A 56,401-nucleotide genomic window follows, 5' to 3' on the forward strand; every position below is an offset into this window, starting at 1 on the left:
GTTGTCTGCTTATTGTCCTCTTATAAATTTAAGATAATCGGCATGGTAGAATTTATGTAGTACTGCATGTTTTGTAAAATCATAATTAAATTTTTTAAACTCTACAGTTTGGAAAATTAGGCGGCGAGCAGTATCCGCATTCAATTAAAGGAGTGACAAAATGGAATCAAAAACTGGTACATGGACTGAGAAAAAAGGTTTGGCTCAAATGTTAAAAGGCGGTGTCATCATGGATGTGGTGAATGCCGAGCAAGCCAGGATCGCGGAAGAAGCGGGTGCGTGTGCGGTGATGGCGTTGGAGCGTGTCCCTGCTGATATCCGCGCAGACGGCGGCGTGGCGCGTATGTCTGATCCTGACATGATCTTAAAGATCATGGAGGCGGTCAGCATTCCAGTGATGGCGAAGTGCCGCATTGGACATTTTGTGGAAGCACAAATTTTGTAATCACTCGGTGAGGATTACATTGATGAATCTGAAGTGCTCACTCCTGCGGATGAAGAACACCATATCTTGAAGCATAATTTTAAAGTTCCGTTCGTTTGTGGATGCCGCAATATCGGTGAAGCCTTGCGCCGTATTGGTGAGGGCGCAGCGATGATCCGCACCAAAGGCGAAGCAGGCACAGGCGATGTAGTGGAAGCGGTTCGTCATGCACGTTCGGTGATCGGTTCGATCCGCCAATTGCAAACGATGGGCGATGAAGAGTTGATGACTTTTGCCAAGAACAACGGTGCGCCGTATGAATTGGTGAAGGAAGTAAAAGAGACCGGCCGTATGCCCGTTGTGAATTTCGCGGCTGGTGGTGTGGCGACTCCGGCGGATGCGGCTTTGATGATGCATCTCGGCGTGGATGGTGTCTTCGTTGGCTCCGGCATCTTCAAAAGCGGTGACCCTGCCAAACGCGCGGCGGCCATTGTGAAGTCTGTGACCTTTTATCAGGATGCATCTGTTCTTGCGGAAGTAAGCCGGAATCTTGGCGAGGCCATGGTGGGACGCAATGTTTCACAGATGCCCGAAGGCGAGAAGATGGCAGGACGCGGCTGGTAAATAATAGACAATGGACGATTGACCATGGACAATAATTTGGGTTATGGTCAATCGTCCGTCATTAATGGTCTAACATCATGAAAATCGGAGTCCTCGCCTTGCAAGGCGATTTTGCAGAACATATCTCCATGTTGAAGAAGATCGGCGTGGATGTAGCTGAAGTGCGTTTGCCAAAACATCTCGATGGCCTGGATGGCTTGATTATGCCGGGCGGTGAATCTACGACCATTGGAAAACTTTCAGTGGCTTATGGTTTGATGGAGCCGTTAAGAGAATTTGGAAAAAGCCATGCCATTTGGGGAACCTGTGCAGGCGCGATCTTTCTTTCAAAAGATGCAAAGTCTGATCAACCTTTGCTGGGCTTGATGGATATCAAGGTGCAGCGCAACGCTTTTGGCCGTCAGGTGGATTCGTTTGAGACAGATCTTGAAATTGACGAGTTGATGAAAGCCACCGGTACTGAACATGCGTATCACGCGGTTTTCATCCGCGCGCCGTTGATCGAATCAGTACATGGAAATGCAAAAGTGCTTTCGGCGCTTGAAGACGGGCGCATTGTTGCCGCACAGGAAGGCCATCTGTTGGCTACATCGTTTCACCCTGAATTAACAAACGATACACGGTTTCACGAATATTTTATTTCCCTGGCTTCATAGGATTTCCCGCAGAGTAGTAAATGCCACACCTGTAAAATATAGATCATGTCCATTCGTCCGCTTGATATTTTAGATATTCCCACACTTGCACGTTATCGGAATGATGTGCTCACTCTGGATAACGCGCGTGCTCTCACGCGTGGGCATCCGCTCGGGGCGATGGGCTTGCTGGCTTATGTAAATCCTGTGCGGCATATTTATGCGGCGGTGGCGAACGGCACAAACGATGTTTTATTGGGCGGCATCATCCATACGCGCGGCGAGCCGTATGCAAAATTGTTGTATCTTGTTCCGGGGTCTCATCTTGTGCATCAGGAGTTGCCCGCGCTGATCGAACATCTATCTGTAGAAGCTGGAAATTGGAAGGCGTTTCATGTCCTTGCAGAAGTGGATGAGTTAAGCGGTGCCTTTCCCGCGCTGCGCATGGCGGGTTTCTCTGTCTACGCCTGGCAGAGAATGTGGGATGTGAGTCATTTACAGAAAACAGAAGCAGGCTCGGGGTCAGGCTGGGAGCGGATGAGATCAGTCGACCTGCCCGCAGTGCAGAGTCTGCATTATCAGATCGTGCCGCCGTTGCTGCATCCGGTTGAGCCTGCACCGAGTCGTGAAACGGGATTGGTATATTCAGAAAGTATGAAATGTTATGTGAACGTCAACGCTGGCGCGTATGGCATCGTGTTAACTCCGTTGGTTCACCCTGAAGAAAAAAATGTCGGAGAAAAACTGGCTGCACTTGTAAGTCATTTGCCAGATCGAAATGGACGCCCGGTATATTTTTGCGTGCGCTCCTATCAAACATGGCTGGACCCCGTCCTTGAAGATCTTGGCGCAAGCGTCGCGCCGCGTCAGGCGATGATGGTCAAACATCTCGCGCATTTGGTCAAAGCCGGGCAAACAGCGCGCACAGTTCCAGCCAATGTAAGTGTGCAGCCTTCGCGTGTCAGTAGAATGGATATGGATGAGTAGTTGGTTTGCTTTTGATAATGGCCGAAGCATCGGCAAAATTAGCACGGAAGGCGGGGTTATTCTGCGCGATGAAGAACACACAAAACGTGTGCGTATTACGCTAAAACGCGGCAGCGGTTATATTTCTGTTTCCTGCAATATTTATGGACGCATGGATCACACGCGTTTCTTCGGCACGGTTTCTGAAGCGCAGCGTGAATATATTTTAATGAAGTCTTCCCTGGGGAACATGATCGAAAATGTTTTATCGGCAGCCCCGAAGGACATTCAGGTTTGGGAAGCGATCTCACAATTTGTCAGGCGGTTTCCTTAATGTTAAAAGCGCTCATCTTCGATTTTGACGGGCTGGTTCTCGATACAGAAACCCCCGAAGTTTTGGTATGGCAATCCATTTATGAAGAACATGGATTTGAACTCCCCATCCATGAATGGGAAAAAACCGTGGGCGGATACGGCATCTCAAACTTTAATCCCGCCGAGCATCTCGCGCATCTTTCTTCGGGACGGCTGGATGCTGTTTCTTTGAGATCACGCTACCGAAAGGAAGCGGATGTCATCATCCATGCCAATCCCATTTTACCGGGTGTGGTGGAGATCATTGAAGAGGCAAAACGCGCAGGTCTGCAAGTTGCCATCGGTTCCAGTTCGCCGCATTCGTGGGTGGATACACATGCCAAACGGCTGGGGATCTTCGATTATTTTGATCACGTAATCTGTCAGGACGATGTAGCCCCTGGCAGGACAAAGCCAAATCCAGATATTTATCTAAAGGCGCTGGAACAGCTCAAGGTTAAGAATGATGTGGCTGTCGTTTTTGAGGATTCTCTCAACGGCGTGCTGGCGGCGCGGCGTGCAGAAATTTTTGTGGTGGCGGTTCCCAATCCGCTGACTGCAAAGATGGGCGTCTCCGGTGATCTGACTGTTTCTTCGCTGGCCGGGCTGTCTTTGGAATTTTTATCGGAAAATATGAGAAAGACAAGTGATGCCTTTAAATCGTAAAAAGTTTTTTTGGATCGCCGGTTTTTTATTGGTAATGGCGATTGTCGTATTAAGGGGCTTGAATCAAAACGCGCCTGCAACACCTGCCACACCCACTGTTGATATTTCCCCATCTCCCACATGGACGCCCGCTAAAATTCCGGTCACGATTCGCATACAGGATGGTCCGCTTAAAAATGCGATCATCGATGCAGGCGATTATCTCGTGCGCCAGCAGCTGCCGAACGGCGAGCTTTCCTATCAAGTGGATTTTATGAGCGGCGAACGTTCGTACTCGCCTTCGTATCTGCGCTTGATCGGCGGAACGGGTTCACTTTTTACCGTGTGCCGAGTTTCAGAAGATTCAAAATATTGCGATGCGGGCGATCTGGCGCTTGAGCATTATCTCGAATTTCTCATCAGTAAACCTGAAACTTTCAAAGGGACTTGTCTTTACACATCGGGCAATTGTCAACTGGGCGGTTCGGCGCTGACCGTGGATGCGATCTACAAACGCTGGCAGGCCACGGGAGATCTTTTTCTTGGTGATCGCAATCTACTTAATACCGCGATTGATCTCGGCTATTTCATCGTGTCGATGCGCAGGCCGGAAGGCGGCTTCTATCATTCGTATGATCCGCACTTTGGCGGCACAGTAGACTCTGATTTTGTGATGACCAATTTCCCGGGCGAAAGTCTGCTGGCGCTGACACAGCTTTATGAAATGACAGGCAATGAATTCTGGCTGAAACAGGCGCGTGACGTGAATGACTTTATGATCGCTCAGCCCATTTCAGAAGATCATTGGCACAGTTACGTCTTCAGTATGTTGGCACGGCTGGATGCCTTAACAGAAACAGATAAATTCTACGCGCGGCAGATCGCCGATTCGATCATTGCGGGCGAAGTCCGCTCGCTGCACCCGAGCAACAACAGCATCTCAAGCGCCACAAAAGTGGAAGCGCTTTCGGCGCTGGCGCAGGCTTTCTATCTTTCAGATACAGACCATAAATGGCTTGACCCTGAGATCCGCACCTTCATTACCTTTGTGCAGGCACGTCAACTGCCAGGCAATAATTGCGGCTGGACGATCCCTGCTGAAACGGCTGCGAATTTTGGCGGCGGTATTTTCAGCAGCTGCGAAGAGCCGACCATCCGCGTGGACGGGCTGCAAAACTGGATCAATGGCGCGACAACATATCTCGAATATCAGAGTATGATTAATGAGAAGTGATTTCTGCGGCTTGAACTCCAGGCCGTAAGTAGTAAAAAAGGAGATAACTATGAGTATCGGAAAAGTAAAATGGCAGTCCATTGTTTCACAATATGCCTACCCTGCAACATGGCGCAGTCTGTGGCAGGTGTTCAATTCAGTGATCCCCTTCTTTGTGTTGTGGTATCTCGCATATCGCAGCCTTGAAGTTGGGTACTGGTTGACTCTTCTGCTTACCATCCCCGCGGCAGGCTTCATGGTGCGGATGTTCATCATCTTCCATGATTGCTGTCACGGTTCGTTCTTTAAAACCCCGCTCGCCAATGACCGTCTGGGATTGTTGATCGGCGCCGCGGTCTGGACGCCCTACTACGAGTGGAAACATAACCATGCCATTCATCACGCCACCGCCGGCGATCTTGACCGTCGCGGTGTGGGCGATGTGTACACCATGACTGTTGAAGAATATATCGCAGCTCCCTGGTACACAAAGATCGGCTATCGCATCATGCGCAGTCCGATCATCCTGTTTACCATTGGAGCGACGATTGTCTTCGCCATTACCCATCGTTTCTGGACTGCGAAATCAGGCAAACGTGAACGCAACAGCGTCATTTGGACCAACATGGCGCTCTTCGCCTTCGTCGGCTGGACGGTTTATCACATTGGCTGGCAGGCTTATTTAATGGTTGAATTGCCAATTTTATTGATGGCCTGCGGCGCGGGTGTCTGGTTGTTTTATGTCCAACATAATTTTGAACCAACCTATTGGGAACGCCACAAAGATTGGGAGTTCTTCAAAGCCGGCATGGACGGAAGTTCCTTCTATAAACTTCCAAAGGTTTTGCAGTGGTTCACCGGCAACATCGGTTTCCATCACATTCATCACCTCAGCCCGAAGATCCCCAATTACAAACTGGAACAATGCCACAAAGAAAATCCCATCTTCCAGATCGAACCGATCACATTCAAGGACAGTCTGAAATCGCTGTACTTCCGCTTATGGGATGAGAAGGAAAAAATGCTTGTTGGCTGGCGCGCAGTAAAGAAATACAAGATGCAAATGCAGAACAACAAGATGTAAATAAAAAGGACTGGCTCAAAAAGCCAGTCCTTTTTATTTATTTTGGTATTAAATTAGATAACCTTTTCACGCAGCGCCGAACTGATATAGTCCATTGTGGCGACCACGATCGCAATGGCAAGCATTTGAGCGCTGGCCGCGCGATAGTTGAGCAGGTTAATATTTTGCTGTAACAGGAAACCGATACCGCCGCCGCCCACAAAACCGATGATGGTGGACATGCGCACATTGATGTCCCAACGATACATGGTGTAGGAAATATATGGAGGGATGATCTGCGGGATGACCGCGTAAATAATGGTTTGTAAGCGGTTCGCGCCTGTGGCTTCAATCGCCTCCAGCGGACCGGATAAGATGCTCTCAACCTGTTCAGAATAAAGTTTTGCCAGGCTGACGATGGTGTGCAAACCCAATGCCATTACCCCTGCAAATGGACCAATCCCCACTGCGATCACGAAGACGATCGCCATGACCAAAGCTTCCACCGAGCGCAGCGCATTGAGAAATGTGCGGGTAATGGAATAGATCACCATGCCGATCGGCAGGGAGTCTTTTGGCTTTGTAAAAAATGCAAGCAGAAGTCCTGCAATTGCACCGGTCATCATTGGCAGCCACAACGTATACAGAGGCTCGCCAATTTGATACAGCCACTCCACCAGTTGCCCAACCAGACCGAACACGGTTGCTCCGGCGATGGTGGTCAGGATCAGGTTTAGCACTTTAATTCCGGAGGCGGGCAATTTCTCTGAACCATATTGGCCCAGACGTCCCAACACACTGCTAAGCGCGCCGCCCGCTGCCAAAGCTCCCAGGACGGGCGTAATGATGGCAACAATATCTCCCACCTGAAAGAGGAAATATCCCATGAAACCAAAGGAGCCGAGAGGAATTTCGATAGCCTTTCCAGCACTCATTGCCAGGCTTGCCAATTGGAATAATCCATAAAAGCCGATCAGAATTACCATGAAGAGCACGCCCAGCCGCGCAAATCGCACAGACTGACTTGGAAGATTGATCTCCTCCTGAGGCAATGCCCAACGCACACCAAACCACATCAGCATTGGAGAGATCAGAATGCTTGCAATATTGACCCAGGCGTTCGAGCCAATGACTGAACTAAAATCCCCGACCCAGCGCACAACAATAAACCCGATCACGATCCCAATCGGCCACCCCAAAACAGAAAGGGCAATACTTGTCAGCGGACTTTTGACCGTTTTCATCAAATTACGTGCGGCGATAAAACTAAGCGGTATGGCGAGTATTGTCCCAAAGACTGTTGCCAGAAGCGCGAGGAATACAGTTTCAACGATCTTATTCCAGGTATCGTAGGCGGTTTGGGTGAAATGCGGCGAGCCGGTATTTCGTCGAAGGGTGGCGCGGATGTATTGAACACTATCACTTGGACGCTTTGGAATTTCCATGCTCATCAGGAAATGTCCATCTGCATCTGTTTCTGCATTTTCACGGCCCAGTGACACAACATTGCTTGAGTCACTACCGGGGATGAACCGCACGGGTCCGACGGTGTAGGGAGCAAAATTGAAACCTTCCACTTGCACCACTTCACCGGGAGCTGCGCAGCCGGGTGTGACAATGAGATATGGCTCAGATGTGTTTTGCTCCGGCGCGGCTTCTCCGCTATCATCTGGCCGGCAGGGAACATAGATGGAGAAATTAACCACCTCTTCAACCTGGTCGTACTCAAAGATCTCAGGCTGCGCCAGAGCGCGCGTCACACGTGTCAAACTCTGCTGACGATTTTCACTGCGGAGTTCTTCCAGGTCCACTTTTGTGATCTGAAAGCCATACGCAAAAATTACCATCACCAAAAAGGTGATCAGTCCAACTTGAATGGATTTCCAGGGGGATGATTTCTTTTTATTATTCATGGTCATCTCATCCTACCCGCTCTGCATCGCGGCCATAAATTTCCTTGAATTTTTTGTCGTCGATCTCGGTTGGCAAACCTTCAAACACCAGTTTCCCCTCATTCAAAGCAACAACCCGATCTGCATAGCGATGGACGAGATCAAGAAAATGCAGGCTGCACAAAACGCAAACCCCGTCATTCTTGTTGATATCTTCCAGATGTGACATGATACTGTGCGCAAGGACAGGGTCAAGGCTGGCGACCGGCTCATCGGCCAGAACCATTTTCGGGTCCTGCATGAGCGCGCGCGCGATTCCCACTCTTTGCTGCTGGCCGCCACTTAATTCATCAGCGCGTTGGTATGCCTTTTCAGCGATCCCGACTCTTTCCAGTTGTTTAATTGCCTTATCAATATCCTCTTGTGGAAAGCGGTTGATCAAACTCCAGGCCGGGTTGACATAACCTAAACGTCCCGCGAGGACATTGGTGATCACTTTCGAGCGATGCACAAGATTGAAGTGTTGGAAGACCATGCCGATCTTACGGCGGATGCGGCGCATCTCCTCTTGTGAAGCAGCGGTGATATCTTCACCATTCCACAGGATCTGCCCCGAAGTGGGTTCGATCAGACGATTAATGCAGCGCAGCAAAGTGGATTTGCCCGATCCGCTCAGACCGATGACCGCCAGAAACTGTCCATCCGGCACATCAAAGCTGACGTTATCGAGAGCCTTTACTCCACCATCATAAATTTTGGTCAGGTTTTTGATTTGAAGCATATTGGGTATCCTGAAAAAGTGATGCCAGCACTGTGTGCTGAATGGTCTACATTATAAAAGGTATCTGGCATAAAACCATAAAGGTCTGTCCTGCAAAATACATCTCAAATTGCAAAAGAGACCTTTAGGGTTTTCACGCGTATAAAAAATTTGGGGCAGGGAATTTTCCCTGCCCCAAAAAATACTAAAACGGGCAAAACTACGGTTCGATCTTGTAGCCAGTGGCTTCAACCATCGCGCGAACCATGTCATATTCTGCATCGGTTGCGGGAGCAAGGCCAGACCAGCCATAGAAGTCAGCGGAGCCGATGGAGGTGCCCCATGCTTCAGTTGCAGCAAAGGCTACGAGTGCTTCTTCGATCTGAGCACGGACATCAGCCGGGAACTCAGGACCAAAGGAAAGGGTGTCATTCGGGATGGCAGCAGAGACAGCCAGAACACGGACCTTCTGAATTACATCAGGGGCTTCGGTGCGGATGTTGGCGCGGGCATCGAGAATACGATATCCGTCGCAAAACAGTTTCTTGCCCTCGGCGTCAGGAGCACAATTTGCAATCGCTTCTTCTGGAATTTCATACTGTTCGAGGCCAGTGATCGTACCGGCTTCATAATCAGCATAGGTGAACACAGGGGCACCATCAGGATTCAAAGGTACGCTATAGAACACGGTACCGAAATCCACTTCGCCGTTGTACACAGCGGTGACGGTCTGGTTGTGACCACCGGTCTGAACCTGTTCACCGGGGGTGATGCCAGCGGCGGCAAATTCAACAGCAGGGACCATATAACCAGAGGTGGAACCCTGATCGCCATAACCCCAGGTTGCGCCTTCGAGATCTTCAAGGGTCTGGAATTCGCTGTCACGGGCAACAATGTATTCAGCCCAGTAAACCGGGTATCCAAAGCGGATGGCCTTGAAAGATACATCCACACCGCACAACTGGCTGGCAATGGCATAACCCAAACCGGGGATGAAAGCCATGGTATCAGCAGGAGAGGCGCACATTTCTTCAATGGTCGCAGCGTATGAAGTAGGAACGGTTACTTCGAAGGTCAGGCCAGTGGCTTCATTCAAAGCGGCAGCCATGACTTCACCACCGGTTACGATGATGTTCGCATCCACTGAAGGGACGAACAACACTTTGATCGGGTGTTCGGGTGAACCCACAGCGGGCATGGGCGGTTCAGTTGCAACTGGGGCTTCGGTGGGAGCTTCGGTAGCAGGGGCTTCTGTCGCAACAGGGGCCTCGGTGGCCGCAGGGCCACAAGCTGACAACATCATCGAAGCAGCTACGATGAGAGTCAACAGGACGAAAACTAAACGTTTGTTCATATCTTCTCCTCTAAGAGATATAAGATTGATGGGGTGGTGACACCCCTGACTTAAAGATGATAGCCTAAAACACTAGTGCAAACAAGTACGCTTGTCTTAAAAAAAGATTATGTAACTCACTGTTTGCAATTACATATCTAAAGCAAACAACTTTAATTCCACATCATCGGCAGAAAGCCTCACCATTTTTTCAAATTTCAACCCGATCTTTTCAAGAACACGAATCGAACCCAGATTATCCGGCGTTGCGATTCCCAGAATTCGTTTTAATCCCAATGTATCTCGCGCATACGTCAACACCGCAGAAGCCGCTTCAAACGCATAGCCCTTCAACCAGTACTGCGGCAGAAAGGCGAAACCAACATCAACATCTTTTAATGAATCTCTTTTCACCAGACCGCACATCCCGATCGGAATTTCACTCCCCTTGAGCAGGGTTAGATATAAACCGAAACCGTTTCTTTCGTAACTGGCAACTGCTCCCGTTTCGATATAGCGTTTCGCATCTTCAAGAGTTCTCACACCCCTGTCACCAATATATTGAATGAATGACGGCTGATTTAAAAGATCCAGAATAAAAGCGGCATCGTCTGTGGAAAGTTTGCGGAGCAGTAAACGGTCAGTTTCAATAATATTCATAGCCCGATTATAGCGGATTCATTTTATAGTTGTCTGCATATTCTCCTGGCGGCAGCAGAACCTTGAATTCAGTTTCAGGGCAAATGAAAACAGAGTGCGGATTCTGCATCTCATCTTTAGATAAAAGTCCCAGCCTTTCATATAAGCTGAAATAGATATTCTTTGCGCGGCCTGTTGTAAAAGATATCTCTTTATGCCAGACAGCATACTTTCCCACCTTGTGAGTTGAATTATAAAAATAACCATCCACCGGGTGAGTAAGGATCAACTTCATCTCGTCTACAGATGAAAAGCCTTCGGTGAGGGAGACAGGAACCCCGGTATCTTCAATCTCAACTTGAGCATCACACCATTTGGAGTCGATCGTGTATTTGTAGCTGTGATAACGCCGGGTCAGTGGATCCTGCTCGAAGAGACTTTGATAACGGGCATAATACCAGGGAATTCCCCACGCGCCCTTTGCAAAATAAACTACAAAGGATCCCAGGGTTGTGCCAAAGAACCAGACCGCGTGCTCCCCGCTTCTCTTATCTATAACATACACGCGGAAATTGGTTTGTCCAAAACTGAATTTTAGAAACGGAAGATTTATAAAATGAAAATCTACATCCCAAAATGGGACCGCGCTCATTAACGCCATCTGTTTGCCGCCAATTGTGAATTCCGGGATTTCAAAATGACTGGCTGGTATATAGGACTCCAATCGTGATTTCGGCAAAGCATAATTGATCAAGGCGAAATGTTTCAACTTTGAGCGCACATCCACCCACCCGTCTTGCGGGGGGGGAAGCCTTTGGTTCAATATATCTCGATAATTGAAGGTCATGTTTTTTTCTCGTGTCACCGCCTGAAAAAGCGGCGAGACTTTATCATTGATCCATTCTGATTCTTTTGCAAGCGGTGAATGTTGATCCGTATAACGCCGTACACTTTCTGCTGTCGAAAAAGCGATCACATAATCACCAGATCCATTGCTCATGGACGCGCCTGTGCGAGCCAGCCCGGCCAATGCCCGCGATGCGAGGCGAGTTAAATTGCGGTCACTTAATGGAGCATCGGTTGCCACCACGATCATGATCGAGCCATCCGCATCACCGCGGTCAATGGCATCTTTCAGATAATATTGCCCCAGAGATTTTCCGACGGGCAAGCCGTCCATTTGTAATACACCGCCAAAGTTAGACTGTACCAATACGCCAACAGTTACTCCGCCGAGTTCATGAGGCAAAATGCGCGAACTCGTGCCGATGCCACCCTTCCAGCCAAAAGCCATTGTGCCTGTCCCTGCGCCAACGGCGCCCTCTTCAACCATCCCATCATGAGCCTGCTCAATCGCCTGCCCGATCAGCGCGGATGTTAAAGCCCGTGCGCGAATATCATTTAAATAACTGTCGTTGGTTTCGCCCACCAATGGATTGACTGAAACTACATCTTCATTCCCCGGCTGAGACAAGGTCCATGCGATGATGGCATCAGCGGCTTGCGGCACAGCGAGCGTGTTGGTTAATACTATGGGCGTTTCGATCTCACCCAGTTCCATCACTTGGGTACTGCCCATTAATTTTCCGAAGCCATTGCCCACGGCGATGCCCGCGGGAACCCGTCGGCGAAACAGATTGCCCGGGTGCGGCAGAACAGCTGTCGCACCGGTACGAATCGAGTCGCCTTCGAGCAGGGTCACATGCCCAACGCGGACTCCTGTCACATCGGTGATCGCATTCAGGCGTCCCGTCGAAAGAATGCCGGGGGCAATGCCCAGGTCACGCGCGCGCATCCGCTTTGACGAGTTTAGGGGAATGAAAATTTGATCCAGCGGCTTCGCGCCCACCACGCAGTTAATCTCCTGCATTTTATCTGGCCATGAATAAAAATTCCCCCAATTGCGGGGGCAGTTTGCGGATTCCCCCCCCCATGGTGTATCTCCGAATTAGATGGGGTCCGGGTCCAGTAAAAATAATCTACCCTTCCGCCGATAGACGTTTGGGGGCAGATGACAATCCAACTTCCACGCTGAGTCTCATCCATCTAGTCTTTAACAGCAAGCTAACCGAGGACCAGGTTTATCTCCAAATAGATGTTAAAAGGTGGGGCGATGACCAATATTCCACGAACTTACCGGCCTTTAAACAAAACCCCGTAAAAATAACCCTGCTCGCCCACTTTGAGATCTCTCCGATTTTTGGACACTCATTCGAATGGGCACAAGATAACGGCCTTCTTTGGGGAACAGGAAGTCTTCCATTCAGTTTTGCCGATCTGCACGTGGACAGGGATCACGCCCCAACCATATGTGACGCTGGCTGAGATCGCTTTCAATTTACGACTCTGCTCTTCAGGGATGGCGACAAAGAGAAAGGGAGACGGGCCGCGCCAGTAGAAAATTTCGCCTTCAAATTCGATGATCATTGGCACAGTATACCAAACGCTCAAAAGCATGCCGCCTTTGCTTAGGGGTGGAAGTTCCTATGAACAAGCAGCCTGCTTTCATTTTATTTTTCAATGATCTCAATCAGGTCGTCGGGGAAATTAACTACGTAATCTGGGTGGCCGCCAAGCAAATGCTCCAAACTCTGATGCCCCCAGGTTACCGCGATGCTTGTAACTGCGGCTTCTTTTGCTGCGCGAATATCGCTTAAAGAATCTCCCACCATAAATACGGCTTCCTGCTTTGTGTCTGCTGAAAACTGGTTTCGGGCAATCGAGATTTTCTGCGCCTTGGTGCCAGGCGAATCAACTCCATATACTGCATGGATACACCTGCTCAAGCCGTGTTCAACAAGAAAAGCATTTACGTTTTGTGATGAATTGGTTGTAACAATGGCAAGTGTGTTGTTGACTGAAAATTTTCTGACGATATCACTCAACCCATTAAAAATTGCAGGCGGGGATTTCTTTTCAGCGAAGCGTTTTAAACAACTTTGGACAAATTCATCCACAAGATTTTCAGGGACTTCGCATGCCCGCCCGAACGACGCAAATGACATGATCTCAAGATTGCTTAGATCATCTTTTTTCACAACATGCTTTACACCTAATTCATCACAAACTTCCTGACCAAACTGAACCAGGTCATCAAGAGTATCTGCAAGAACGCCGTCGAAGTCGAAAATAATCAATGCCATAAAAAATTTCCCATTCAAATTTGATTTTGTGCCGGTGAACATGTCCACTGGCGCGAATTTTTTCAAGATCAGAAAAAGGTCAACGCCGCGTGTGCCTGAAATATTTGACATGAGGCGGCAGTCCCTGTTGAGCATAGCTTGGGAGAGACCCAAATACTGCAATCACAATTCCAGTTATTTAGAGTGTAAAGGATGTTTACGGCAGCATCCATGACGGAATCCCATTCAGCAGGTGAATATTCCGCTAACCTTCTATTGCACAACACGAGTTTAATCTAGTTTTGAAAATAGTTTTTTTGTATTGAAATAATTAAAACAAACCTGTCAGTATAGGTGATCATTTTTGTAACCAGACTACTATCTTGAAAATTCTTTTCGTCATAAATCTCGTCGTAAGACCCCCCGCTAACTTTTTGAACGGCATTTTGAAGAGTAAAATTACGAGTTTCTTTTTCAGCAAATTCAGATTCTAGTGAAAGACCGTCTATCTCATAACTACAATCACGACCAGGCAGGTCAGATACAAGCTTTCCTGGATACGGGTCATAATACTCTTCCAGCATCTTTTCACAAGGGGTATCTGGTCTATATGATGGGGGATTCCAGCCAATACCAATAATTTTCTGCTCGAAGTTGATCATTTGTTGGCGAAAGCTGCCATTGAATCCGTAAAATTTTGTTATTCGAAGCGAACACCGATATGCATAGCCATCAGATCTTTTATAATTATTATCTCCTCTGGAGCAATAATCATGCGTAGCTGTTTCGTAATAATTATAGTGAAGAATATTTTGTAAGTCCTCAAAAGATTGGTTGATTTCTGCTGTGACCGCTTCTCTTCTAGCATTCATTGCGGAACTGTTTGGGCTTGGTGCAGGTTTTAGATTACTAATGAGCCCGCCTAACCCGCCATTAAAAATAATGGCCAATGTAAAATAACTACAGCCGATGATAAAGACAATTGCAAAAATAACTCTTGTAACGATTTTTTCTGCCACATTATGTCTTCTTACTTCTTGAGGGGGAACGGGGTGTTCTTTCATCTTTTTATCCCTTTCGTCTAAAAGGACCTATCCAAAGCCGTCCACCCAGAAAAATGACAAAGCGTGGAAAAATGCTTGACGCGAAGCGTGCTGCAGAATCCCTGCGGACAATGCATACTTTGTCAGTCCGTTTTTTGCTTTGCAAGATTCTTTGTTTCATATACCGAGTATTTGACCATGTTTTTACCATGCCGTTTTACAGAATACATTAACTCATCCGCCGTTTTTATTAAATCATTAATATCTGATGGTGCAATAGTACAAGTCACGACACCGATACTAAAAGTTGCTATCCAGTTATTTTTAGATATTTCATTTTTGAGAACAGCGTGTATTTTAGACCAGATCACCCGGGCAGACTCCTGATTAGTGTCAGGGAAAAATAATGCCAATTCATCTCCGCCAAGCCTTGCAACTAAATCGGAACTTCTTATTTTTGATTTCAATGAACTGACTATTGTCTTTAGAACTAAATCTCCTTCTGGATGACCAAACGTATCGTTGATAGTTTTGAAATTGTCAATATCAAGATATGCTATCGTAAATGGGCTTTGGTTTCTTTCTAAACGATTTATTTCCATTTGAACTATTTCATAAAAATGGCGGGAGTTTGACGCCCCCGTTAAGTAATCTGTAAGAGATAAGTCTTTTTCCCGTTGCAGCGCACTTTTTAGAGTGAACAAAAGATAGGCAATAATAATAAAAAAGGAAAACCTGATTAAAGTATTCCAATAAGGGATCAAAAAGAATGAGTATGAACGTCCTGCACTTTTATCAGCCCAAAACCATACAATTGCACTGACGACACAAGCGAAAAAACTTATTTTGGGGGTTGAATACCAGGTAACGAAAGCGATAGGGAGTATATAAAATACTGAAAACGCATATTCATAACCTGTTGCGAAATCAAGCAGACCAATAACAATAATGAGTAGAAAGCTATTGATAATGGATGATTTACGAAGCGATTCGGAATCCAATATCAATTTCATGTTTACATAATACAACACTTTTGCTTTGGAAGGAACGGGCTAACGGTTTGAGTTATGACTCTGCTGGGTACGCTAGTGCTGGGACGACAAAGCCATCCAGCCAGAAAAATGATAAAGCGTGAAAAAATGTTTGACGCGAAGCGTGCTGCAGAATCCCTGCGGACAATGCACGCTTTGTTGGGTGGCGACATGTTATGCAAGATACTCCGGTTATAAAAGAACCTGCCTGCATAAAACCTGAAAAATCATTGCACGAACTTTTTACTTTCATAACTGACAAAAAATCAAAACTTACCAAAATGCTGAATAACCAAAAAAGAAAACAAGTATGCCGATTTTTTTGAAACCAGACAAGCATATATCTTTTGCTATTTTATATCGTTAAGTTTTTCAAGCATATCGGTAAATACTGCTTTTGTAACCTGCCGAAACAAACGTACTCTTTCAGGGCGTGAAAGAACCAGGTTCTCTTTGTCCAATTCGTTCTCGAAAATTTGTTGCATGATTGCGAGTATTTGGTCATCAACTTTTTCCTGTTGCACCCGCTGAGTAATTCGCTTCAAAAGGTCAACATAAGAACCTGAGTTTTGAGAGTTTGGTGGATTGAACATGAGAATAATCCTGTTGTGATTTGATTTTTTTCGCAAAAACTGTTTTTGGAATTCATAAATAATTATGCGGCTTATAACGGGTTTGACAAAGGCCGCCCACCCATTTGCATGGACTGTCCGCAGGTGCCGCAAAATTCCCGTCGGGACAGTCCGCGCTGTGTTAGGCAGCACTTCACGCTTGTTTGACAGGTCGTCAGGTCCTTGTCTTCCATTTCCCAGGCGTGGTCCAGGGTGTGAAAGGCGGTGTGCCGAATCAGGAACCGGAGCGGCCATTTCGCCATATTGCCGGCCCACTTGCCCTGTGCGTGGTAGTCCCGTATTCCGTGACAATACGCATCACGATACGCTTTCAACGCCTTGTCGGTCAACATTGCATCGTTGGGCACCTGCACTCCAACCCCTCCCGCCCAATCCTGCTCAGCGGAGAGTGTATGGCGGACAATATGGTCCCGATCGCGCCCTCCTCCTCGCGGACCCTTCTGCATCTCAGCCGATACCCGCTTCCGCACATCGTCGAAAAATCGCCAACACGCCTGCATCAGCGCCAGCTCACGCTCCAGCGTTTCGTCCGACATGGCTTGCTTGTCGATGTTCGAAAACGCGAACGAGATGCCCCAGAAGTCAGTTGAGCCTGTTCCTGGATACTGCTCGACTATGTCGAAGTTCTTGATAGTAGAAAACTCCGCATCCATTTCAGCTAGCTTTGCCACCTGTGAATATCGCGGAATATAGGAACGCAGCCTTTCGATTGCGTCCTCCGCGGTCTTTGCCCCGCGCTCAAGGCCGGGCCAATCAGGTGCTACCGCCACTACCTTCTTGCCTTTCGGGCCGATTTCCAGCATCACTCGCGTATGTTTTGCCACGTTTCCTCCGATCACCATAGTTCCTGTCATTACCGCGATTCACCACAGTTCAATTGAGAAAAGGAAGATCAATTACCTTGCTGCTGCCGTCCAACCAGAAAAATGATAAGGAGTAGAAAACTGCTTGACGCGAAACGTGCCGCACGCGAAACGCCCCAGTATCAGATGTATGTTCTGTTAGGCGGTTTTATGGTCTATGAAGGATGATATTCATTTCGATTTATCTGCCATCGCCATATCTTGCCTTCTTCTTGATCATCTACTTCTGCAATGAACTTCATGCCTGCTTTTTTCAACACAGTATTTGATGCGTTTACCTCAGCCAAAGTATGTGCTATGACAGCGCGCACATCTTTGTGCGCAAACGCATAGGCGACCATCGCTTGAACTACCTCGGTAGCGAACCCGCGACTCCAATGTTCGGAGGCAATTTCATATCCGATTTCTATTGTGCCCGCGTCGTCAGGTTCGCTTTTAAAGCCACCATTACCGACAAGTACGCTATCTTTTGGGAAAATGAAGAAGTATCCTTGCCAGTCAGTTGGAGGCTGTTCCGTATCATGAGATTCGTCGGCTGGGATGGAAAATGCCTCGGGGAAGTTAGGCCAGCTATTAGGTATACTGACATGTAAAATTTCTGCAAGGTCACTCTTATCACGCAAGAACGCTTCAATGTGAATTCGTTCTATGGGAAGCAGTTGAAGATTGTTCGTATTAATCATACATTGTTCCTTTATAGCTTATATATTGTTGCAAGCGGCCATGTGACATAATAATTGCAGGTCAGTCGTCCAACGATTTGTGTGGACTGCGCTGGGGTGGGGACGGTGAATTCGCCCAACTGGAAAAATGATAAGGCGTAGAAAAATGCTTGAGATGACCGGAGCATCCCCGGCGGACAGTCCGCGTTTTGTTGACTGGCGTTTATGCTGGAAGCGTATCTTCCTCTGACAAAGGATCTATTGATGGCAACGCCCATAAAACACCTACTATGAAAACTCCAGCAACTGGAACTAATAGATATAGCAACTGCCACGCGCTTTTTCCACAATCGTGAAGTCGGCGTGAACCTGCCGCCAATAGAGGTAGTAAAGTAGCAAGAAGAAACACTTCTCCAATAGTTTCATTTAAAAGCGTAATTGCCGAAAGGCATATCACGATAAACAATGCAAACCACCAGAATTCTGGGCGCGATGCTCGTCCATGGAATTCTGCGTATTTTGTTAAGCATTTGCGGATTGACTCGTAGAATGTAATCGGGCTTGTTTCATTATCAGTATTTGAATTTGAAGAAACTTTCATTCTTAACTCCTTGCCGATTTTAAAGACGGCTTCTCTCAAAGATGTAACCCAATTCGATAAATTGAGTCCGTCATCATTTTCAGCAAGAATTCTCTTATCCGCAACTGTGGAATACCCTAGTTTTTCAGATTCGAGCCAATTCATATCGTTTTTTAGTTTCAAAACTAATTCCATTCTTGAATTTACCCGAAATTTCGAGTATATATTTTTCAAATGGAATTCAATCGTGCGTTCAGAGACCTTCATATCCAGCGCAATTAATTTATTGCTTTTACCTTCCAATAAAAGTTGCAAGGTTTCCCTTTCGCGGTTGCTTAGTCGGGGAGATTGTTGCATAGTGAAGATTCCTTTTTAGATTATTTTGCCAATAGCCAGCCAGCGGTTTGCGTTATGCCCCTTCGGGGTACGCTGGGGCGGGGACGGTGAATCCGTCCAGCCAGAAAACTGCTTGACGCGAAGCGCCCCAGCCTCAGGTGCATGCTTTGTTGGGCGCGGTTATATATAAAACGATTTTTTTATTCTCTCAACTTTCGCATTAACTCTTTTTGTATTTCCAAAATCTCTACTTCTTTATCTGATAAATCCAACCATTTGATAGCGTCGGGCAACGTACTAAACATACCCAAATTTATGGGTATGCCTTCGCCCACCATTCGAAAAATATCTCCGAATGTGTTAGCAAAATTGTTATAAGTAATGACGGCGGTCGCTTCTAATTTATTTCCGTTTTCCAGGCGGTTCCTATTCATTCTGTATACTTTTTTTATATCGCTCCATTCAAAATCGAGTCCGCCTTGGGTTATATCAACAATAATCTTCATATTGGGCTGCCTCAATGGGCTGTTCGAAGCAGCTTTTTCAGCTTCAAGTATTTCCGTGCCAGTGGCATTCAAACCTACATAAAATATCAGTCCCAAGGCTGGGTCAACTTTGAAAGTGAATGCCATATTTTCTCCTAAAGAATTCATTTGAAAACACGGAGGTGTTCGTAGCCTCGTCATATTTTCGGTAATGAAACCGATTCTGGCTAGAACTTGATATTAGCGCCCAACGGTTTACGTGGACTATTTAGTGGGCGGCCCGCTTTTTGCTTTTACCGATTTCCTTTTTGCCCGATTATATGTCTTGCATAACATTTGACAGTTCTTGATATTGGTTGCGCCGCCTTTGCTCCACGCTGCTACATGATCGGCGTCCATTTCGTTTAACTTCCAAAGTTTACTCTTGTTGGCGTCAGGCCCAATCGCGCAAAGCGGACAGTTTGATTTACCACTGGCTTCGGCTTTGGCGGTATTTTTAATGTTGCTGTTTGCAGCCTGATATTTATTTGTAAAGTTCTCGCAGGATGATTATTTTATATCGGAGATCTTTGTAATTGCTTCAGTCAATACTGCTCTTGTAACTTGTTGAAGCAGGCGTGTTTTTTCAGGAGGTGATAGAACGATGTTCTCACTAGCCAGTTCTTTCTCAAAAACTTGCTGAACAACCTGAAGAATTTGTTCTTCAACCTTGTTCTCTTGCACGAGTTGTGTAATTTTTTTAATAAGTCAAAATATGGGCTTGGGTTTGGGTGAGAGTTAGGTGGATTGAACATGGAAGTGATCCTTTTCTAGTTTTTTGTTTTACAAAAAAACTGTCATGCATATTTGCAAACACTTACAAGGCTTACTGTACTATTCTAACCCAACGCTTTACGTGCAGCAACAGACGCCCCAGCGGACAGTCCGCGTTTTGTTGGCTGCGTTTATTGTGAAACACCTGACTTGATTTCTACGACATCACTTCGCCTTTGGTCGAGATACCAATTAGAAACTTTGGACAATTCTAACTCAACTCGAAAGATACCCAATTCTGCTGAGACCATTTCATCTATGACTTTTCCGTCAGGAGCAATGGCGATGGTGGGGCTAACTTGTTTTGGCGCGGCGTTATTTGCACTCAGAACAAATCTCTGATTTTCTGCTGCCCTACTGATGAGATGGCTTTTCCAAACGGGTTGATATGTATCATCGCCAACTGCGTTATTTAGATGAAGAATAATTTGCGCGCCATGCTGTGCAAGCCATCTCCATTGTTCGGGGTAGCGCAACTCTCTGCAAATTTGAATTCCAATTTTTACTGTACCTTCAGGAGCATTTAATTCAAATATGGGCAAGGTGTTGCCTGCGGAGACAACTCCACGTTCGTGATGGGCCAGGTTTATCTTGTGATAAATCTGCACGTCTCCGTTTGGCGAGAAACCTTGTGCGGTATTGAACCATTTGCCTTCAACTTTCACACAGGTGCCAATCCAGACGTTTATTTTCGCCGTTGCGCTTCTTTTAATGTGTTCCAAACCTGCTTTTAACTCATCAAGATTTATTTGTTGGAGAAATGTGATGTCACTTGAATAACCTGAGACTGAGCCTTCTGGAAAGATTACTAAATCACCAGGATTTGTTTGTCCTAATACAGAATCAATAACATTCAAGTTATTCTGGATGGATAATGATACAGGGAATTGCGCAACGATGGCAGTAAGCTTCATAATAGTTTAGTAAATTTGCGACGCGCCCAACAATTTGCGTGGACTAAGTTGAGCGGGACGGCGAAGCCGTCCAGCCAGAAAAATGATAAGGCGTAGAAAACTGCTTGACGCGAAGCGTGCGCACGCAAAGCGCCCCAGCGGACAGTCCGCGCTTTGTTGGGCGGCTGTTTGCCATAAGACCACTATGCCTTTTCAAAAAGCCACAAACGAACGAAGTCGAACGCCCACATGATAAAGAAAAAAATTGTTGAAGAATAAAATACGCACACCGAAAGTGCCATTGCCCATGAAAGGTGAAAACCATAATCGGTTATTGCGAACACAATTATCAGGGTTATAGATGCAATAAGCACTTCCGAGATTGATGAGTTCCTGTTGCTAATATCAAATTTATTCAAGCCAAGTTGATACAATAATATTATTCCCATGAAAATATTCCAGATAGGAATAATTGCTGCTATTGACCATCGAGGCGATAGCATTTCAATTCCTGCCATAATGCCTGCAAAACCGTTTGCACCCATTATAAAGTTCCAATACAAATTTGTTCAAATGGTGACTTTTTTCCTGCTAATAAATACGTGGAGAAAAGAAAGAAAAAATCCAATCGTTGCAATAAGTCCCATCGCTATAAATGCGAAACTTGCTTTTTTAGCTACCCTGCGCCAGAAAGAAATTCAAAATAAAGCTCACGAAATTCTGGATGAAAAAAACAACACAGCGCAAAAGCGAAGTTAAAATACGCTGTTGTTTCATCGTATTTTGGGTTTCATTTGCTTGGCGATGTTATTCAAATATTCGCGCATTGATAACCTTTTGTGGATGCCGCCCAACAATTTGCGTGGACTGCGCTGGGGCGGGCGGCAAAGTCATCCAGCCAGAAAAATGATAAGTTGTTAGAAAACTGCTTGACACGAAGCGCCCCAGCGGACAGTCCGCACTTTGTTGGGCCGCTTTTTATAATGCTTCTGTTCTTCGTAACATCAACAACGAATCATCCTTATCTGCATATTCCAGGAAACCACATTTCTGATATAGCCTTATTGCATGATTGTCTTTTGAAACCATAAGGCTTAGTTTTTGAATGTTGGATTTTGAGGCACAATCAATCAACCATTCAATCATTTTTACCCCAATTCCTTGACGTCGATAGTTTTCATGGACTGCGATTGCGGACTGTAGGTATCATTTCATTAATATACCCCGATGCAATTGTCATCTGTGTAAAATCTATACCATGCTGCCCCAGCTAGCCTTGAATCACAAAGAGCAATTACCGCAGTATCTCCATCCTTTTGCCCCAATCAACAAGTGCATTGCTTACACCTGGATAGATGAGACCTTCTTCAAATGAAGGCTTATTTGGGTTAGGTCGCCAAAACACCGCTTCATAAAGCATTTCTCTCAAAAATTGTATATCAGATGGTATTGATTCTCTCAAGTGGATACTCATGGTTTTCCTTTAGCGGCCCACCCGTTTGCGTGGACTGCGCTGGGGCGGGGACGGCGAAGCCGCCCAACCAGAAAAAAGCTAAGGCGTGGAAAACTGCTTAGGATTTGCGCAGAATCCCCGGCGGACAGTCCGCGTTTTGTTGGGCTGTGTTTGGATGCTGACGCTTATTGTTTTAATGATCCTTATTGATTTTATGCCGAACTGCCACTATTGTGTCGCGAGGACTTGCACGTAATTTGGCTTCTTTCATTTTTTGAGCAATAACTTCTGGAGGCAGATCATATCCGTTATCGTCAACGACCTGCACTAGAATGGTTTGGGATCTTTCACTTTGATGACGTCCAAATTTTACAATGTCCGCGTCGCTCAATAGTTGGGGATCATTTTTATTGGCTAACATCATTGCACGGCGAGAAACAATCGCCCCTATTAAGAGTAAGCCGACTCCTATGGGGATATTCTTGATGATTATCAACAGTGGTACGACAATAGAGATGATAGAAATTGCGATTGAAATTTTTGTTGAGGTGTTTTGCTCATAAAATTTCCATCCTTGCAAACTAAGGTGATTGAAAAAGAATCTTCGCAATTATTGTGCAAATGCTCTAAAACTTAAGTATGGAGAATTCCTTTATTTAAGTTTAATTGACGACCTTAAGCGGAATTCTTTTTATTATGTGGCGATGTCAAAAAAACTACTTAACGCCCAACGATTTGCGTGGACTGCGCTGGGGTGGGGACGGCGAAGCCGTCCAACTGGAAAAATGATAAGGCGTAGAAAACTGCTTGAGATTTGCGCACGCGAAGCGCCCCAGCGTCGGGTGCATGCTTTGTTAGGCGCATTTATACCTTAAGACCCTTTTTTTTTTAAATATAGAAATAAGTTTATCAGTATGTGTCCTTAACCAACGACTTACCTTGAACGGGATAGGTTCTTTACCTTCCATGAACATAATCAAAGTGTCTGTGAGTAAACCATACTCTAAGGTTAAGTCTTGTATTGAAGAAAAAACAACCCGTTCTATTCCTGCTGGCTTGCCTACAAAATCAGTGTATATAAAAACAAAATTGTCTGCTAAGAGTCCAACGTAATAGGCATAATAAGTATCAGAGGTTTGAATGGCAAGAATTGCTTCGAAAACATACTCATTAATTTCCACTTGTTGACGGACAATTTCCTTTGCCTTAAATGCCAGTTTTTCACCGTGGCTTAATTTGGAGGGCGACACAATTGGGGTGCTTTCTTTTGCCTGCCGAAGATTTCCTGATTTTAATGCCTGCACTAGTCGTATTTCATGTTTTGTATATGTACTCTGCATTATCCAAAGAAACATCCCAATAACACAACTAAAACTTGCCAAGGAACGCCAAGGAGAATAAAAGAAAATTAGAACAGTACTCAAAAAAAGAATAGCCGTAATTACAGCGTCACGACGTTTGCCGAGTAACCATAAGCCAAGCCCTGGAATGATTGAAGCGCGGGAGATTTTTACAAAGGGATTCATATCAATGTCTTTTCTTTGTTGATAACGTAACCATTAGCGCCTAACGGTTTACGTGGACTGCGCTGGGGCGGGGACGGCGAAGCCGTCCAGCCAGAAAAATGATAAGGCGTGTGAAACTGCTTGAGATTTGCGCAGACTCCCCAGCGTCAGGGGCACGCTTTGTTGGGCAGGTGTTTGTGAGTAGACTCATTTTGAGGATTTAATTATTTCCTATTTTGATTTGTTTACGCCAAATTCGAGCTGGCAGGAATTTGTAGTCAGAGTCTGAAATATACGCTGGGTCAAAAAAGATTATATCTATGTTTGGATTATGCTCAATTGTGTTTGAGTCAACAACCATTTTCCAACGTTCATAGATGGTTTCACTTTCTATGTCTAGACCTGGGAGTGCGACACAAAGTTTACGTTCGATGTCTGTTGAAAGATTGATGATTGCTATGAAACTACGAAGTTCTTGAGGGCTTTCGAGTACGCCAATGGTATTTGCTGGTGGACTTTCACTTGTCCAAAACATGCCTTTGAGTACAGTAGTTTCTTTTTCAGGCTGAAATATCTGCGTTCGTATTTGCACTAAGTTCTTATACAAAATATATCCGTACCCAAAATAACTGAAGGCAAGAAGATATGCAATTCGAGTACAGCAACTCTGCTAGGTATTTCCTTGTAACTTAAATTTCCACTTATTGAGAAATTTTGTTTACCTGATTTAAATTCTGAAACTGCGATTTTATGTAAATTCGGATTAGATGTTGCACGATTTCCTACTATCCTAATATTGGGGTTTTCTTTATCAGAAAGGTAAATATTGCCATTAAATTCACCTTCACCAATATTCACACGTACCTTAAGAGGTTCATTGCTTTGCCTGTTAAAATATCTTCCGTCCGTAATCTCTGTATCAAGTGAGCGTCTAGAAGTTCGCCTGATTTCGAGTTGCATTCTTTGCATGTAAGCGTGATAAATTTTCCACCAAGAGCAGAAGGTATGATGTGTTCAAGAGTCAGTTCACCTGACTTTATTGCATTTGGGAAATTGCCTTAAACAAAGTGGACATAGGAAAATATGCTCGAATTGAGGATGATAGAAATTAAGGTTTTTAGCATAATTTTCAAATAATTGTTCTGCTATCTCAACTCTAGTTTTAGCCATTAATTTTCCCTGATAATTAGTGAACCTGCCTAACGGTTTGCGTGGACTGCGCTGGGGTGGGGACGGAAGCCGCCCACCAGAAAAAGCTAAGGCGTGGAAAACTGCTTAGGGTTTGCGCAGGAATCCCCGGCGGACAGTCCGCGTTTTGTTTGACGCCTTTCATGCTTTAAAGTGACCATAGATTTTAGGTTGAAAGTTTTCCTTCTTTGTGTCCTTGTATGAATACAAATGGAGCAAATGCGATTTCAATCAATGCTCCAATAAAAGGTTGAATGCTGAAAGGCACATTTAATCTTACGAGGGCAACGCTAGCCGCTGCAAGCAATAAACCGCATACCCAGTATATCCGCATACCATATATGGTGGAGAATGTTAGATAACGCCCGCCAATGACCAATAACATAGCAGGGAAAAACCAAAGAGAATTCGTTTGTGAAATAGTATATGCCAAAGGCAAACAAAAGATCAACCAAATAGTGACTTCCATTGCCAAAGTTACAAGTGGATTTCCAGGAGTGCTTTTGTCAGGACGCCCCAAAAACTTTGTGATTATTCCACTGAGAGGGGCAATTAATGCACCGCCAATCAGCAATGCCCATATCGCTTGATCAGCGTTTCCGTTGAGGGCAATGATCCCGGAAAATAACCAAATTGTGCCTGAAACGAACATCCCAACGCCGCCGCCAAAAAAGCCATAACGCATATCTTTTTGTGCATCTACGATATTCAATTTTTTCTCCTAAAATATAGTTATTCTTAAGTTCTTCCTGATATCCATGACTGTCCACGCAAACAGTCATGGACTACAACGTGACGTAGAATCCCCGGCGGACAATGCACGCTTTGTTGGGCAGTGGTTGGGAACGCACGTGATTTTACTGAGACAAATCATTTTTTTTCACTGAAATAATCTGCGCTGTTTGGGTATCAATATAAAAAGTCAGGTCAACTATATCATCGTAATAATAGGATACATACCATACAGACTCACGTCCATGTTCATCGAAATTGAGAATTGCTAAGACACTGGCATTGTTTGGCGGTAGCCCCGATTCCTTTTCTGCTAATGACCAGGTGGCAAGAAAAACGTCACGCGGATGTACGTAAACTCTCCGCAATTTTTCCCGTCTATCTTCTGGCGGGACAAAGTTAGTCCAACTATTTCCTGTGCGAACATCAAATACCAAGTTTCGGTCATCAAACTCAATATCTTTAGTAGGATGATTTGTTTCCTCATCTGCACGAGAAGGTTCCATATTGAGAGATGTGTAGGCAATGTGAATATCTATAAAAGTTGGACCATTTTCTGTATAACGATTCCATCTGGATGGACTAGCCCAAATGGTTTGAATTCTAAAATCAGTACCCGACTTGGAAAATGCTGTATCTAAAATCTGCGTCCATGAAGCGGGAGGACATTAAAATGACATTTGTTTTCGTAAACAAATGTAGCAAATTTAGCAAATGTAGCAATTATGAAAACAATGATAAAGATAGATGCAAGGCGATTTCTGAGTTTGGAGTTGTGTGCCATAGTGTTCTCTGAATTCCGTTTGCTGTCATTTCCGAAGGAGCTGCCCAACTAATATTTATACAAAAATATCGCCGTATAAACACCTTATATACAATACAAATTATATACCCTGGCCTAAACAAAAAGCCCTCCCGCCAACAAACCGCGAAAGGGCTTACTTATTACTCATTACTTATTACTTATTACTCATTACTGTCCTTACCCACCATTCCCATACAACTTGCGGTGCACCACACTCAGCGCGCGGACCTGCTCCGCAGCGTGATACGAAGACCGCACCAGCGGATTCGACTCGACCCACTTGAAACCGATCTCCATACCGAAGGCTTTCAACTCGGCGAATTCTTCCATCGTGTAATAACGTTCCATCGTCAGATGTTTCTTGCTTGGCTGTAGATACTGGCCGATGGTCAAAATGTCCACGCCCCAACTGCGCTGGTCGCGCATCACTTGTTTCACTTCATCCATCGTTTCGCCGAGGCCGAGCATAATGCCCGACTTGGTCAACACATCTGGGTCAAGTTTTTTTGCATTGCTTAATGTCGCTGCCGCCCACTCATAATTATCCTGCGGCTGCACGGTCTTAAACAAACGCGGAACCGTCTCCACATTATGATTCAAAATTTCAGGACGCGCATCCATCACGATCTTCAAGGCTTCAGTCGAGCCTTTGAAATCAGGGATCAAGACTTCGATCGAACAACCCGGCAGCACTTCACGAATTCTGCGGATGACCATCGCGAAGATTGGAGCGCCGCCATCACGGCGTTCATCACGATTGACCGAAGTGATCACCGCGTGTTTCAACTCCATTGACTTCACCGCCTGCGCCACCCGTTCGGCTTCGCCCCAATCCAACAGACCGGGCTTGCCGTGTTTAATATCGCAAAAGGCACAGGTGCGCGTACAAACGTCACCGAGCATTAAAAATGTTGCCGTGCCGCTGCCCCAGCATTCGCCGAGGTTCGGGCACATCGCTTCTTCACACACCGTATGCAATTCTTTCGAACGCATCAATACCTGTAATTTTTCAAACGTCTCACCCGAAGGCGCGCGCACCTTGATCCAATCGGGGCGGCGCATTGGGCGTGACTCTGTTTGAGTGGAGACTCTGTCTCTCGTAGGGGTAGCAGCCATAAGGTCCTCTTATTTTCTTACATCCTGAGCGGAGCCGCATCTTTTGCTTTTTGCGGCGGAGCCGATCGGACACCCAATGCATAATATTTTTCTTAACGATTAATCTCAATCCGCGCACTTGGACGACTTCGACAAGGTCGCCCTTACTGATTGATTCTGACTCAGGAGATTTTTCTGCGCTCCATAATTCACTTTCCAATTGGACTTGTCCCGCATCTCCTTCGAACGTTTTAACTGATCCTGTTTTCCCGATCAGACTCTCACTTCCGGTTTGGATCGGGCGGTGCTGCGCGCGTAACGCGATCAGCAGAATGCCGAAGAATAACGCACCCAGAAAAATTCCCATCCCGATCACCAGCGGAACAGACACCTGCTGAAATTGCGGCGTGCCCGGCGAGTTGAACAAAACCAGCGCGCCCACAATAAACGATGCCACGCCCGCCGTGGTCAGCGCGCCGTGGGTCGGCGCTTTAATATCGAGAATGAACAGCACGAAAGCGATGATCAAAAAGATAAAACCAAACCAGTTGACGGTCAGCACACCCATGCCGTACACAGCCAGAGTCAAACAGGTTGCGCCGATGAAGCCCGCGAACCAACCGCCCGGGCTGGAGATCTCGATCAAAATTCCCTGCACGCCGATCGCCAGCAAAAGAAAAGAAATATTCGGGTCGGTCAGCATTAACAGCAATTGCTCAATGAAACTGATATCCAAACCTTCCGTGCGGACATCTTCCGTATTGAGTTTGATCTTGCTGCCATCATCCATTTGAACGGTGAAACCATTCAGCGATTGCAGCAGGTCTTCGGTGTCATCAGAAATAAAATCGATCAGTTTTGCATCAAGCGCTTCTTTTGCAGTCACCGCTTTTGCATCGTCGATCATCGATTCGGCAAGTCTGACCGCTTTCGTGCCACGGCTCTCCGTAAGCGTGCGTACCCGCGCCTTCAAGATTTCCTTGATCTTCTTTTCAAGTGTTGATTGAATATCTGAACCGGAGCTGTCGATCGGGCTGGCCGCACCGATCGCCGTCTTGGGCGCCATCGCAGATGCATGTCCAGCCATTGTGATCAACGCGCCCGCACTTCCGGCAATCGCGTCATTTGGCGAAACATAGACCACCACCGGCACCTCGCTGGCACGCATCACCTGAATGATCTCCAGCATGGTTTCCACACTTCCACCGGGTGTATTCAATTGAATAATGAGCACTTCCGCGTTACGCTGTTCGGCGGTCTTAATGCCGCGTTCAAAATAAGCCAGCATCGGCGGCATGATCGGTCCCTCGGCAGTCATCACAATTGCCAGAGGTTGATTGCTTTGCGCCCGCACCGACGAAAAGAAAGCCAACACAGTTAATACAAGCAAAAATACGCGGATTTTTTCATAATGAAAGATTATAAGCCGAATTGCATAAGACAAAGATAAGGAAAAGCAGGCGAGGAGGAAAGGTAAGGAAACAAATAAACAGGTAGACAAGGAAAGTGCTGTCTACCTGTTTACCTCTCTACCAATCTACCCCCCCTTCCACTCCCCCTACTTAATCGCAAGATAAAGTGTGCGAATGCTCAGAGCAATGATCAAAATTCCTACGAAGATCATCAAAGCTTTCAGAGGTAATTTTTGCGCGAGCTTTGCCGCAATGGGCGCCGCAATGGCTCCGCCGATCAACAATCCTAAAATTACCCGCCAGTATTCGCCGAAACTTAATGTGAGTACAAATAAAATGGATTGTCCTAATGTGACGAAGAACTCTGAAAAGTTTACCGAGCCAATCGTCATACGCGGATTTTTCCCACGCGCCACCAGCGTGGATGTGACGACTGGTCCCCAACCGCCGCCGCCAATTGCATCGCAGAATCCGCCAAATAAACCAAGCAGACTAATGCGCGGTCCATGATATTCATCGGGCTTCTTGCGCGGCTTAATCGTAAATGCCTTGTAGATGATCACGCCGCCCATGATAAGCAGATAGATTGCAATATATGGTTCGATGCTATTCCCATCAATCGAAGTAAGTATGTACGCACCGAGCCCACCGCCGATAACCCCAGGCACGAGTAGGCGGCGCACTAGCTTCCAATCCACATTTCCAAGCTTCCAATGCGAGTACCCGGAAATACCGGTGGTTACAACTTCTGCCATGTGCACACTGGCTGAAGCCGCCGCCGGGGGAATCCCCAGCTCAGAAGGAATGAGTTTGAGCTGACACCATAGGCCATGCCCAATGCACCGTCGATCATTTGTGCCAGAAACCCAACCAGCACGTATAAAAGAAAAGTTAAATCCATTTTTACATTCTCCTTTTTAGTCGTATGTAGGTCTGAATACTTAGTATTACATAAATCCTATTGGATTAGTATACTTTTAAGGCAAATAAAAATGTGCTCCCCCGGCATAGTCTTATTGCTTTATTTGATGCCCAGTTTTTTGCGGACCGCGCGCTGGCGTTTGGTCACATCAGACAGGCTGGTGTTATCCAGAATATCGGCAATGGCGTTTCGTACATCACCCATCGCGAGGCGCAGACCGCAAGTCTCTTCATCGGGGCAGCCGCATGGCTCATAGGCCATCTGGCTTACACACTTGACAGGAGCCACTGGGCCATCCAGTACACGGAAGATTTGTCCCAGGGTGATCTCTTTGGCTGACCTGGCCAGGTAATACCCGCCGCCGACACCCATCTTGCTGTGAAGCAGTCCCGCATTTTTGAGCGTGAGTAAAATCTGCTCAAGAAATTTGGTGGAGATCTGTTCGTGCTGCGAAATCTCCTTGATCTGCATCATCTGGGGGACATCGCTTTTTTCAGCGGGTTCCGCCAAGGCGATCATTGCCCGTAAGCCGTATTCACCACGTTTGGAAAGTCTCATGCTTTTGTCTATAACTCCTAGCGTTCCAATAGACTTTATTAACTATAATCATAATTCAGTCACTGAATTATGTCAAGTACTTTTCATCGATTGTTAGCCCAAAGCTAAAATGTCACCTTTTACAGGCTCGCGTTGGGTCTCTTCAGGCGATTGGCGATTCGGCATACAGCGTGAATCTATTTAATCTCACCGCATTTATTTCTCAGGTATATTTGTCCTGGTTTAAAAATAATCCATTAATAATGCTACAATTTGCGAAACGCTTTTCCCGGCTCCTCATTTTTATATACATGGAAAAATTTATGTCTAAAAAAAATATCCTGATGCTTGTCTTGATCTTTAGTCTGTTTCTGGCTGCTTGTAGCGGAGAAGCCACACCTGCGCCGAATGCTGCCACAGCCACCGTCGTGGAATTTACGTCCACGCCAGATCCATGCATGGGTGAGAATTTGTCGGCGGAGATCGGCAAACTTAACAAGTTGACGCGTGAGTTTGATGATTACTCTGCGCTGGCCTCCAATACGCCGCAATCCCAGCTGATACAGATCATCCCTGATTTACAACGGGTTTTGCGCGATGCAGAAGATCAAACCGTACCCGTCTGTTTGAATGATCTAAAAAATTACAGCTTGCGCACATGAGTGTGGTCGTGCAAACCTTGATGGGCTTTCTTAATACAACTGATGCGGCTGGCGCGGATCAGATCAATGCCGGGATCGCACAAGCGCGCAAATTGCATGGTCAATATGATATTGAAATGGCGCGTTTATTGGGCATTACTCTGGCTGTTCCGCCTTCCCCCACCCCGGGCGCAGCTACGCCTGAAGTTAATGTGCCGCCCACGTCAACCCCGGTGATTACTGTCACCAATCTTGGCGCTGGCGCAGTCAACTTGCGAAGCGCACCCGATCTAAATGCACCGGAGGCAGGTTTGCTTGGCGCTCAGGTCTCAACCATTGCCCTGGGGAAAACAGCCGACGATCAATGGATACAAGTGCAGGTTCCCGATAAACCCGATCAAGTTGCGTGGGTCTTCGCCCAGTTGGTGCAGGTCTCCGTGCCGATTTCCTCTGTCCCGGTCATCGTTCCTTAAAAATAAAAAGAGCGGATGCTTTTTCAACATCCGCTCTTTTTGATTCCAGAAAAATAAATTTGCAGTTTTCATCTGTTTCCTGTTAGAAAACCAGCCTGATCAGATTACTCCCCGATAACATTTAATTCCTGATAATAACGATCAAGCCAGAGATTTGACCAGCCCCACAAGGTGGCATCCAGCACGATCTTTTTTACTTCAGTGCGGCTCATCTTGGCTTCACTTTCAAACACCTGCGCATTGTGACGGCAGACCGCCAGTGTGCGGATGGCGAACATCAGCGGGAAAATACAACCGAGTCTGATGCCATGCTGCCACCAGGGCAGGGATTTTACATATTGCAAAGCCTGCCTGAGATGACGTTCTGCTTTATCGGTCATCATATCCAAAACTTTCAGGGCCTGTTCGCGATGCTCGGGGTCAAAGAGTTGTTCTTTTGTGAGCCCCATATCCATTATGAATTTTTTGGGAATATAGACCCAGCCGCGGTCAAAGTCTTCGCGGATCCCGCGGATCACATTCACAGTTTGCAGTCCCAGGCCAAACTCACGCGCCAGCGGCATGATCTCGTTTTCCTTGCGTCGAATTGTGATCGAATACCATGCAAATAACTGCGTGATCAAATACCCAACACGTCCAGCCACTTCAAACATGTAATCATCCAGGTCTTTTTCGTCATTGACGTTTGGCCCCAGTTTTGTCCAGCGCGCCATGCCTTGCGTGCTGTTGATCACATGATGAATGATGATCTCCTGAACCGCGTAAGGCAGGGAATGCAGATGCAACAGGATTTCTTTTGAATGCTGTGCCACGATCGCATCAGGGTTGTTTGTATCAGCGTTTGTTAATTGGCTGGTAAGCGCTTCAATGGTTTTCTCTTCGCGCAAAATATTGATCCATAAATTCAATAAGATCACTTTTTCACCGGCTTCCATTTCTTCATTATCTTCGAGATAGTCTGATACTCTTAATAGCAAATAGGCAATGGTCGTCGCGTCACATAGAATACGGGGCAGGCGTTCTATGCCAATGGCGAATGTGCGGCTGGTGATTCTTAACAAGTCTCTTGAATTCATAAGGTTAACCTTTACTGCAAGGATTTATATTTATAACCCACCTTTTATTGATTGGTAGTGTTTCTGGTACTTATGTATCTGTTAACCTTCCTGTAACGAATCCATTCTTGACAAATTAGAACAATTGTTCTATATTAGGGGAAGTCGTTCCTTTCTTCATCTGGTTCCAAAAAAGGAGATTTCCCATGAACCGTAATCTCAACATTCAATTACTTCCATTCCTGAAAAGTGCTTCACTCAAACGCGGCGCGATCTTTGGCGGTATTCTTATCAGCGCTTTGCTTGCTTTTGAGTTATTCAACTTTGGCACAACTTCATTTGCATTGCAGGATGTGCTCGGTGATTTAAAATTTGCCGGGATTCGCTGGTCTGCCATTCTTGCATTTGCATTCTGCGGAATCGATTTTGCCGGTATTGCCCGCATCTTTACACCTGAACAGGGACGCGATGAACCCGCTGAGGTCTGGTATCTCTTTGGCGCGTGGCTGTTGGCTGCTGCATTCAATGCCATGCTCACCTGGTGGGGTGTTTCGGTTGCAATTCTCAATCACAATGCTGAAGGCGGTTCTCTTGTCGGGCAGGCGGTGATGATTAAGGTTGTGCCGATCTTTGTAGCGGCCATGGTCTGGTTGATCCGTGTTTTGATCATTGGAACCTTCTCTGTGGCGGGTGAACGTCTCTTCACTCTTGCAGATGCAGGACAGCGGCCGGTTTCCTACCAAAATCAGTCTCAACGCCCTGCCGCTTCGAATCAACCCCTAACCTCGAACCTGCCAGCCACTAACTATCCTCGCCCTGCACCCAAGCCTCGTCCTGCTCCCGTTCCCAGCTACGGCACCACCCGCTCCGAACCTACGTATCACCCCGTGGGCATGACCGCCATGGGACGCAACGAACAAAATTCTTCATCCACGCGGAGGTAATAAAAAAACTTTCGTTTCCACAAAATCTCCCCCATCCAACCGCTAAGACGTCCGCAAGGTACTTGTGTCGTCTTCGTATCATAGCGATAAAATTTATTCAAATTCATCCAGCGTGCTTTCGCCGTGCGTTAAGATATAAAGTCCGCGCGGATTGCCTTCCTTTTTATCAAAAATAAAATCAGTGACGATGTAATTTTTTTCAAATGCGGTTTCAAATAATTCTCGTGTGAAAAAACGCCAGTCACGGGCGAGGCCGAAGTCTTTTGATTTCAGGTCTAGAAAATCGCCGGGGATCTCGGCTAGCAGCAGGCGGTCTTCAAAGGGCGGAACGTGCTCGGGTGGCTGAGGCAGGTTTCCGGTCAGGTCCGAAGCGTGAAGCGGATAAAAGGGACGCATTCCCGAGCGTGCTACGTGATTCAATTTAAGCGTCGGGCGCGAACGTTTGCCCAGTCTGCTTTCGACACGGCGCGTATTGATCCACCAATCCAGTTGAAAGCGGTCTGAGGGCAGGCCGGCATTCAGCCCGTCGCGCATGTCTCCATATTCTGAGCGGCGATAAGTGACGCAGACTGCGCCAAGTTTTGCGATGTTGAGATAGGCATTGCGGCTGAGCAGCGGATCGTACGTCCATGTGATGTGATCGAGGCTTTGATGACTAACCATTTGCCATTGCGCGCGTTTGAGCGCGAAACCGATGCCGCCATCCCGATGCGCGGGATGAATGCCCATCATGTGCGAGCAATGCTTCAAGCGCGGACCGTCGGGAGTGGTTTCGATGCCGGGGAAGCCAAAGACAAAACCGATCATTTTTTCTTCAATGAATGCGCCGAGTACAAGTCCGCCGTTATGCACGGCAGTGATGAGCATGTGCAAAGGCACAACATCGGTTTCAGAGTCGGGCCATACATTGCGCTGTAGATCTTCCACCAGGCGCATTTCTTCGGGAGTTTCAATTAAGCGAATATTAAAGTTGGACATTTTCACCCTGGACGTAAATTGGAAATTCTTTTTGTAATGGCATTCCATGCCCGTTGATACCACGGCTTGCGAATTAAATAATCGAGACGATAGGTAAAACGCGCAGGCATCAACCCAAAAATACGCGGCATCGAATCCACGGCGCAGGTGCGATTGACGGCGAAGTAATCAAGCCAAAAAGAGGAAATGGGAAAATTTGGAATCACGCCTTCAAGAAAAACAGTGATGGCACGCAAGGTGATCGGTGAGAGCGGTATAAGAAAACGCTGCCTGTGTGTGATCGTCCATGATGCTTTCCACGATCTGTTGCAGTGTAAAAAATTCGCTGCCGCCGAGTTCATAAACTTTATTAAGCGTATCTTTATTTTCCAGCGACCATAGCAGACACGTCACAAGGTCTTCCACCCACACCGGCTGCACCACAGTCCGCCCGCCAGATGGGATCGGAAACACGCCAAAGGAAGAGCGGATCAGCCGCGAAAGATTATTGGTGAAATGATCTTCAGGCCCGTAGACCAGCGAAGTCCGCAAAATCGTATAAGGCACTTTCCCATTGCGGATGTGTTCCTCAGCGATGCCTTTCGCTTTAAAAGCGGGATACGCTGAAGCGCGCGCCGCGCCAATATGACTCAAATACACGATTCGATCGACGCCCGCATCTGCTGCTGCTTCGACGAGATTTTCTGTGCCTTGAATATCTGCCGTTAAAAGACTGCCGCGGCTGCCTTGATTTTCCGCGCTCGCAAGATGGATGATTACATCCACATCGCGCAGAGCGGCGCGCAGTCCGCGCTTATCTGCCAGGGAAACTACTGCCACTTCTCCGGGCACGCCCTTGGGCAGGCGCGGTGTGCGCGGCGAAGGACGGATCAGCGCGCGCAGCGGATATCCAATGGACGAAAGCTGGCGAACGAGCGTGCGGCCAATAAAACCGGTTGCGCCTGTAATAAGGATCATGCAAAGGATTATACTGCCCGCTGTAAAATTTCTGGCGTGATTTATATCGCATGGTGCAAAACATCTTTGGCTTATGTGTTCCTTCCAAAACTGATAATCGATAAATAAATATTTGACGAATATCAAACAGGGCAAAGGGTGTAAAATCCCAGCTTGGCGAAAAAACTTGTTTTGTCTCAGGTTTTGAAAGCTTCGGCTCAGATATACCCAATTTTGTTTGTGAGGATCTTTGAAAATGAGAATACTTAATCAAAACCTGTTTCGACTCGGTTTGTTCTTTGCGCCACTGTTTCATTTACGCTGGATCGGTGAGAAAACCTTTATCCAGCAATTTGGCGGGGACACAAAAATGAAAATGAGGGTAAACACCTACGATAGACTGGCTGTTCATGAAGTTTGGGGATTTGAGGAATATAAAGACGATAATTTCATCATTAATCCCACCGATGTGATCATAGATATTGGCGCGCATATTGGGTCATTTTCTGTTTGGGCAGCAAAACAGGCTCCGCAGGGGCATGTCTACGCTTATGAGCCGAATGACGAAAATTTTTTCTTTTTGGAAGAAAATAAAAACCTGAATAACCTTGCAAACCTTGAGATCTTTAAATTCGCGGTTTCAGAGAAGGATGGCAAGGCTTCCTTCTTCAATTCTGATCATTTGAGCATGTCCCATTCTTTTTTTGAAACCAATGTTGAAAATTCCACTACAGTCCGCACCGTGTCTTTGGCGGGGATATTGGAAGCTAATAAAATACAACATGTGGATTACCTGAAGATTGACGCTGAGGGAGCGGAGTATCTCATTTTGTTAAATGCCCTGCCGGAAGTGTTGAACAAAGTAGACAAGATCCTGCTTGAGTATCACGATTATCTTGACCATGGTCATCACTATTCAGATATTGTGAAATATCTGGAGGATAATGGGTTTCAAGTGGAGATCGCGAGAAGTTTCCTGTTTCGATATATTTTCAAGCAGGGATTTATCAAAGCTGTGAAAGTTAAGGCAAAATAATATATCCGCTCCACCCCAGACTTCGGAAATCTGCTTTAATGCATCCACGCAAAGATGCCTCTAAAAAGATTTCCGAAGTCTTTGTTATATGGACATTTTGGCCGAAAAGAGGTGGGCGCTGACGCGAAGCGCTCGGACTTCCGATAGACCTCGGTGGAAAAAGAAAACCCTGCAAAAGCAGGGCTTAGTGGGCGCTGACGCGAAGCGCTCGATAAGTCTTGAATAAAGAAAAAATCCCGTAAAACGGGATTTAGTGGGCGCTGAGGGACTCGAACCCCCGACCCCCTCGGTGTAAACGAGGTGCTCTAACCAACTGAGCTAAGCGCCCGGAGAACCGCATTATAGCACGGGTTTGAGAAAATAAAAAATTAGTTTAAGCCTGCGTTATAATCATATTTATAACAGGAGAGAACCCATGACTGAATCAAAACCCCTTAACTGGACACCCACTACCGATGTTGGCTATTCCGTGATCCGTCGCGGTGATGGCGGTATGACGTTAACATTTACTGATCTTTCAGATGCAACCCTTGCACATTGGCATGATTTTGCGCTTGAACATTTACTTGAGGCCGACCGCCGCACACGCAACCTGTATGACCTGCGTGCCGTGAAGGAAATCCCTGAGAAAGCCATCCGCATGGCTGTGGATGCAAACAGTGACCCGTCTGCGCGCAATATCCGCGTGGCCGTGGTGGTTGCGGATGCAACTGTCGCGGATGCGATTCGCAATGTGGCCGCTGGTTCTTTGACCGGAACAGCTTCGGCGATGAAGATCTTTTCAGACATCAACGAAGCCGAAGCCTGGCTGGCCCGTCCGCTGGATCAAATTTAATAATAGACTTTCAAAAGGCCTGACAACGAAGTGATAAAGGAATGGGGAGACGCCAAGCATAAAGGTTTTTAGTGGATTGCGTGGTGGGTTAGCCGAAGATTACTCTTGAAAATCTGTCAGGTCTAACTTTTATGAAATCACCTTCTTTACAGATCGGGAGTTTCACATTCAACTGGGGTTCCCGCACATATGTGATGGGAATCTTGAATGTGACTCCCGATAGTTTTTCCGGGGACGGTCTCATCACAAAGGGGATGCAGTGGATGCGGCCGTGGCGCAGGCGCGGGATTTTCTCGCTTCCGGTGCGGATATTTTGGATGTGGGCGGCGAGTCGACCCGGCCCGGGTCTGCTCCTGTTTCTGCGAATGAAGAAATGGAAAGGGTAGTTCCGATCATTCGTGCAATTCACGAAAATTTTCCCGAAGCAATAATTTCAATTGATACGTATAAAGCACAGGTCGCCGAAGAGGCGATTAAGGCGGGCGCGCATATGATTAATGATGTCTGGGGTTTGCGCGCGGACGATGGACTCGCGCTCGTGGCGGCGAAATACAAAACGCCGGTGATCCTGATGCACAATCGCAGCAATCCGGCCAGTGTGGAAGTGCGCGAGAAATTTGGCAATGCCTATGTCGGCGCGGAATATCAGGATTTGCTTGCAGATGTGAAACGTGAATTAATGAACAGCGTGGTCATCGCGCAAAATGCCGGAATTGCTGAGTCGCATATTGTTCTGGATCCAGGCGTCGGGTTTGGAAAGACGCGTGAACATAATCTGGAATTGATCGACAGGCTGGGTGAAATCCGCGAGATGGGATATCCCATTTTGTTGGGGACATCCCGCAAATCTTTTATCGGGTTCACGCTTGATCTGCCCGCCGACCAGCGTGTGGAAGGGACAGCCGCGACAGTTGCTGTGGGCATTGCGCGCGGCGCGGATATGATCCGGGTGCATGATGTGAAAGAGATGGCGCGGGTTGCGAAGATGACAGATGCAATTGTAAGAAGACCCATATCTTGAGTTCGGTTGAAAGTAGTCCTTCGACTACGTTCAGGGTGTAAAAATGGAAGATTATTCAAAAGACCTTCTCCGTACTGGAATTATCGAAGCAAAGGCGGGTAATAAAGAATCAGCCCGCCGCTATTTTGACCGCGCCATTTATATGACCGGCGCGCATGATGTGATCGCGGAAGCCTGGTTTTGGATGGGCGAAGTGACGGCCGACCCCATTGAAAAACGCAAGGCGTTGGAAAATTGTCTTTCACATGATCTGCGTCATTCGCGTGCGCGGCGGGCGCTGGCGATTTTGGATGGCTCGCTAAAACCAGATGAAGTAATTAATCCTGATGCGTTGCCTGCCGCTCCCAGTGGACAGCGGCAATCGGATGCGCAGAGATTTATGTGCCCCAAATGCGGCGGACGCATGTCGTTTGCGCCGGATGGCGGACAGAATTTGGTGTGCGATTATTGCACGCGCAACCAGGTCGTTGGTGCAAATGTGCAGGAAGCGAACGAAAAGGATTTCATCATTGCGATGGCAACCGCCCGCGGACATGGCAAGCCGTTGCAGGAACAGGTCTTTCACTGTAATGGCTGCGGTGCGGAATTTATTCTGCCGCCGAAACAAATTTCAGCTTCGTGTGTGTATTGTGATTCGCCGCATGTGGTCAGTCTTGAAAAGACAAAAGACCTGCTCGCGCCTAATGGAATTATTCCGCATATGTTCGATCAGCGGCGGGCTGTAAAACTGTTGATCGATTGGGTCGAAATCAACGGGATTAAGCCCGAAAAGAAAGTAGACCTGCCGCGCGGACTTTATCTTCCGCTTTGGACCTTTGATGTGGGCGGCGCGATTGAGTACACCTACGAACTATATAAGTCTGATGACGACGACAACGGATTCGGCAGATTTAACCAACCAACTCCGATCCGCATGACGGATCAATACCCGATCATGGTTAATGATCTGCCGCTGCCGGCCTCAAAAAAACCGTCCGCTGTTTTTCTGAAATTGATCGACTCGTTTGATATGAAATCGATCAAGCCTTACGATCCGCGTTTTCTGGCAAGCTGGCCCGCGGAAATTTATGATGTGCCAATGGCGGATGCTTCGCTCGATGCGCGCAGTCAGACCTATAAAAGATACAAACGCGACCTGCCGCATTTAATTAATAATACGAACATCGTTCACATGTCTTCTGCGAATCTGGTAATTGATTCTTTTAAATTGAATCTGCTGCCGGTCTGGATGACGGAATTGCCCTTTGATGGGCGCAGTCATCTGGTGCTGATCAACGGTCAGAACGGTGTGGTTTCCAGCGATATTGTAGGTAAGGTGGAAAAACAGGAAGAAAGAAAGCAAGAGGGCGGGCTGATGGGTTTTCTTGCTGATCTGTTGGGTGATTGATAGTAGACGATGGACGATAGATCGTAGACCGCATACCAAGACCATTGTCCATCGTCTGTGGACAATGGTCTTGAGTACAATAGGGGTATGCAGAAATTTCTTCCCATTCTCCGCTCGCGCCGTGAACGGCGACTCGCAAAACAACGTAATTCGTCCAATCGCGCACGCGGTGTATTGCTTGGCGCGGGGATGATCTTTTCATTGGTGCTGGCTGCTGTTATTATTTTTGGCGCATTCGCTTATGCCGATGTGACTTGCGAACTTCCTTCGGTTGAAATTTTGCCGCGTTTATTGAATCCACCTAACGGACTTTTGCTCGAACCCACGCGCATTTATGACCGCACAGGTACACAGCTTCTTTTTACGTTTTCTCCAGAGCAAAACACAACGCGTCGATATATTCCCGTCAATAAACAAAACCCGCAGCATATCCCATCAAATTTAATCGAAGCCGTTGTTGCGGTTGCTGATCCGCAGTTTTGGTCGCATGCGGGCTATACCATCCAAGAGTATGACAATCCTGAACAACACCCGACCATCGCGCAAAAACTGGTCGGTCAATTAATTCTTTATAACGAAGAACCGTCCTTGCGGCGCGCCATTCGCGAGCGGATTCTCGCGGCGCAGATCACCGCGCAATTTGGACGCACGCAAATTATGGAGTGGTATCTCAACAGCGCGCATTTTGGAAATTACGCTTTCGGCGTTGAAGCCGCGTCGCAGCTTTATTTTGGCAAAGCCGCCGAGCAGCTCACGCTGGCCGAGTCTGCGATATTGGCGGCCACGAGCGAAACTCCCGCGCTCAATCCGCTCGATGCTCCGCAAGTGGCGTTACAGCGCGGACGTGAAGTTGTTTATATTTTAAATGGGCTTGGGATTGTGAGTAATGAGGATACGGTGATCGCATTGGCTGAGACGCCGAAGATTCAGTCCGCGCCTCTTTCCCCGCCGAATCCTGCTCCTGCTTTCGTCAACATGGTCTTATCCCAATTAGACTCGCAGATTCCGCGCGACCGACTTGAGCTTGGCGGTTTGAACATCATCACCACTTTGGATTACGACCTGCAAATCCAATCCGCGTGTGTGACGGAAGTCTACGCGGCGCGTATGGCTGGTGACACTGAGTCAGAAAATGATTGCGCGTCAGCGGGATTATTGCCGTCACTTCCGCCGGCCATCACACTGGCAGATTCGTCCGCGAGTGCATTGATCCTCAACCCTAACAATGGACAGGTCTTGGCGCTGGTCGGGGAAACTGTTCAAGCGCAGGAAACGCCGCTCGTGACCGCACACAGTTCCGGGTCCAGCCTTGATGCGTTTGTCTATTTGACAGGATTCACCCGCGGCTTGAGTCCAGCCTCGTTGACGTGGGATGTCCCCAGCGATGGAATTATCCAAAACTTTGACGGTGAATTTCACGGGCCTGTGCGTTTGCGGGTCGCGCTGGCGAATGATTATCAGGTGCCGGTTGAGACGTTGAAGACGCAAATGGGAATCGAAAATGTGACCAGCATTGCGTCGTCTTTTGGAATTAATTTAAGTGAGCAGGTTTCCATGCTGCAACTCGCGGGTGCGTATGGCGTGTTTGGGAATCAAGGTGTTTATTTCGGGCAGAACATCGACGATGAATTTTCACCGTCTGCTGTGCTGCGTGTGGAGAGCGCCGATCATTCCGTGCTTTTAGATTGGACTCTGCCGCAAGCCAAACCTGTGCTGACTCCTGCGCTCGCATATTTGATGACGCATGTTTTGAGTGATGAAACCGCGCGTTGGCCTTCGCTTGGCAGATCGAATGCATTGGAGATCGGTAGACCTGCAGGCGTAAAAATGGGACAGACGATTGACGGACTCGATGCGTGGGTTGTGGGATACACGCCTTCGTATGTAGTTGTGACTTGGACGGGCGTGCATGGTGGTGAGAATGAAACTGTATCGCCGCGTTTCCCGGCTGTGTTATGGAACGCGTTGATGCAGCTTGCTTCCGGCGATTCCCCCGCTGACGGTTGGACGGCGCCGCAAGGAGTTTCAGTGGTAACGGTGTGCGATCCATCGGGAATGCTGCCCACGCGTGAATGTCCGAATTTAGTGAGCGAAGTTTTTCTAAATGGCAGTGAGCCGATCCAGGCAGATAATTTGTATCGTGAGTTTGGTGTCAACAGTGAGACAGGGCTGCTCGCTACGGTTTTCACAACGCCTGAATTAATTGAGAACGGTGTTTATTTGCTTGTCCCTGAATCTGCACGTGATTGGGCTTTGAGCGCGGGCCTCGAAATTCCGCCGACATCTTACGATGCCATTCAGGCGCCGTCGGTGAATCCAACGGCAAATATTACCGCGCCGAAATTATTTGCAGAAGTCAGCGAAGTTGTGAAAATTATCGGCACAGCTTCAGGTGAGAATTTTGATTATTATCGTGTGCAGGTCGGCAAGGGATTAAATCCAACAGAATGGATTCAGTTGGGCAGTGATGCCATCGCGCCGGTTGAAAGCGGTGTGTTGGCTGAATGGGATACAAAAGGATTAAGCGGTTTGTATGCCATTCAATTATTGGTGGTCAGGTCAGATCAAATTGTGAATACGGCAGTGATTCAAGTAACGATCAAGTAGGGACAGGGCTTGTCCCTGTCCTTGTCTTGTCCTTGTGCAAGTTTTATTGGTAAAGGAGAAAAAAATGAATATGAGCTCCATGCTTGAAAACCTTCTGGTGATTGGTGGTCTTGGTTTTGTTTTTATCGTTACGAATGCTGTATTTCTTGGCATTCTCTACTTCACTCAGCGTAAAGTGAACGCGATCGCAAAATGGCCTTCTGTCATGGGCACTGTGAAAAAATCCACGGTTGAATATCGTTCTTCGGGGGATGGCGGCGCGAATTACCCGGTTGTACATTACTCTTATCAGGCGGGCGGACAATCTTACGAGAGCCATCGCATCTCGCCGGGTGGAGATGTTGGCGGCATTGGTGCGGGGAAAGTGGCTGCGAAATATCCCGTCGGTGCATTTGTAAAAGTATTCTATAACCCGCAGAATCCGTCTGAAGCATTTCTTGAGCAAAAAGCCCGCGCACAGATCGTCATGTGGATCGTGCTGATCATCGTGGATTTTAGTTTGTGTGTATTTGCTCCACTAATGTTGTGGATGGGGCATTGGGTTAATTAGCTAAATTTATGATTGACTAAATCGGTATCCAACCTTAAATACGGTTTCAATATAAATTGGCTTCGATGGATGAGGCTCGATCTTCGTGCGCAAATTGCGGATGTGAACATCAATGGTCCGCTCGGTGCCTTCGAAGTCGGTGTTCTGTAGTTTGTCGACCAGCTCGGTGCGTGAGAAAGCCTTGCCTGGGGCGCGCATCAAAACGTACAACAGATCAAATTCGGACGGTGTCAGGCTGGCGGGACGTCCGAACGCTTTTACAGAGCGGGATTCTTTGTCGAGGCGGATTCCGCCTAAAGTTAGGATTTCAGATTCGTTGAAGGGGGTGGTGTTAGACATGCCTGTATTCTAGCGCAGATAAGAGAAAAATGCTAAATTCTGGGGAAAAATCCCATAAAACCAAATAAATTTAATAAAAACCAAAATATTTTGTAAAACACCAAAACTATTGACAAATATAAAAATATTTGCTAATATGTCGTTAGGAGTTAACCCTATGCCCTTAATACCTCAATCCTGCCCAAGCTGCTCGTCTCCGCTGGTCGTCACGCAATTAAATTGCACTTCGTGCGGCACCGGCGTGGTCGGCAAATTCGAACTTTCGCCTTTCTTCCGCCTCTCACCAGACAGTCTGCACTTTTTAGAGGTATTTGTCCGTAACCGCGGCAATGTCAAAGAGGTTGAGCGCGAAACAGGCGAATCCTATTGGGCGATCCGCCGTCAGTTGGATGAAGTCATCACCGAAATGGGTTTTGAAGAAGCCCCCAAAGAAGATGACCTTTCCATTCGGCGGCAGGAAATCCTTGCGCGTTTGAGTCGCGGCGAGATCAACGTGCAGGAAGCCACCAAATTACTCGCTCAATTTAAAGGAGATCAATCATGAATGGAACCAAGGAACGCCTGATGATTTTAGACATGATCGCAGAAGGAAAGATCACCGCCGCCGAAGGCGAGGAACTTTTTAGAGTATTGGAAGTCGTGGATGAAGATCCCGAATCAGACGCGCTCGCGCCTGTTCCGCCTCAACCGCCTTTTCCTCCGCTGCAACCTGTTCCTCCCCGATCCCCCCGCGGACAGCGAACTTCCGACGACCTTGTCTCCGCACTCAAATCCGCAGGCATTGACCATGTCACCTTAAGCGATGTGCAGGAAATGCAGGATCACAACCTCACCGCAGAATACGTCAACGAAATGCTCGCGCTCGGTATCGAACCCGATGGACTCGGCGAATGGATCAACCTGCGCGTCCATGAGATCACACCGCGTTACGTCCGCGAATTGCGTGATATGGGAATCAACGATCTCGACCTGGATGAGTTGATCGAGCTAAGCCTGCATGATGTTTCGGCCAAATATGTTTCCGAATTGCGTGAAGTCGGCTTGAAAGATCTGGATGTAGATGAACTGGTTGAATTAAGCAATCACGATGTCTCTGCCAAATATATCGCTGAATTACGTGAAGTCGGCATAAAAGACCTGGATGTGGACGAGATCATTGAGTTGAGCAATCACGAAGTTTCAGCAAAGTATGTTGCTGAATTACGTGCGACTGGATTAAAGAATTTTGATGTGGATGATCTGATCGAACTCAGCAATCACGAGATTTCTCCCAAATACATTGCCGAATTAAAGAAAATGGGACTCAAGGACTTCGATGTCGATAATCTCGTGGAGTTGGGAAATCATGATGTCTCCCCCGAATTTATTGCGGAACTGCACTCGCTCGGCCTCAAAGATCTGGAAATTGACGACATCATCGAGTTAAGCATCCACGATGTCTCGCCTGAATTCATTGCCCAAATGCGCGAACTCGGATTCAAGGATTTGGACACAGATGACCTCGTGCAATTAAGCAATCACGATATTGACCCTGAATTTGTAAAAGCCCTGCGTGACTTTGGGATCAAGGATCTTGATATTGATGATGTGGTGGAACTGGGCATTCATAATGTCAGTCCGCGCTATCTGACTGAGATGAAAGAAGCCGGTCTGAAAAATGTGGAAATAGACGAACTGGTCGAAATGCGCATTCATAACGTCACCCCAAAGTTCGTGCGTGAATTGCATGAAATGGGCTTCGATAATCTACCCGCCGATGAACTGGTCGAGTTGAACATTCACCACGTCACCCCGCGCTTCATCCGCGAAATGAGACGCAAACACGGCGAGCATCTCACCCTTGAGCAAATCCGCGATATGCGCCTGCATGGAGTTGAAGAAGTATTGGGTGTTCGGTAGTAAATGAAAATAAGTAAATAGTAATAAGCAATAAATAAAAAGGCCGCTGAGTAAACCTCAGCGGCCTTTGCTTTACCTGATTACTTTTATTAGCGAGCCAATACTTTGGTCATATGGTAATACTCCATATTGACCTTGCGCTTATTGCTGATCACATCCAAAAGCGGAATAAAGTCTATCCCTTTGCTCTTGAGACCGGTCATCACGCCATGTTGGCCTTCCAGAAGCGCCTCCACAGCTTTGACTCCCATACGGGAAGCCAGCAGACGGTCATAAGCAGTCGGTGAGCCACCGCGTTGAATATGACCAAGAATGGTCATGCGGGTTTTGAAGCCCACATCCAGATCGTCAATGCGTGTGGCGAGATCGGTCGTGCGGATTCCCGAGCCTTCGGCGTTGATGATGATGGCATGAGTCTTGCCGCGCTTGTAGGCATCTTCCACGGCTGCGGCGATTTCATCCGTAGTGGTGGGTACTTCAGGGATCAAGACCACTTCCGCACCACAGACAATGCCAGCCATGACAGCCAGATAGCCACTGTTGCGTCCCATGGTTTCGATCAGGAAGGCGCGTTGATGTGATGAAGCTGTGTCGCGCAATTTGTCCACGGCTTCCATGATGGTGTTCATGGCGGTATCCGTGCCGATGGCGATATTCGTGCCCCAGATATCATTGTCGATGCTGGCAGGGATGCCGATCACCTTGATATCTTTTTGAGAAAGCGCATATGCGCCATTCATTGAACCTTCACCGCCGATCACGACCAGGGCATTGATCCCTGCTTCGTTCATCTTGCGGATCGCGTCGCGCTGCCCGGAGGGTTCCATAAAGCGTTTGCTGCGGCTGGTCAATAAAATTGTTCCACCGCGCTGCAAAATACCGCCCACAGAGCGCTCATTCATGGAATGAAAATCACCGTTGATCAAACCTTCATATCCATTATTAATACCAAGCACGTCTATGTTATTTGACAGTGCTGTGCGCACCACAGCGCGGATGGCTGCGTTCATACCGGGGGCATCGCCGCCGGAGCTAAGTACACCTATTGTTAATTTATTTGCCATTTTCTATTTCTTTCTTAATTTGATATGTGTCAAAATCACGCGCCACAGCGGTATTATTAAAAATGGATTGCGCTTCCGCAATCACATCCTTTTCACGATAACGGCGCGAAATATGAGTGAGAATTAATTTCTTAACCCCTGCTTTTGTGGCGAGTTCCGCACCCATTCGGGCAGTAAGATGGGAAAACTGCTTCGCCATGTCTGCTTCTTCATCAAGATACGTGGATTCGATCACAAGACCGTCTGCATCTTTACATACTTCAAGCAGATTGTCTGTTCTGCCTGCATCCCCCACCACCACGAGTTTACTGCCCTTTTCCCACGGCCCCAGCACATCGTCAGGCATGATGTGTCTGCCGTCGGGCAGGGTAATCTCTTTTCCGGCAACTAGGTCGCGGCGTTCAGGTCCGAACGGCACTCTCAATTCATCCGCTTTTTCTGACAGGAAGGGACGGCGTGCTTTTTCCTCAAAAACATATCCCAGACAATCAGGCCCGCGATGGGTCACAGAAAAAGCAGTGACTGTAAAATCGTCCGCTTCAAAGACCACGCCGGGTTTGATCTCTTTCAAGGTCAACGGCATGGGCGGCTGATTGCCGCGCAATACAACATCATAGAGCAAAACGCGCACACGCTCCAGCGTACTTTTTCCGCCGAAGATCGTGAGTTCATCAATCGACTCCCAGCGCAGAAGCGTGGAAAGTAATCCGCCCAGCCCGAGGATATGGTCAAGATGCCCATGCGTTAATAGAATACGCGTCAGACGTTTAAAGCCAATACCCGATTGGAGGATCTGTCTTTGTGTGCCTTCGCCGCAATCAATAAGGAAGCGATACTCGTTATGAGAAACGACCTGCCCTGAAAGTCCGCGCTTTGCAGAAGGCGCGGAAGCGGATGTGCCAAGAAAAAGTATTTCGAACAATGGTTGATTCCTTACAATGTTGAGCGGCAGAGTTTTGGATTTTCCCTGCAACAACTGTTGAAAAATAACTCTGCAATTGTACCTTAAAGAAAACAGACCATTTGTGCTATAATCTTTTTTGAAATTAACATTCACAAATTACGCATTACGAATCACGTTTCACGTAAAATGCCTCTTCTCAAACCATCCACTCCCCTTAAAAAAAATACAGCGCCTGCGGGCAAGACCATTCCCCCCAAAAAAAGGGGATGCCTCGCACAATAAACCTGCGCATAAAAATAAACCACAGTACGCACCGCCGCCGCCCGCACCACGCGCGCTCTCCTTTTGGGATATGCTATCTGCCGAACGCAAACTGGATGTCGTTGGCATCATCCTTGCATTCACTGGCATCATTATTATTTTGGGCTTGGTCTCTGCCAATCGTTCTGAATTAATTGGCAGAGCAATCTCCAAATTCTTTCAAATATTCGGCTGGGGTTTTTATATCCTTCCGATCGGCCTCGTCTTTTTTGGCTTATGGCTTGTCTTTCGCAAGATCGAGCGCATTCCCCCGCTTTCCATCGAACGTGCCGTGGGTAGCATTATCCTTTTTGTCTGGACGCTGACCGTTTTACATTCATTTGTCGCCACTGCCGAAACCGCAGAAATGGTCGCGCTGACCGGCGTTCGCGGCGGAGCGCTTGGCGGCCTCTTTCAACGCATACTCTGGTTCAGTTTTGGCGGCGGCGGAGCCTTTATCGCCCTGTGCGCCTGGTTGATTATCGGCATCGCAGTCTTTTTGGATAAACCGGTAAAGGATTTATTTTTCTGGCTCGGTCCATTGTTTAACTGGATCAGAAAGTGGATGAATAAACCCATCGCATCACAACTTGACCTGAATCCTGCTTCTGTTTCGACGGAAGATTTCACCCCGATCGATCCCTCCGCTGTGCCGCCCATTGTGGCAACAGGCGAAGCAATTCAACCCACACGCACCACTAGCGGCCCCACCGTCATCCATTGGACATTGCCCAATGTCAGCGATATTCTGGTTTCAGGCAATGCGCCATCCATCAATGAAGAATTCATTCAACAGCGCGCACGCTTGATCGAAGAAACACTCGCATCCTTCGGCGCTCCGGCTCAGGTAGTTGCGATCAGCCGCGGGCCATCGATCACGCAATTCGGAGTGGAGCCGCTATTTCTTGAGACAAGAGGCGGAGTCCGCACCAAAGTCCGCGTTAGCAAGATCGCATCCTTATCCGATGATCTTGCGCTTGCATTGGCCGCACCGCGCATTCGCATTCAAGCCCCCGTACCCGGACATAGTTATGTGGGTATCGAAGTTCCAAACGAAGAAATGGCAATGGTGGCCCTGCGTGATATTTTGGAAAGTGATACTTTCAAACGCAACACCAAGCCTTTAAATTTTGGTCTGGGACGTGACGTAGCCGGACTTCCGATCATCGCCAGCGTGGAAGGGATGCCGCACATGTTGATCGCGGGTACCACCGGTTCCGGTAAATCTGTTTGTGTCAATTCAATCCTCACTTGTTTGTTGCTATACAACACACCCGATGACCTGCGACTCGTTTTGGTTGACCCCAAACGCGTGGAGTTGACCGGTTACAACGGCATTCCGCATTTGCTCGGCCCGGTGGTCGTTGAAATGGACCGCGTGATCGGCGCTCTGCAATGGATGACGCGTGAAATGGACAAGCGTTATCACATGTTCGCGCAGATCGGTTCACGTAATATCATTGATTACAACGCAAAGATGAAATTACAGGGACAGAAGAAACTGCCCTATCTCGTGGTCATCATTGATGAATTGGCCGACCTGATGATGATCGCGCCTGATGAAACAGAAAAGACGATCACACGTCTGGCGCAATTATCACGTGCTACGGGTATTCATTTGATCCTCGCTACACAACGCCCCTCTGTGGATGTGGTGACAGGTCTGATCAAAGCCAACTTCCCGGCGCGTATTGCTTTTGCTGTGGCCTCCAATACAGACAGCCGCGTTATTCTCGACCAACCCGGCGCTGAAAGATTGCTCGGGCGTGGTGACATGCTCTATCAAGCGCCTGATGCGCCCGCTGCCGCGCGTTTGCAGGGCGTATTCGTTTCAGATACGGAAATTCAGAACCTGGTGGAATATTGGCGCACACAAGCAGGCGGCGGAGTTGTTCAGCAGTCCACCACAGACATGCCTGCTGATTCCGTGCCGACCAATCTTCCGCTTAAGCAAACACAGCTTTGGGATGAAGGCAAAAAGTCAGATAACGATCCGCTGTATGATGAATCTGTCGATATTGTCCGCAAGGAAGGCCGCGCATCTGTCTCCATGCTGCAAAGAAGATTGCGTATTGGCTACACCCGCGCCTCCCGTATTGTGGATATGATGGAAGATAAAAAGATCGTCGGCCCCCCTGAAGGCGGCACCCAAATGCGCCCGGTTTTGGATTACGGTCAAACCGCGCCGCCGAAAGATGATGGAGCGTAAATAAATCTTATTTCAGGTGAAGTCTACCCTTTGAGGAACACAGCCGAAGGATGAGTTTCATAGTTAAACGGTCTTATAAATAGAAAATTCCGGGATGTGAGTCCCGGAATTTTCTTAAGTGAGTTTGTGATACATAGTATAATCTTTGTTCATCATTCCCTCGGAGGAACTATGACAGAAAAGAAAATAAGAGTATTGGTCGCCAAACCCGGCCTGGATGGACATGATCGCGGTGCAAAAGTAGTTGCGCGTGCTTTACGTGATGCCGGCATGGAAGTGATCTACACTGGCTTGCGCCAAACCCCTGAAATGATCGCCGAGGCCGCGCTTCAAGAGGATGTGGATGTGGTTGGACTGTCCATTCTTTCAGGCGCGCACATGGCATTAACCCCGCGCCTTCTTGAACTGCTAAAAATCAACGGACAATCACATGTGAAGATCTTTATCGGAGGCATCATTCCAGATGAAGATTTGCATCGTTTAAAAGAGATGGGCGTAACCGGAGTGTACGGTCCCGGCGCATCCACTGAAGACATTATTCGTGATGTCAGACTCGCAGTGGCTGGATAAGAGTTAATAAAAACACAGAGTTTAAAATACTCTGTGTTTTGTTGTTAATGATGATAATTACACGCTGAGCGGGGGGGGGGGGCCCCCCCCCCCCCGCCCGCCGGGGGGGGCGCGGGCGCCCGCCCCGCTGCCGGACTTCCAGAGAGCGCTCAGTCCTCCGCCAGGATGTAAACATTACATGCTGAGCGGAGGACAGTTCCACCGTCCGAACGCAGCCGAAGCGCAAGGTGATCGTCCTTCGAATACGGACTTCGCAGAGAGTGCTCAGTCCTCCGCTCAGGATGTATAAAACACAAATTAATTTATGACCTATTCTCAAGCAGTTCTCAACGGTGACCGACTCGCATTGACCCGCCTGTTAACACAGGTGGAGAATGATATGCCGGATGGCCGCGCCGCATTGATCGAATTATTTCCTCACACAGGCAAGGCGCATCTGATCGGCGTGACAGGTTCACCCGGCACGGGCAAATCTTCGCTTGTGAATCAACTGGCTTTGTATTATCGCAAAACAGAAAATAAACGTGTGGCAATTGTTGCGGTTGATCCTTCGAGTCCGTTCACGGGCGGCGCAGTGCTTGGTGACCGTGTGCGGATGCGTGACCTCGCCGGCGATACGGGCGTCTTCATTCGCTCAATGGCAACGCGCGGTTCACTGGGCGGACTTGCACAGTCCACGGCAAATATGGTGCAGGTCTTTGATGCCGCCGGATTTGATGTCATCATTATTGAAACAGTCGGCGCGGGTCAAAGCGAAGTGGATGTTGCACGTCTCGCGCACACAACTTTGGTGGTCGAAGCGCCCGGACTTGGCGATGATATTCAAGCCATCAAGGCCGGCATCCTTGAGATCGCGGATATTCTCGTCGTTAATAAAGCTGACCGCCCCGGCGTGGAAAATACAGAGAAGGCATTAAAGTCCATGCTGGAATTGGCTCACCCGGCCGCGCGGATTTTTCAGCATCACGGATCATCCATGCGGATAGCTGCCCCTGCACAAGAATCTTCATCCAGTCTGACGTGGATTCCACCTATCCAACGGACGGTTTCCACCGAAGGCAAAGGGATCGTGGAATTAACACAAGCCATTGCGCGGCATGTGGCGCACTTAACTCAAAGCGGAGATTGGGCCGTTCGTGAGCGTGCCCGGCTTGAGGTCGAGTTGGATGCGCTGATCCGCGAAGAATTGGTCAGCCGTTTCCGCAGAGATGTCCCGCAGAAGCAGTATGAAAATATGCTTGAGAAAATTATCCAAAGAGAAATGTCACCCGGGGAAGCAGTTAAGTTACTAATGAATGGCAGGTTAAAATGAGCATAATCTATGGCGAGCGAGTCCGGTTGCGTGCTACAGAGCGCGAAGATGTTAATAATTTTTATGCGTGGGTTAACGATCCCGATGTGACTCGTTACCTGTCGTTATATTTGCCAATGTCTACTGTGGATGAAGAAAACTGGTTCAATTCAATGACCCAGCGCAGTCAAAGTGAAAAGACACTGGTGATCGAAGTGCGTGATGGTAATGGCTGGAAGATGATCGGCAATTGCGGCGTATTTGATATTGACACAATAGGCCGCCTGGGCGAGATCGGAATTATGCTCGGTGAAAAAGATGAATGGGATAAGGGCTACGGCACGGAAGCAATGTCGCTGCTGGTGCGTCATTGCTTTGAAACCTTGAATTTCAATCGCGTCTATCTGCGTGTGTATGCGGAAAATCTGCGCGCAAAACGGGCCTACGAAAAAGCAGGATTTGTGGAAGAGGGCCGTTTACGTGAAGCTGTTTATAAAAACGGAAAATATGACGATGTAATTATTATGAGCGTATTACGCGCTGAGTGGATCGCACAAATGAAGGAGAAATAAATGCAGCATACCCATCGTGATTTGAAGGTGTACGGCGGAATTAAATTATTTGCAGGTTCCGGCTCGCCTGATCTTGGACAAAAAATTGCCGATTATCTCGACCAGCCTGTCAGTGAGCGCGAGGTGATTGAATTTCCGAATGAGAATCTTTTCGTGAAATTGGGCGGCAGTGTGCGCGGACAGGATGTGTATGTGATCCAAACCACTTCGTCACCGGTGCATCGCAATTTAATGGAATTGTTGATCATGATCCAAACCCTGCGTTTAGACTCTGCCGCGCGCATTACAGCGGTTGTGCCATATTTATGTTATGGCCGCTCCGATAAAAAAGATCAACCGCGTGTGCCGATCACTGCCCGCCTGGTCGCGGATATGCTCGAAGTGGCCGGCGCAGATCGTTATATGACGCTTGATCCGCACGCCGGACAGGTGCAGGGTTTCTTCTCCATCCCGGGTGACGTGTTGACCGCTTCCCATTTGCTGGTGGATCATATTAACAAAAATATCCGCTCTGAAATGGTGGATCCTGTGGTCGTTTCAGTTGACCTTGGCTTTGCCAAAAAAGGCCGTAATTACGCCGCCGATATGGATATGCCGATCGCGTTCATTGAAAAACGCCGTCAGGGAAATGATGCGAAAGCTGAAGCATTGACCCTGATCGGTGATGTCAAAGACCGCGATGTCATTATTGTGGATGATGAAGTGGATACCGGCGGTTCCATTGCGCAAGCAGTGAAGGTTGTCAAACAAAATGGCGCGCGTGATGTATATCTCGCTTTTGTGCATGCCATTCTTTCGCGCAATGGCGCAGAACGGCTGGCTTCTCTGCCGATTAAACACATCATCACCACAGACTCTGCGCCGCTTTCTCCTGAAAAAAGAAAATTCCTCGAAGGCCGCATCACTGTGCTTTCTGTCGCGCCGTTATTGGGTGAAGTGATCAAACGTGCCCATGAAGGCCGCTCGGTTGGAGAGATGTTCAACGAGTAATTTAACTGTCCCTAAACACATCTTACCTGATACCCAATTCTCCCATGCCTGAACTTCCTGAAGTAGAAACCATTGCACGTGCCATAAAACCGGAACTGGTCGGCAGAACCATCGTCTCTGCTGACCTGCGCTGGGCGCGCACGCTTGCCATTCCTTCTTCGGCCCAATTCAAGAAACAGATTGCCGGGCAGAAAGTTTTGGACGTTTCACGCCGCGCAAAGTATCTGGTCATTAAATTGGAAACTTGCAGTTTCCTTGTACATTTGCGCATGAGCGGAGATGTGATAATAAGAGCAGGTAAAATCAAGCCGGAAAAACATGATCGCCTTTTGCTTCATCTTTCAGATGATAATTATCTGGCTTTCAACGACACGCGTAAATTTGGACGCGTCTGGTTAACAGACCGGCCCGAAACCATTCTTGGCAAACTTGGCCCGGAGCCGCTCGAAAAATATTTTACGGCTCAATGGCTCTTTGAAAATTTACAAACACGCAAGCGGTATTTAAAACCCTTGCTGCTTGATCAAACTTTCATCGCCGGCCTTGGCAATATCTATACCGATGAATGTTTACATATTGCGCAATTGCACCCGATGGCCGCCTCAAATAATGTCACACAGCAACAGGCTGTGGAATTGCATAAGGCGATCCGCGCAGTTCTAAAAGAAGGCATTCGCCGCAACGGCGCCAGCATTGACTGGGTCTACCGCGGCGGTGAATATCAAAATCATTTTCGTGTTTACGGCCGCGATGGCGAACCGTGTGATGTGTGCGGCACCACAATTCAAAAGTTCACCGTGGGTCAACGCGGCACACATATTTGTCCAAATTGTCAGCGCTTGAGGTGAGTTATGACAGTCTTATACGTTATTATCGCAATCGTTATCGGATGGTTCATTGGATTTCTTGATTCCAATCTTCGCACGGCGCAAAAAATTAAAGCCGCCGAATTAAAAGCCGAAAACATCATCAAAGAAGCGGAGATCAAGCTCGCCCAAGTCCAGCCAAAGGACGGTCTCCGTCTGCGCCGGATGATCCCAGTTTATTGAGTCTCAAAAAAGGATAATGGAACATATAAACTTGAAATAGACGGCGTGCCGGTTGGCGATAAGTTATTCCCCGATAAGAAAAAGCGCTTGATCGAACTGGTCACCGTGCTGCGCCCCTGGCTGGAAGGTGGACAGACTCAACAAGCCGCATCCCAGCCCGCCGCGCCGGTTCAGACTCCGCCGATAGCTGATCCTGCTCAAGCTGTTATTTATTCCCCTGCGGCATCTTCCACTCAACCTGTGACGCCCATCGTAAAGAAACCAGAAGTGGAAAAAAACATCGCAACTCTTAGTATTGTGGCTCAAATTGATACTGTTTTACAGGCGCGTCTGGTGGATACCGCACTCGCCAAACGAGGCGTCCGGTTGCAGGATTCTCCCCAGGGTGAGGTGGAAGTTTATGTCGGACTGGATAAATTTAACTCGGTGGATGAAGTCCCCGATGAAATGATAAAAGCCACCATCCGCGCCGCCATCGCTGAATGGGAAGATAAATACACCCCCGGCTTGTAAAGATATAAGCGACAAAAAAGCCTCCGATTATCGGATGCTTTTTGTTGTCGCTTATCCTTTATATCTTGCAGATAAGATTGGACATAATCCATCTTCGGCAATCTCTGCCGTTACATTTGGCGCGTAGAGTTGACGTAAGGCATTCGTGCTGTATATTGATCCCATGCACAGCAGATCGTAATTCCCCTCTTTTACCTCGGCCATGATCTCTTCCACAACATTGCCCTGCCGCGCTTTTACGTTTGCAGTCAGGCCGTCATTTTTTGCGATTTCCAAAGCCTGACGCAAACTTCGTCCAATGGGTGTGTCTGTCTCTGTCAGGTTTTGCCAGTTTGCGCTCACGGTTTTTGCGGTTGGATAGTTAAGATCAATTTGGGGAATAATATGCAGCAGTGTGATCTCGGCGCGGCTTTTCATTGCCATTTGCATGGCGATGTGTTCAGCCGTGACTTCATATCCCAACCCGCCAATGCAGATCAATATTTTTTTCAAAGGGAGTTTTGACTCAGGCACATACAGGATCGGCTGTTCGATCTCTTCCATTAAATGACGAATGGAACGCCCGGTTAACATGCGGCGAAATTGCGGGCGTCCCAACGGCCCCAGTACAATGATGTAATTGCCTTGTTTTGCTTTACGCGGAATCACATCTTCCGCGTTTCCGTTTTGCACTTCGAGTGTATAGTCCACTCCGTTTTTCTGGAATAACGCAACGGCGCGTGCGAAGACATCTTCCAACGGGTGGTGGTCATCTATCGCAGCCGGACTCAGGTTTTCGGTCACGCCAAGAAGCGTGATCTTTGTGTCCAGCGTTGCTGCGAGCCATGCTCCATATTCAATGGAAGGCCATGTCCCTTTAAATCCATTGGTTGCAATTAATAAATCAGGTTTCATAAATTTTTCCATTGATCGGGTTATCGAAATAAAAATACGCCTAAAATCCCCGCGCCCAGCAGCACCAGCGGAGATGGAATTTCAAACCATAATGCCAGGGCGGTTAACGCAGCAATGAATACAGCGCGTTTGTTGATCTTTTTGTTTTGTCCAACGTGGAAGAGTTCCCAGGCTACCATGAGAATAAGCGCGGCGATTGCGGGACTCATGCCTTTTACAAAACCTTGCAGCCAGTCTTCCTGTTGAAATTGCTGCAAGACCGCGGCCACTGCGAACATCATCACGGTGGGAGGTAAAACTGCACCCAGTAGTGCGGTGAAAACGCCCGGGATGCCGCCAGCCGCATAGCCGACAAACATGGCAAGTTTCAGAGCTTCACTGCCCGGCAGCACGTTTGAAAAACCAACAGCTTCCACAAAGCGTTCTTCACTCATGATGCTGCCAACCGCTTCCTTATATAACAAGCCGACAGATGCAGGACCGGATGGGGAAAGTAGGTTTACTTTAAGGAACATCCATAGCAGACGGAGCCAGACTGAAAATTTTGATTGTTTCATGATGTGAGAAAAATGATACCAACGATGCCGGCGATGATGACGACGATACGTTCAGGTGCTTTGAACCACATGGCTGTCAGACTGATAATGCCAATGACCCACCCCACCCAACTGGTTTCCCCGCCTTTTT

The 56,401-nt window shown here is 47.6% G+C and carries 62 protein-coding genes, 1 tRNA gene and 5 pseudogenes (1 of these 68 only partly in view); 27 read left to right on the forward strand and 41 right to left on the reverse strand.

The annotated features are described in order from the left end of the window. The first annotated feature begins 160 nt into the window (after positions 1-160). The 7 genes and pseudogenes from pdxS to IPL71_RS12820 all read left to right on the forward strand — a co-directional run bounded on the left by pdxS (position 161) and on the right by IPL71_RS12820 (position 5,945). Positions 161-1,048: pseudogene (gene pdxS / locus IPL71_RS12790) on the forward strand (pyridoxal 5'-phosphate synthase lyase subunit PdxS). A gap of 77 nt (positions 1,049-1,125) precedes the next feature. Continuing rightward, entirely contained in the window at positions 1,126-1,704 is a 579-nt protein-coding gene (gene pdxT, locus IPL71_RS12795) for a pyridoxal 5'-phosphate synthase glutaminase subunit PdxT (protein ID WP_345322144.1), read from the forward strand. Positions 1,705-1,749: 45 nt separating this feature from the next. Continuing rightward, positions 1,750-2,670 carry a hypothetical protein gene (locus tag IPL71_RS12800; protein WP_345322145.1) on the forward strand — a complete coding sequence of 307 codons (921 nt, stop codon included), beginning with the start codon at positions 1,750-1,752 and terminating at the stop codon, positions 2,668-2,670. Then, entirely contained in the window at positions 2,663-2,983 is a 321-nt protein-coding gene (locus IPL71_RS12805; protein WP_345322146.1) for a hypothetical protein, read from the forward strand. Before IPL71_RS12800 ends, IPL71_RS12805 begins: the two co-directional genes overlap by 8 nt. Continuing rightward, positions 2,983-3,669, forward strand: coding sequence for an HAD family hydrolase (locus IPL71_RS12810; protein ID WP_345322148.1), 687 nt, complete (start codon positions 2,983-2,985; stop codon positions 3,667-3,669). The genes IPL71_RS12805 and IPL71_RS12810 overlap by 1 nt, the downstream gene beginning before the upstream one ends. Continuing rightward, positions 3,653-4,882 carry a hypothetical protein gene (locus IPL71_RS12815; RefSeq protein WP_345322149.1) on the forward strand — a complete coding sequence of 410 codons (1,230 nt, stop codon included), beginning with the start codon at positions 3,653-3,655 and terminating at the stop codon, positions 4,880-4,882. Before IPL71_RS12810 ends, IPL71_RS12815 begins: the two co-directional genes overlap by 17 nt. Positions 4,883-4,931: 49 nt before the next feature. Next, a complete protein-coding gene (locus IPL71_RS12820) occupies positions 4,932-5,945 on the forward strand; it encodes a fatty acid desaturase (protein WP_345322150.1) in 1,014 nt (337 codons plus the stop codon). A gap of 53 nt (positions 5,946-5,998) precedes the next feature. Here IPL71_RS12820 and IPL71_RS12825 read toward each other — a convergent pair whose 3' ends face one another. The 18 genes and pseudogenes from IPL71_RS12825 to IPL71_RS12900 form a co-directional block, all read right to left on the reverse strand. Next, a complete protein-coding gene (locus IPL71_RS12825) occupies positions 5,999-7,837 on the reverse strand; it encodes an ABC transporter permease subunit (protein WP_345322152.1) in 1,839 nt (612 codons plus the stop codon). A 7-nt stretch (positions 7,838-7,844) separates the two neighbouring features. Next, positions 7,845-8,597: a phosphonate ABC transporter ATP-binding protein gene (phnC, locus tag IPL71_RS12830; RefSeq protein WP_345322154.1), complete on the reverse strand. Its 753-nt coding sequence runs from the start codon at positions 8,595-8,597 to the stop codon at positions 7,845-7,847. A gap of 199 nt (positions 8,598-8,796) precedes the next feature. Beyond that, complete coding sequence (gene phnD, locus IPL71_RS12835; RefSeq protein WP_345322155.1) at positions 8,797-9,930, reverse strand: phosphate/phosphite/phosphonate ABC transporter substrate-binding protein; 1,134 nt, start codon at positions 9,928-9,930, stop codon at positions 8,797-8,799. A gap of 129 nt (positions 9,931-10,059) precedes the next feature. Beyond that, positions 10,060-10,569, reverse strand: a complete 510-nt coding sequence (locus tag IPL71_RS12840) for a GNAT family N-acetyltransferase (protein ID WP_345322156.1) — start codon at positions 10,567-10,569, stop codon at positions 10,060-10,062. A 7-nt stretch (positions 10,570-10,576) separates the two neighbouring features. Beyond that, positions 10,577-11,395 (reverse strand): DUF2071 domain-containing protein, encoded by an 819-nt coding sequence (locus tag IPL71_RS25955; protein ID WP_514130783.1) that lies wholly within the window; start codon positions 11,393-11,395, stop codon positions 10,577-10,579. A gap of 15 nt (positions 11,396-11,410) precedes the next feature. Beyond that, positions 11,411-12,343, reverse strand: a pseudogene (locus tag IPL71_RS25960) (P1 family peptidase); the annotation flags it as partial. 413 nt (positions 12,344-12,756) lie between these two features. After that, complete coding sequence (locus IPL71_RS12850) at positions 12,757-12,999, reverse strand: DUF1905 domain-containing protein (protein ID WP_345322158.1); 243 nt, start codon at positions 12,997-12,999, stop codon at positions 12,757-12,759. A 59-nt stretch (positions 13,000-13,058) separates the two neighbouring features. After that, complete coding sequence (locus IPL71_RS12855) at positions 13,059-13,802, reverse strand: HAD family hydrolase (protein ID WP_345322159.1); 744 nt, start codon at positions 13,800-13,802, stop codon at positions 13,059-13,061. A 164-nt stretch (positions 13,803-13,966) separates the two neighbouring features. After that, positions 13,967-14,734 (reverse strand): hypothetical protein, encoded by a 768-nt coding sequence (locus IPL71_RS12860; protein ID WP_345322161.1) that lies wholly within the window; start codon positions 14,732-14,734, stop codon positions 13,967-13,969. A gap of 122 nt (positions 14,735-14,856) precedes the next feature. Then, on the reverse strand, positions 14,857-15,714 hold the full coding sequence (locus IPL71_RS12865) for a GGDEF domain-containing protein (protein WP_345322163.1): 858 nt from the start codon (positions 15,712-15,714) through the stop codon (positions 14,857-14,859). A 380-nt stretch (positions 15,715-16,094) separates the two neighbouring features. Beyond that, the gene (locus IPL71_RS12870) at positions 16,095-16,337 is read right to left on the reverse strand and encodes a hypothetical protein (protein ID WP_345322165.1); all 243 of its coding nucleotides are present in this window, start codon (positions 16,335-16,337) and stop codon (positions 16,095-16,097) included. Positions 16,338-16,408: 71 nt separating this feature from the next. Further along, the gene (locus IPL71_RS12875) at positions 16,409-17,200 is read right to left on the reverse strand and encodes a hypothetical protein (protein ID WP_345322167.1); all 792 of its coding nucleotides are present in this window, start codon (positions 17,198-17,200) and stop codon (positions 16,409-16,411) included. Between the two features lie 194 nt (positions 17,201-17,394). After that, complete coding sequence (locus IPL71_RS12880; RefSeq protein WP_345322169.1) at positions 17,395-17,922, reverse strand: GNAT family N-acetyltransferase; 528 nt, start codon at positions 17,920-17,922, stop codon at positions 17,395-17,397. Positions 17,923-18,124: 202 nt separating this feature from the next. Continuing rightward, the gene (locus IPL71_RS12885) at positions 18,125-18,838 is read right to left on the reverse strand and encodes a LuxR C-terminal-related transcriptional regulator (RefSeq protein WP_345322171.1); all 714 of its coding nucleotides are present in this window, start codon (positions 18,836-18,838) and stop codon (positions 18,125-18,127) included. Between the two features lie 179 nt (positions 18,839-19,017). Then, a complete protein-coding gene (locus IPL71_RS12890; protein ID WP_345322173.1) occupies positions 19,018-19,449 on the reverse strand; it encodes a hypothetical protein in 432 nt (143 codons plus the stop codon). A 117-nt stretch (positions 19,450-19,566) separates the two neighbouring features. After that, positions 19,567-19,800, reverse strand: a pseudogene (locus IPL71_RS12895) (HNH endonuclease); the annotation flags it as partial. Positions 19,801-19,851: 51 nt separating this feature from the next. Then, positions 19,852-20,025 (reverse strand): hypothetical protein, encoded by a 174-nt coding sequence (locus IPL71_RS25965; RefSeq protein WP_514130779.1) that lies wholly within the window; start codon positions 20,023-20,025, stop codon positions 19,852-19,854. A gap of 221 nt (positions 20,026-20,246) precedes the next feature. Next, entirely contained in the window at positions 20,247-21,029 is a 783-nt protein-coding gene (locus IPL71_RS12900; RefSeq protein ID WP_345322175.1) for a carbon-nitrogen hydrolase family protein, read from the reverse strand. A 426-nt stretch (positions 21,030-21,455) separates the two neighbouring features. Here IPL71_RS12900 and IPL71_RS12905 point away from each other — a divergent pair, with 426 nt between their 5' ends. Continuing rightward, entirely contained in the window at positions 21,456-21,767 is a 312-nt protein-coding gene (locus IPL71_RS12905) for a hypothetical protein (RefSeq protein ID WP_345322177.1), read from the forward strand. Between the two features lie 219 nt (positions 21,768-21,986). Here IPL71_RS12905 and IPL71_RS25970 read toward each other — a convergent pair whose 3' ends face one another. From IPL71_RS25970 to IPL71_RS12955, 12 genes and pseudogenes are all read right to left on the reverse strand, one after another. Next, complete coding sequence (locus tag IPL71_RS25970) at positions 21,987-22,199, reverse strand: GNAT family N-acetyltransferase (RefSeq protein ID WP_514130784.1); 213 nt, start codon at positions 22,197-22,199, stop codon at positions 21,987-21,989. 455 nt (positions 22,200-22,654) lie between these two features. Next, on the reverse strand, positions 22,655-23,071 hold the full coding sequence (locus tag IPL71_RS12910; RefSeq protein ID WP_345322179.1) for a hypothetical protein: 417 nt from the start codon (positions 23,069-23,071) through the stop codon (positions 22,655-22,657). A 244-nt stretch (positions 23,072-23,315) separates the two neighbouring features. Beyond that, the gene (locus tag IPL71_RS12915) at positions 23,316-23,987 is read right to left on the reverse strand and encodes a hypothetical protein (RefSeq protein WP_345322181.1); all 672 of its coding nucleotides are present in this window, start codon (positions 23,985-23,987) and stop codon (positions 23,316-23,318) included. 199 nt (positions 23,988-24,186) lie between these two features. Next, the gene (locus tag IPL71_RS12920; protein WP_345322183.1) at positions 24,187-24,573 is read right to left on the reverse strand and encodes a hypothetical protein; all 387 of its coding nucleotides are present in this window, start codon (positions 24,571-24,573) and stop codon (positions 24,187-24,189) included. Then, positions 24,558-24,926, reverse strand: coding sequence for a hypothetical protein (locus tag IPL71_RS12925; protein WP_345322185.1), 369 nt, complete (start codon positions 24,924-24,926; stop codon positions 24,558-24,560). The genes IPL71_RS12920 and IPL71_RS12925 overlap by 16 nt, the downstream gene beginning before the upstream one ends. Before the next feature lie 8 nt (positions 24,927-24,934). Continuing rightward, a pseudogene (locus tag IPL71_RS25975) lies at positions 24,935-25,006 on the reverse strand (hypothetical protein); the annotation flags it as partial. Between the two features lie 314 nt (positions 25,007-25,320). Beyond that, positions 25,321-25,866, reverse strand: a complete 546-nt coding sequence (locus IPL71_RS12930) for a DUF7010 family protein (RefSeq protein ID WP_345322187.1) — start codon at positions 25,864-25,866, stop codon at positions 25,321-25,323. Between the two features lie 145 nt (positions 25,867-26,011). Then, positions 26,012-26,392 (reverse strand): hypothetical protein, encoded by a 381-nt coding sequence (locus tag IPL71_RS12935; RefSeq protein ID WP_345322189.1) that lies wholly within the window; start codon positions 26,390-26,392, stop codon positions 26,012-26,014. Between the two features lie 476 nt (positions 26,393-26,868). Beyond that, positions 26,869-27,753 carry a lipoyl synthase gene (gene lipA, locus IPL71_RS12940; protein ID WP_345322190.1) on the reverse strand — a complete coding sequence of 295 codons (885 nt, stop codon included), beginning with the start codon at positions 27,751-27,753 and terminating at the stop codon, positions 26,869-26,871. Continuing rightward, on the reverse strand, positions 27,710-29,176 hold the full coding sequence (locus IPL71_RS12945) for an NfeD family protein (RefSeq protein ID WP_345322192.1): 1,467 nt from the start codon (positions 29,174-29,176) through the stop codon (positions 27,710-27,712). The genes lipA and IPL71_RS12945 overlap by 44 nt, the downstream gene beginning before the upstream one ends. Positions 29,177-29,344: 168 nt before the next feature. After that, the gene (locus IPL71_RS12950) at positions 29,345-29,953 is read right to left on the reverse strand and encodes a sulfite exporter TauE/SafE family protein (RefSeq protein WP_345322194.1); all 609 of its coding nucleotides are present in this window, start codon (positions 29,951-29,953) and stop codon (positions 29,345-29,347) included. 266 nt (positions 29,954-30,219) lie between these two features. Continuing rightward, positions 30,220-30,678, reverse strand: coding sequence for an RrF2 family transcriptional regulator (locus tag IPL71_RS12955; protein WP_345322196.1), 459 nt, complete (start codon positions 30,676-30,678; stop codon positions 30,220-30,222). Between the two features lie 302 nt (positions 30,679-30,980). On the opposite strand from IPL71_RS12955, the gene IPL71_RS12960 reads away from it, so the two are divergent. Next, positions 30,981-31,319, forward strand: a complete 339-nt coding sequence (locus tag IPL71_RS12960) for a hypothetical protein (RefSeq protein WP_345322198.1) — start codon at positions 30,981-30,983, stop codon at positions 31,317-31,319. Beyond that, positions 31,316-31,771 carry an SH3 domain-containing protein gene (locus IPL71_RS12965; RefSeq protein WP_345322200.1) on the forward strand — a complete coding sequence of 152 codons (456 nt, stop codon included), beginning with the start codon at positions 31,316-31,318 and terminating at the stop codon, positions 31,769-31,771. The genes IPL71_RS12960 and IPL71_RS12965 overlap by 4 nt, the downstream gene beginning before the upstream one ends. A gap of 104 nt (positions 31,772-31,875) precedes the next feature. Here IPL71_RS12965 and IPL71_RS12970 read toward each other — a convergent pair whose 3' ends face one another. Next, entirely contained in the window at positions 31,876-32,847 is a 972-nt protein-coding gene (locus tag IPL71_RS12970; RefSeq protein ID WP_345322202.1) for a squalene/phytoene synthase family protein, read from the reverse strand. 185 nt (positions 32,848-33,032) lie between these two features. Here IPL71_RS12970 and IPL71_RS12975 point away from each other — a divergent pair, with 185 nt between their 5' ends. Beyond that, on the forward strand, positions 33,033-33,770 hold the full coding sequence (locus IPL71_RS12975) for a hypothetical protein (RefSeq protein ID WP_345322204.1): 738 nt from the start codon (positions 33,033-33,035) through the stop codon (positions 33,768-33,770). Positions 33,771-33,863: 93 nt separating this feature from the next. On the opposite strand, the gene IPL71_RS12980 is transcribed toward IPL71_RS12975, so the two are convergent. The 3 genes from IPL71_RS12980 to IPL71_RS12990 are packed head-to-tail and all read right to left on the reverse strand — an operon-like array spanning position 33,864 to position 35,705. Further along, positions 33,864-34,748 carry a GNAT family N-acetyltransferase gene (locus IPL71_RS12980; protein ID WP_345322206.1) on the reverse strand — a complete coding sequence of 295 codons (885 nt, stop codon included), beginning with the start codon at positions 34,746-34,748 and terminating at the stop codon, positions 33,864-33,866. A gap of 2 nt (positions 34,749-34,750) precedes the next feature. Continuing rightward, positions 34,751-34,984: a hypothetical protein gene (locus IPL71_RS12985; protein WP_345322208.1), complete on the reverse strand. Its 234-nt coding sequence runs from the start codon at positions 34,982-34,984 to the stop codon at positions 34,751-34,753. Continuing rightward, on the reverse strand, positions 34,959-35,705 hold the full coding sequence (locus IPL71_RS12990) for an SDR family oxidoreductase (RefSeq protein WP_345322210.1): 747 nt from the start codon (positions 35,703-35,705) through the stop codon (positions 34,959-34,961). The genes IPL71_RS12985 and IPL71_RS12990 overlap by 26 nt, the downstream gene beginning before the upstream one ends. Positions 35,706-35,940: 235 nt before the next feature. Here IPL71_RS12990 and IPL71_RS12995 point away from each other — a divergent pair, with 235 nt between their 5' ends. After that, entirely contained in the window at positions 35,941-36,720 is a 780-nt protein-coding gene (locus IPL71_RS12995; RefSeq protein WP_345322212.1) for an FkbM family methyltransferase, read from the forward strand. A gap of 254 nt (positions 36,721-36,974) precedes the next feature. On the opposite strand, the gene IPL71_RS13000 is transcribed toward IPL71_RS12995, so the two are convergent. Beyond that, a tRNA-Val gene (locus IPL71_RS13000) sits at positions 36,975-37,048 on the reverse strand. 87 nt (positions 37,049-37,135) lie between these two features. Here IPL71_RS13000 and IPL71_RS13005 point away from each other — a divergent pair. The 5 genes and pseudogenes from IPL71_RS13005 to IPL71_RS13025 all read left to right on the forward strand — a co-directional run bounded on the left by IPL71_RS13005 (position 37,136) and on the right by IPL71_RS13025 (position 43,120). Further along, entirely contained in the window at positions 37,136-37,555 is a 420-nt protein-coding gene (locus IPL71_RS13005; protein ID WP_345322214.1) for a hypothetical protein, read from the forward strand. Between the two features lie 131 nt (positions 37,556-37,686). Continuing rightward, positions 37,687-38,576 (forward strand): annotated as a pseudogene (gene folP, locus IPL71_RS13010) (dihydropteroate synthase). A gap of 43 nt (positions 38,577-38,619) precedes the next feature. Then, the gene (locus IPL71_RS13015) at positions 38,620-39,963 is read left to right on the forward strand and encodes a hypothetical protein (RefSeq protein ID WP_345322216.1); all 1,344 of its coding nucleotides are present in this window, start codon (positions 38,620-38,622) and stop codon (positions 39,961-39,963) included. An 87-nt stretch (positions 39,964-40,050) separates the two neighbouring features. After that, complete coding sequence (locus IPL71_RS13020) at positions 40,051-42,570, forward strand: transglycosylase domain-containing protein (RefSeq protein WP_345322218.1); 2,520 nt, start codon at positions 40,051-40,053, stop codon at positions 42,568-42,570. A gap of 64 nt (positions 42,571-42,634) precedes the next feature. After that, the gene (locus IPL71_RS13025; protein ID WP_345322220.1) at positions 42,635-43,120 is read left to right on the forward strand and encodes a DUF3592 domain-containing protein; all 486 of its coding nucleotides are present in this window, start codon (positions 42,635-42,637) and stop codon (positions 43,118-43,120) included. A 6-nt stretch (positions 43,121-43,126) separates the two neighbouring features. Here IPL71_RS13025 and IPL71_RS13030 read toward each other — a convergent pair whose 3' ends face one another. Beyond that, positions 43,127-43,459: a winged helix-turn-helix domain-containing protein gene (locus IPL71_RS13030; RefSeq protein ID WP_345322222.1), complete on the reverse strand. Its 333-nt coding sequence runs from the start codon at positions 43,457-43,459 to the stop codon at positions 43,127-43,129. Positions 43,460-43,616: 157 nt separating this feature from the next. On the opposite strand from IPL71_RS13030, the gene IPL71_RS13035 reads away from it, so the two are divergent. Together IPL71_RS13035 and IPL71_RS13040 are read left to right on the forward strand one after the other, a co-directional pair. Continuing rightward, complete coding sequence (locus IPL71_RS13035; protein WP_345322224.1) at positions 43,617-44,003, forward strand: DUF2089 domain-containing protein; 387 nt, start codon at positions 43,617-43,619, stop codon at positions 44,001-44,003. After that, positions 44,000-45,358 (forward strand): hypothetical protein, encoded by a 1,359-nt coding sequence (locus tag IPL71_RS13040; protein WP_345322226.1) that lies wholly within the window; start codon positions 44,000-44,002, stop codon positions 45,356-45,358. Before IPL71_RS13035 ends, IPL71_RS13040 begins: the two co-directional genes overlap by 4 nt. Positions 45,359-45,447: 89 nt before the next feature. On the opposite strand, the gene pfkA is transcribed toward IPL71_RS13040, so the two are convergent. Both pfkA and IPL71_RS13050 read right to left on the reverse strand, forming a co-directional pair. After that, positions 45,448-46,422, reverse strand: coding sequence for a 6-phosphofructokinase (pfkA, locus tag IPL71_RS13045; protein WP_345322228.1), 975 nt, complete (start codon positions 46,420-46,422; stop codon positions 45,448-45,450). Beyond that, positions 46,412-47,344, reverse strand: a complete 933-nt coding sequence (locus IPL71_RS13050; protein WP_345322230.1) for a ribonuclease Z — start codon at positions 47,342-47,344, stop codon at positions 46,412-46,414. The genes pfkA and IPL71_RS13050 overlap by 11 nt, the downstream gene beginning before the upstream one ends. A gap of 334 nt (positions 47,345-47,678) precedes the next feature. Between IPL71_RS13050 and IPL71_RS13055 the strand changes: the two genes are divergently transcribed. The 8 genes from IPL71_RS13055 (at position 47,679) to IPL71_RS13090 (ending at position 54,820) form a co-directional block, all read left to right on the forward strand. After that, the gene (locus IPL71_RS13055; RefSeq protein WP_345322233.1) at positions 47,679-49,835 is read left to right on the forward strand and encodes a DNA translocase FtsK; all 2,157 of its coding nucleotides are present in this window, start codon (positions 47,679-47,681) and stop codon (positions 49,833-49,835) included. A 171-nt stretch (positions 49,836-50,006) separates the two neighbouring features. Beyond that, entirely contained in the window at positions 50,007-50,405 is a 399-nt protein-coding gene (locus IPL71_RS13060; RefSeq protein ID WP_345322235.1) for a cobalamin B12-binding domain-containing protein, read from the forward strand. A 304-nt stretch (positions 50,406-50,709) separates the two neighbouring features. After that, the gene (gene meaB / locus IPL71_RS13065; RefSeq protein WP_345322237.1) at positions 50,710-51,717 is read left to right on the forward strand and encodes a methylmalonyl Co-A mutase-associated GTPase MeaB; all 1,008 of its coding nucleotides are present in this window, start codon (positions 50,710-50,712) and stop codon (positions 51,715-51,717) included. Beyond that, complete coding sequence (locus IPL71_RS13070; RefSeq protein ID WP_345322239.1) at positions 51,714-52,268, forward strand: GNAT family N-acetyltransferase; 555 nt, start codon at positions 51,714-51,716, stop codon at positions 52,266-52,268. The genes meaB and IPL71_RS13070 overlap by 4 nt, the downstream gene beginning before the upstream one ends. Next, positions 52,269-53,258 carry a ribose-phosphate diphosphokinase gene (locus tag IPL71_RS13075; protein ID WP_345322241.1) on the forward strand — a complete coding sequence of 330 codons (990 nt, stop codon included), beginning with the start codon at positions 52,269-52,271 and terminating at the stop codon, positions 53,256-53,258. Positions 53,259-53,302: 44 nt separating this feature from the next. Beyond that, positions 53,303-54,106 carry a DNA-formamidopyrimidine glycosylase gene (gene mutM, locus IPL71_RS13080; protein ID WP_345322243.1) on the forward strand — a complete coding sequence of 268 codons (804 nt, stop codon included), beginning with the start codon at positions 53,303-53,305 and terminating at the stop codon, positions 54,104-54,106. Between the two features lie 3 nt (positions 54,107-54,109). Then, positions 54,110-54,307, forward strand: a complete 198-nt coding sequence (locus IPL71_RS13085; protein ID WP_345322245.1) for a hypothetical protein — start codon at positions 54,110-54,112, stop codon at positions 54,305-54,307. Between the two features lie 45 nt (positions 54,308-54,352). Next, entirely contained in the window at positions 54,353-54,820 is a 468-nt protein-coding gene (locus tag IPL71_RS13090; RefSeq protein WP_345322247.1) for a hypothetical protein, read from the forward strand. 51 nt (positions 54,821-54,871) lie between these two features. Here the strand turns inward: IPL71_RS13090 and IPL71_RS13095 are convergent, their stop codons facing one another. The 3 genes in view from IPL71_RS13095 to IPL71_RS13105 are tightly spaced (at most 20 nt apart) and all read right to left on the reverse strand, a layout consistent with a single transcriptional unit that may run on beyond the window. Next, positions 54,872-55,714: a universal stress protein gene (locus tag IPL71_RS13095; RefSeq protein ID WP_345322249.1), complete on the reverse strand. Its 843-nt coding sequence runs from the start codon at positions 55,712-55,714 to the stop codon at positions 54,872-54,874. Between the two features lie 20 nt (positions 55,715-55,734). Further along, positions 55,735-56,271: a chromate transporter gene (locus IPL71_RS13100; RefSeq protein WP_345322251.1), complete on the reverse strand. Its 537-nt coding sequence runs from the start codon at positions 56,269-56,271 to the stop codon at positions 55,735-55,737. Further along, positions 56,268-56,401, reverse strand: partial view of a chromate transporter gene (locus IPL71_RS13105; RefSeq protein ID WP_345322253.1) — the 3' portion only. Its footprint extends 385 nt past the window's final position; only the last 134 of its 519 coding nucleotides appear in the window; its start codon lies off the right edge, out of view; its stop codon occupies positions 56,268-56,270. The genes IPL71_RS13100 and IPL71_RS13105 overlap by 4 nt, the downstream gene beginning before the upstream one ends.

This window comes from Candidatus Villigracilis proximus (assembly GCF_016717045.1).
GTDB lineage: Bacteria > Chloroflexota > Anaerolineae > Anaerolineales > Villigracilaceae > Villigracilis > Villigracilis proximus.

Coding starts and splice junctions, on each gene's coding strand:
- IPL71_RS12915 (WP_345322181.1), bottom strand. CDS start 23,987: ATGAATCCCTTTGTAAAAATCTCCCGCGCTTCAATCATTCCAGGGCTT.
- IPL71_RS12855 (WP_345322159.1), bottom strand. CDS start 13,802: ATGTCAAATATTTCAGGCACACGCGGCGTTGACCTTTTTCTGATCTTG.
- IPL71_RS13055 (WP_345322233.1), top strand. CDS start 47,679: ATGCTATCTGCCGAACGCAAACTGGATGTCGTTGGCATCATCCTTGCA.
- meaB (WP_345322237.1), top strand. CDS start 50,710: ATGACCTATTCTCAAGCAGTTCTCAACGGTGACCGACTCGCATTGACC.
- IPL71_RS12990 (WP_345322210.1), bottom strand. CDS start 35,705: ATGATCCTTATTACAGGCGCAACCGGTTTTATTGGCCGCACGCTCGTT.
- IPL71_RS12820 (WP_345322150.1), top strand. CDS start 4,932: ATGAGTATCGGAAAAGTAAAATGGCAGTCCATTGTTTCACAATATGCC.
- IPL71_RS13025 (WP_345322220.1), top strand. CDS start 42,635: ATGAATATGAGCTCCATGCTTGAAAACCTTCTGGTGATTGGTGGTCTT.
- IPL71_RS12950 (WP_345322194.1), bottom strand. CDS start 29,953: ATGGCAGAAGTTGTAACCACCGGTATTTCCGGGTACTCGCATTGGAAG.
- IPL71_RS12965 (WP_345322200.1), top strand. CDS start 31,316: ATGAGTGTGGTCGTGCAAACCTTGATGGGCTTTCTTAATACAACTGAT.
- IPL71_RS12885 (WP_345322171.1), bottom strand. CDS start 18,838: ATGCAACAATCTCCCCGACTAAGCAACCGCGAAAGGGAAACCTTGCAA.
- IPL71_RS12890 (WP_345322173.1), bottom strand. CDS start 19,449: ATGGCATTCACTTTCAAAGTTGACCCAGCCTTGGGACTGATATTTTAT.
- IPL71_RS12840 (WP_345322156.1), bottom strand. CDS start 10,569: ATGAATATTATTGAAACTGACCGTTTACTGCTCCGCAAACTTTCCACA.
- IPL71_RS13030 (WP_345322222.1), bottom strand. CDS start 43,459: ATGTCTAACACCACCCCCTTCAACGAATCTGAAATCCTAACTTTAGGC.
- IPL71_RS13040 (WP_345322226.1), top strand. CDS start 44,000: ATGAATGGAACCAAGGAACGCCTGATGATTTTAGACATGATCGCAGAA.
- mutM (WP_345322243.1), top strand. CDS start 53,303: ATGCCTGAACTTCCTGAAGTAGAAACCATTGCACGTGCCATAAAACCG.
- IPL71_RS13070 (WP_345322239.1), top strand. CDS start 51,714: ATGAGCATAATCTATGGCGAGCGAGTCCGGTTGCGTGCTACAGAGCGC.
- IPL71_RS12900 (WP_345322175.1), bottom strand. CDS start 21,029: ATGAAGCTTACTGCCATCGTTGCGCAATTCCCTGTATCATTATCCATC.
- IPL71_RS12935 (WP_345322189.1), bottom strand. CDS start 26,392: ATGGAACCTTCTCGTGCAGATGAGGAAACAAATCATCCTACTAAAGAT.
- phnC (WP_345322154.1), bottom strand. CDS start 8,597: ATGCTTCAAATCAAAAACCTGACCAAAATTTATGATGGTGGAGTAAAG.
- IPL71_RS12825 (WP_345322152.1), bottom strand. CDS start 7,837: ATGAATAATAAAAAGAAATCATCCCCCTGGAAATCCATTCAAGTTGGA.
- IPL71_RS12955 (WP_345322196.1), bottom strand. CDS start 30,678: ATGAGACTTTCCAAACGTGGTGAATACGGCTTACGGGCAATGATCGCC.
- IPL71_RS12815 (WP_345322149.1), top strand. CDS start 3,653: ATGCCTTTAAATCGTAAAAAGTTTTTTTGGATCGCCGGTTTTTTATTG.
- pfkA (WP_345322228.1), bottom strand. CDS start 46,422: ATGGCAAATAAATTAACAATAGGTGTACTTAGCTCCGGCGGCGATGCC.
- IPL71_RS12980 (WP_345322206.1), bottom strand. CDS start 34,748: ATGTCCAACTTTAATATTCGCTTAATTGAAACTCCCGAAGAAATGCGC.
- IPL71_RS12880 (WP_345322169.1), bottom strand. CDS start 17,922: ATGATTAATACGAACAATCTTCAACTGCTTCCCATAGAACGAATTCAC.
- IPL71_RS12960 (WP_345322198.1), top strand. CDS start 30,981: ATGTCTAAAAAAAATATCCTGATGCTTGTCTTGATCTTTAGTCTGTTT.
- IPL71_RS12810 (WP_345322148.1), top strand. CDS start 2,983: ATGTTAAAAGCGCTCATCTTCGATTTTGACGGGCTGGTTCTCGATACA.
- pdxT (WP_345322144.1), top strand. CDS start 1,126: ATGAAAATCGGAGTCCTCGCCTTGCAAGGCGATTTTGCAGAACATATC.
- IPL71_RS13015 (WP_345322216.1), top strand. CDS start 38,620: ATGGAAGATTATTCAAAAGACCTTCTCCGTACTGGAATTATCGAAGCA.
- IPL71_RS13100 (WP_345322251.1), bottom strand. CDS start 56,271: ATGAAACAATCAAAATTTTCAGTCTGGCTCCGTCTGCTATGGATGTTC.
- IPL71_RS12995 (WP_345322212.1), top strand. CDS start 35,941: ATGAGAATACTTAATCAAAACCTGTTTCGACTCGGTTTGTTCTTTGCG.
- IPL71_RS13035 (WP_345322224.1), top strand. CDS start 43,617: ATGCCCTTAATACCTCAATCCTGCCCAAGCTGCTCGTCTCCGCTGGTC.
- IPL71_RS13005 (WP_345322214.1), top strand. CDS start 37,136: ATGACTGAATCAAAACCCCTTAACTGGACACCCACTACCGATGTTGGC.
- IPL71_RS12970 (WP_345322202.1), bottom strand. CDS start 32,847: ATGAATTCAAGAGACTTGTTAAGAATCACCAGCCGCACATTCGCCATT.
- IPL71_RS12905 (WP_345322177.1), top strand. CDS start 21,456: ATGAAAATATTCCAGATAGGAATAATTGCTGCTATTGACCATCGAGGC.
- IPL71_RS12975 (WP_345322204.1), top strand. CDS start 33,033: ATGAACCGTAATCTCAACATTCAATTACTTCCATTCCTGAAAAGTGCT.
- IPL71_RS13060 (WP_345322235.1), top strand. CDS start 50,007: ATGACAGAAAAGAAAATAAGAGTATTGGTCGCCAAACCCGGCCTGGAT.
- IPL71_RS13075 (WP_345322241.1), top strand. CDS start 52,269: ATGCAGCATACCCATCGTGATTTGAAGGTGTACGGCGGAATTAAATTA.
- IPL71_RS13020 (WP_345322218.1), top strand. CDS start 40,051: ATGCAGAAATTTCTTCCCATTCTCCGCTCGCGCCGTGAACGGCGACTC.
- IPL71_RS12805 (WP_345322146.1), top strand. CDS start 2,663: ATGAGTAGTTGGTTTGCTTTTGATAATGGCCGAAGCATCGGCAAAATT.
- phnD (WP_345322155.1), bottom strand. CDS start 9,930: ATGAACAAACGTTTAGTTTTCGTCCTGTTGACTCTCATCGTAGCTGCT.
- IPL71_RS13085 (WP_345322245.1), top strand. CDS start 54,110: ATGACAGTCTTATACGTTATTATCGCAATCGTTATCGGATGGTTCATT.
- IPL71_RS12870 (WP_345322165.1), bottom strand. CDS start 16,337: ATGTTCAATCCACCAAACTCTCAAAACTCAGGTTCTTATGTTGACCTT.
- IPL71_RS13095 (WP_345322249.1), bottom strand. CDS start 55,714: ATGAAACCTGATTTATTAATTGCAACCAATGGATTTAAAGGGACATGG.
- IPL71_RS12860 (WP_345322161.1), bottom strand. CDS start 14,734: ATGAAAGAACACCCCGTTCCCCCTCAAGAAGTAAGAAGACATAATGTG.
- IPL71_RS12800 (WP_345322145.1), top strand. CDS start 1,750: ATGTCCATTCGTCCGCTTGATATTTTAGATATTCCCACACTTGCACGT.
- lipA (WP_345322190.1), bottom strand. CDS start 27,753: ATGCGCCGCCCCGATTGGATCAAGGTGCGCGCGCCTTCGGGTGAGACG.
- IPL71_RS12925 (WP_345322185.1), bottom strand. CDS start 24,926: ATGCAACTCGAAATCAGGCGAACTTCTAGACGCTCACTTGATACAGAG.
- IPL71_RS25955 (WP_514130783.1), bottom strand. CDS start 11,395: ATGACCTTCAATTATCGAGATATATTGAACCAAAGGCTTCCCCCCCCG.